47 protein-coding genes and 2 pseudogenes (1 of these 49 only partly in view) are annotated in these 57108 nt (G+C 73.1%); 24 read left to right on the top strand and 25 right to left on the bottom strand.

The window, feature by feature from the left end:
• On the bottom strand, positions 1-811 hold the start of the coding sequence (locus ACWD0J_RS27550; protein WP_451498538.1) for a molybdopterin-dependent oxidoreductase. It extends 1937 nt beyond the left edge of the window; only the first 811 of its 2748 coding nucleotides appear in the window; the start codon lies at positions 809-811; the stop codon falls past the left edge of the window.
• 1 nt (position 812) lies between these two features.
• Positions 813-1637 (bottom strand): FAD binding domain-containing protein, encoded by an 825-nt coding sequence (locus tag ACWD0J_RS27545; RefSeq protein WP_451498537.1) that lies wholly within the window; start codon positions 1635-1637, stop codon positions 813-815.
• Between the two features lie 1403 nt (positions 1638-3040).
• On the opposite strand from ACWD0J_RS27545, the gene ACWD0J_RS27540 reads away from it, so the two are divergent.
• Both ACWD0J_RS27540 and ACWD0J_RS27535 read left to right on the top strand, forming a co-directional pair.
• Positions 3041-3397, top strand: a complete 357-nt coding sequence (locus tag ACWD0J_RS27540; protein ID WP_451498536.1) for an STAS domain-containing protein — start codon at positions 3041-3043, stop codon at positions 3395-3397.
• A 468-nt stretch (positions 3398-3865) separates the two neighbouring features.
• Positions 3866-5260 carry an MFS transporter gene (locus tag ACWD0J_RS27535; protein ID WP_451498535.1) on the top strand — a complete coding sequence of 465 codons (1395 nt, stop codon included), beginning with the start codon at positions 3866-3868 and terminating at the stop codon, positions 5258-5260.
• A 48-nt stretch (positions 5261-5308) separates the two neighbouring features.
• On the opposite strand, the gene ACWD0J_RS27530 is transcribed toward ACWD0J_RS27535, so the two are convergent.
• The 4 genes from ACWD0J_RS27530 to lnt all read right to left on the bottom strand — a co-directional run bounded on the left by ACWD0J_RS27530 (position 5309) and on the right by lnt (position 10570).
• On the bottom strand, positions 5309-7480 hold the full coding sequence (locus ACWD0J_RS27530) for a helix-turn-helix domain-containing protein (protein ID WP_451498534.1): 2172 nt from the start codon (positions 7478-7480) through the stop codon (positions 5309-5311).
• A 76-nt stretch (positions 7481-7556) separates the two neighbouring features.
• Positions 7557-8357: a 3-hydroxybutyrate dehydrogenase gene (locus ACWD0J_RS27525; protein WP_451498533.1), complete on the bottom strand. Its 801-nt coding sequence runs from the start codon at positions 8355-8357 to the stop codon at positions 7557-7559.
• Positions 8358-8411: 54 nt separating this feature from the next.
• Entirely contained in the window at positions 8412-8891 is a 480-nt protein-coding gene (locus ACWD0J_RS27520; protein WP_451498532.1) for an NUDIX hydrolase, read from the bottom strand.
• A 68-nt stretch (positions 8892-8959) separates the two neighbouring features.
• A complete protein-coding gene (gene lnt / locus ACWD0J_RS27515) occupies positions 8960-10570 on the bottom strand; it encodes an apolipoprotein N-acyltransferase (protein ID WP_451498531.1) in 1611 nt (536 codons plus the stop codon).
• Between the two features lie 234 nt (positions 10571-10804).
• On the opposite strand from lnt, the pseudogene ACWD0J_RS27510 reads away from it, so the two are divergent.
• A pseudogene (locus ACWD0J_RS27510) lies at positions 10805-11880 on the top strand (O-antigen ligase family protein).
• A gap of 25 nt (positions 11881-11905) precedes the next feature.
• Here the strand turns inward: ACWD0J_RS27510 and ACWD0J_RS27505 are convergent.
• Together ACWD0J_RS27505 and ACWD0J_RS27500 are read right to left on the bottom strand one after the other, a co-directional pair.
• Complete coding sequence (locus ACWD0J_RS27505; RefSeq protein WP_451498530.1) at positions 11906-12442, bottom strand: hypothetical protein; 537 nt, start codon at positions 12440-12442, stop codon at positions 11906-11908.
• A 69-nt stretch (positions 12443-12511) separates the two neighbouring features.
• On the bottom strand, positions 12512-13297 hold the full coding sequence (locus ACWD0J_RS27500; RefSeq protein WP_451498529.1) for a glutamate racemase: 786 nt from the start codon (positions 13295-13297) through the stop codon (positions 12512-12514).
• Positions 13298-13354: 57 nt separating this feature from the next.
• Between ACWD0J_RS27500 and ACWD0J_RS27495 the strand changes: the two genes are divergently transcribed.
• Entirely contained in the window at positions 13355-14533 is a 1179-nt protein-coding gene (locus tag ACWD0J_RS27495) for a glycosyltransferase (protein WP_451498528.1), read from the top strand.
• 4 nt (positions 14534-14537) lie between these two features.
• On the opposite strand, the gene ACWD0J_RS27490 is transcribed toward ACWD0J_RS27495, so the two are convergent.
• Positions 14538-15818, bottom strand: a complete 1281-nt coding sequence (locus ACWD0J_RS27490; RefSeq protein ID WP_451498543.1) for a TerD family protein — start codon at positions 15816-15818, stop codon at positions 14538-14540.
• A 297-nt stretch (positions 15819-16115) separates the two neighbouring features.
• Here ACWD0J_RS27490 and ACWD0J_RS27485 point away from each other — a divergent pair, with 297 nt between their 5' ends.
• The 4 genes from ACWD0J_RS27485 (at position 16116) to ACWD0J_RS27470 (ending at position 20805) form a co-directional block, all read left to right on the top strand.
• Positions 16116-16556, top strand: coding sequence for a DUF6643 family protein (locus ACWD0J_RS27485; RefSeq protein WP_451498527.1), 441 nt, complete (start codon positions 16116-16118; stop codon positions 16554-16556).
• A 42-nt stretch (positions 16557-16598) separates the two neighbouring features.
• The gene (locus ACWD0J_RS27480) at positions 16599-17426 is read left to right on the top strand and encodes an MOSC domain-containing protein (RefSeq protein ID WP_451498526.1); all 828 of its coding nucleotides are present in this window, start codon (positions 16599-16601) and stop codon (positions 17424-17426) included.
• 222 nt (positions 17427-17648) lie between these two features.
• On the top strand, positions 17649-18254 hold the full coding sequence (locus ACWD0J_RS27475) for an Rv1733c family protein (protein WP_451498525.1): 606 nt from the start codon (positions 17649-17651) through the stop codon (positions 18252-18254).
• A gap of 112 nt (positions 18255-18366) precedes the next feature.
• A complete protein-coding gene (locus ACWD0J_RS27470; RefSeq protein ID WP_451498524.1) occupies positions 18367-20805 on the top strand; it encodes a right-handed parallel beta-helix repeat-containing protein in 2439 nt (812 codons plus the stop codon).
• Here ACWD0J_RS27470 and ACWD0J_RS27465 read toward each other — a convergent pair.
• Positions 20775-23135 carry a hypothetical protein gene (locus ACWD0J_RS27465; RefSeq protein WP_451498523.1) on the bottom strand — a complete coding sequence of 787 codons (2361 nt, stop codon included), beginning with the start codon at positions 23133-23135 and terminating at the stop codon, positions 20775-20777. The genes ACWD0J_RS27470 and ACWD0J_RS27465 overlap by 31 nt on opposite strands.
• 329 nt (positions 23136-23464) lie before the next feature.
• Here ACWD0J_RS27465 and ACWD0J_RS27460 point away from each other — a divergent pair, with 329 nt between their 5' ends.
• Together ACWD0J_RS27460 and ACWD0J_RS27455 are read left to right on the top strand one after the other, a co-directional pair.
• Positions 23465-24304, top strand: a complete 840-nt coding sequence (locus ACWD0J_RS27460) for a DeoR/GlpR family DNA-binding transcription regulator (RefSeq protein WP_451498522.1) — start codon at positions 23465-23467, stop codon at positions 24302-24304.
• Positions 24305-24406: 102 nt separating this feature from the next.
• Positions 24407-24883 (top strand): SRPBCC family protein, encoded by a 477-nt coding sequence (locus ACWD0J_RS27455; protein ID WP_451498521.1) that lies wholly within the window; start codon positions 24407-24409, stop codon positions 24881-24883.
• A gap of 113 nt (positions 24884-24996) precedes the next feature.
• On the opposite strand, the gene ACWD0J_RS27450 is transcribed toward ACWD0J_RS27455, so the two are convergent.
• A complete protein-coding gene (locus ACWD0J_RS27450; RefSeq protein WP_451498520.1) occupies positions 24997-26118 on the bottom strand; it encodes a PLP-dependent cysteine synthase family protein in 1122 nt (373 codons plus the stop codon).
• A 352-nt stretch (positions 26119-26470) separates the two neighbouring features.
• Between ACWD0J_RS27450 and ACWD0J_RS27445 the strand changes: the two genes are divergently transcribed.
• Positions 26471-26794: a hypothetical protein gene (locus ACWD0J_RS27445; RefSeq protein WP_451498519.1), complete on the top strand. Its 324-nt coding sequence runs from the start codon at positions 26471-26473 to the stop codon at positions 26792-26794.
• Positions 26795-26981: 187 nt separating this feature from the next.
• A complete protein-coding gene (locus ACWD0J_RS27440) occupies positions 26982-27524 on the top strand; it encodes an ATP-binding protein (protein ID WP_451498518.1) in 543 nt (180 codons plus the stop codon).
• A gap of 146 nt (positions 27525-27670) precedes the next feature.
• Here the strand turns inward: ACWD0J_RS27440 and ACWD0J_RS27435 are convergent.
• The 4 genes and pseudogenes from ACWD0J_RS27435 to ACWD0J_RS27420 all read right to left on the bottom strand — a co-directional run.
• Positions 27671-28159 (bottom strand): annotated as a pseudogene (locus tag ACWD0J_RS27435) (ATP-binding cassette domain-containing protein); the annotation flags it as partial.
• A gap of 289 nt (positions 28160-28448) precedes the next feature.
• Positions 28449-28904, bottom strand: a complete 456-nt coding sequence (locus tag ACWD0J_RS27430) for an RpiB/LacA/LacB family sugar-phosphate isomerase (protein ID WP_451498517.1) — start codon at positions 28902-28904, stop codon at positions 28449-28451.
• Positions 28905-28938: 34 nt separating this feature from the next.
• Positions 28939-30177: an ROK family protein gene (locus ACWD0J_RS27425; protein ID WP_451498516.1), complete on the bottom strand. Its 1239-nt coding sequence runs from the start codon at positions 30175-30177 to the stop codon at positions 28939-28941.
• Between the two features lie 37 nt (positions 30178-30214).
• Positions 30215-30865: an alpha-ketoglutarate-dependent dioxygenase AlkB family protein gene (locus ACWD0J_RS27420; RefSeq protein ID WP_451498515.1), complete on the bottom strand. Its 651-nt coding sequence runs from the start codon at positions 30863-30865 to the stop codon at positions 30215-30217.
• 67 nt (positions 30866-30932) lie between these two features.
• Between ACWD0J_RS27420 and ACWD0J_RS27415 the strand changes: the two genes are divergently transcribed.
• Positions 30933-32063 carry a methyltransferase gene (locus ACWD0J_RS27415; protein ID WP_451498514.1) on the top strand — a complete coding sequence of 377 codons (1131 nt, stop codon included), beginning with the start codon at positions 30933-30935 and terminating at the stop codon, positions 32061-32063.
• 69 nt (positions 32064-32132) lie between these two features.
• Here ACWD0J_RS27415 and ACWD0J_RS27410 read toward each other — a convergent pair whose 3' ends face one another.
• Together ACWD0J_RS27410 and ACWD0J_RS27405 are read right to left on the bottom strand one after the other, a co-directional pair.
• Positions 32133-32981, bottom strand: coding sequence for a class II fructose-bisphosphate aldolase (locus ACWD0J_RS27410; RefSeq protein WP_451498513.1), 849 nt, complete (start codon positions 32979-32981; stop codon positions 32133-32135).
• A 66-nt stretch (positions 32982-33047) separates the two neighbouring features.
• A complete protein-coding gene (locus tag ACWD0J_RS27405; protein ID WP_451498512.1) occupies positions 33048-33929 on the bottom strand; it encodes an SIS domain-containing protein in 882 nt (293 codons plus the stop codon).
• 190 nt (positions 33930-34119) lie between these two features.
• On the opposite strand from ACWD0J_RS27405, the gene ACWD0J_RS27400 reads away from it, so the two are divergent.
• Together ACWD0J_RS27400 and ACWD0J_RS27395 are read left to right on the top strand one after the other, a co-directional pair.
• Positions 34120-34899 (top strand): DeoR/GlpR family DNA-binding transcription regulator, encoded by a 780-nt coding sequence (locus ACWD0J_RS27400; protein WP_451498511.1) that lies wholly within the window; start codon positions 34120-34122, stop codon positions 34897-34899.
• An 80-nt stretch (positions 34900-34979) separates the two neighbouring features.
• Complete coding sequence (locus ACWD0J_RS27395) at positions 34980-36824, top strand: glycoside hydrolase family 15 protein (protein ID WP_451498510.1); 1845 nt, start codon at positions 34980-34982, stop codon at positions 36822-36824.
• Positions 36825-36955: 131 nt separating this feature from the next.
• On the opposite strand, the gene ACWD0J_RS27390 is transcribed toward ACWD0J_RS27395, so the two are convergent.
• From ACWD0J_RS27390 to ACWD0J_RS27370, 5 genes are all read right to left on the bottom strand, one after another.
• Positions 36956-38020, bottom strand: coding sequence for a hypothetical protein (locus tag ACWD0J_RS27390; protein WP_451498509.1), 1065 nt, complete (start codon positions 38018-38020; stop codon positions 36956-36958).
• Positions 38021-38291: 271 nt separating this feature from the next.
• Positions 38292-38744, bottom strand: coding sequence for a phospholipase (locus ACWD0J_RS27385; protein WP_451498508.1), 453 nt, complete (start codon positions 38742-38744; stop codon positions 38292-38294).
• Between the two features lie 745 nt (positions 38745-39489).
• A complete protein-coding gene (locus ACWD0J_RS27380) occupies positions 39490-40257 on the bottom strand; it encodes a cupin (RefSeq protein WP_451498507.1) in 768 nt (255 codons plus the stop codon).
• Complete coding sequence (locus tag ACWD0J_RS27375; RefSeq protein WP_451498506.1) at positions 40254-41192, bottom strand: DUF6807 domain-containing protein; 939 nt, start codon at positions 41190-41192, stop codon at positions 40254-40256. The genes ACWD0J_RS27380 and ACWD0J_RS27375 overlap by 4 nt, the downstream gene beginning before the upstream one ends.
• Positions 41189-42304 carry a Gfo/Idh/MocA family protein gene (locus ACWD0J_RS27370; RefSeq protein ID WP_451498505.1) on the bottom strand — a complete coding sequence of 372 codons (1116 nt, stop codon included), beginning with the start codon at positions 42302-42304 and terminating at the stop codon, positions 41189-41191. The genes ACWD0J_RS27375 and ACWD0J_RS27370 overlap by 4 nt, the downstream gene beginning before the upstream one ends.
• Positions 42305-42685: 381 nt before the next feature.
• Here ACWD0J_RS27370 and ACWD0J_RS27365 point away from each other — a divergent pair, with 381 nt between their 5' ends.
• The 3 genes from ACWD0J_RS27365 (at position 42686) to ACWD0J_RS27355 (ending at position 47015) form a co-directional block, all read left to right on the top strand.
• Positions 42686-43816, top strand: coding sequence for a GNAT family N-acetyltransferase (locus ACWD0J_RS27365; RefSeq protein WP_451498504.1), 1131 nt, complete (start codon positions 42686-42688; stop codon positions 43814-43816).
• 545 nt (positions 43817-44361) lie between these two features.
• The gene (locus ACWD0J_RS27360; protein WP_451498503.1) at positions 44362-44931 is read left to right on the top strand and encodes a hypothetical protein; all 570 of its coding nucleotides are present in this window, start codon (positions 44362-44364) and stop codon (positions 44929-44931) included.
• 314 nt (positions 44932-45245) lie between these two features.
• On the top strand, positions 45246-47015 hold the full coding sequence (locus tag ACWD0J_RS27355; RefSeq protein WP_451498502.1) for a protein kinase domain-containing protein: 1770 nt from the start codon (positions 45246-45248) through the stop codon (positions 47013-47015).
• Positions 47016-47039: 24 nt separating this feature from the next.
• Here ACWD0J_RS27355 and ACWD0J_RS27350 read toward each other — a convergent pair whose 3' ends face one another.
• Together ACWD0J_RS27350 and ACWD0J_RS27345 are read right to left on the bottom strand one after the other, a co-directional pair.
• The gene (locus ACWD0J_RS27350) at positions 47040-47849 is read right to left on the bottom strand and encodes a response regulator (protein WP_451498501.1); all 810 of its coding nucleotides are present in this window, start codon (positions 47847-47849) and stop codon (positions 47040-47042) included.
• Positions 47846-49468, bottom strand: coding sequence for an ATP-binding protein (locus ACWD0J_RS27345; RefSeq protein ID WP_451498542.1), 1623 nt, complete (start codon positions 49466-49468; stop codon positions 47846-47848). The genes ACWD0J_RS27350 and ACWD0J_RS27345 overlap by 4 nt, the downstream gene beginning before the upstream one ends.
• A 389-nt stretch (positions 49469-49857) precedes the next feature.
• Between ACWD0J_RS27345 and ACWD0J_RS27340 the strand changes: the two genes are divergently transcribed.
• The 5 genes from ACWD0J_RS27340 to ACWD0J_RS27320 all read left to right on the top strand — a co-directional run bounded on the left by ACWD0J_RS27340 (position 49858) and on the right by ACWD0J_RS27320 (position 55045).
• A complete protein-coding gene (locus ACWD0J_RS27340; protein ID WP_451498541.1) occupies positions 49858-50844 on the top strand; it encodes a Bug family tripartite tricarboxylate transporter substrate binding protein in 987 nt (328 codons plus the stop codon).
• Positions 50841-51377, top strand: a complete 537-nt coding sequence (locus ACWD0J_RS27335) for a tripartite tricarboxylate transporter TctB family protein (RefSeq protein ID WP_451498500.1) — start codon at positions 50841-50843, stop codon at positions 51375-51377. Before ACWD0J_RS27340 ends, ACWD0J_RS27335 begins: the two co-directional genes overlap by 4 nt.
• A gap of 1 nt (position 51378) precedes the next feature.
• Positions 51379-52872, top strand: coding sequence for a tripartite tricarboxylate transporter permease (locus ACWD0J_RS27330; protein ID WP_451498499.1), 1494 nt, complete (start codon positions 51379-51381; stop codon positions 52870-52872).
• 165 nt (positions 52873-53037) lie between these two features.
• Positions 53038-54237: an MFS transporter gene (locus ACWD0J_RS27325; protein ID WP_451498498.1), complete on the top strand. Its 1200-nt coding sequence runs from the start codon at positions 53038-53040 to the stop codon at positions 54235-54237.
• 67 nt (positions 54238-54304) lie between these two features.
• Positions 54305-55045: a maleylpyruvate isomerase family mycothiol-dependent enzyme gene (locus ACWD0J_RS27320; protein WP_451498497.1), complete on the top strand. Its 741-nt coding sequence runs from the start codon at positions 54305-54307 to the stop codon at positions 55043-55045.
• Positions 55046-55051: 6 nt separating this feature from the next.
• On the opposite strand, the gene ACWD0J_RS27315 is transcribed toward ACWD0J_RS27320, so the two are convergent.
• Positions 55052-55447 carry a MarR family winged helix-turn-helix transcriptional regulator gene (locus tag ACWD0J_RS27315; RefSeq protein WP_451498496.1) on the bottom strand — a complete coding sequence of 132 codons (396 nt, stop codon included), beginning with the start codon at positions 55445-55447 and terminating at the stop codon, positions 55052-55054.
• A gap of 86 nt (positions 55448-55533) precedes the next feature.
• Between ACWD0J_RS27315 and ACWD0J_RS27310 the strand changes: the two genes are divergently transcribed.
• Positions 55534-57060 (top strand): MFS transporter, encoded by a 1527-nt coding sequence (locus tag ACWD0J_RS27310; protein WP_451498495.1) that lies wholly within the window; start codon positions 55534-55536, stop codon positions 57058-57060.
• The last annotated feature ends 48 nt before the right edge of the window (positions 57061-57108 follow it).

Below are 57108 nucleotides of genomic sequence, written 5' to 3'. Positions count from 1 at the left end.
CGGCCGCTTCGGTGTCGGCGACGACCGCCGCGACGCGCTGGCCCGCATAGCGCACGACGTCGTCCAGGACACGCGTGTCGGCCGGATCCTCCTCGGCGTGCTCGTGCAGCGCGGTGGAGAAACGAGTCCTGGGCGCGTCCTGGTGGGTCAGGACGGTGTGAACGCCCGGCACGGCGAGGGCACCGGCAGTGTCGATGCCGAGGATGCGCGCATGCCGGTGCTCGGAGCGCACCAGCCTGACGTGCAGCAGCCCGGCGGGATCCGGGCGATCGAGGGTGAAGCGGGCCCGGCCGGTGACGACGTCGTCAGCCCCCGACGGCACCGGCGCACAGGCGTCACCGGCCGCGGTGGCGGCCTGCACATCGGCGGTGCGATCCTCCCGCGACGACCGGATGGCTTCCTCGATGCGCCGGTAGCCCGTGCAGCGGCACAGATTGCCTTTGAGGGTCTCGGTGAGAGGGGTGTCCTGGAACTGGTCCAGGGCGGCGGCGGTCATCACGAATCCCGGGGCGCAGAAGCCGCACTGGAAGGCGCGGGCGGCGGTGAAGGCCTGCTGCACGGGGTGCGGCGGGTTCTCCTCCGACAGACCCTCCACCGTCGTCACCGCCCGTCCCGCGGCGCGCAGGGCAGGGTAGAGGCAGCTGTGTACGGGCATGCCGTCCACGTGCACGGTGCAGGCGCCGCAGTCACCGCTGTCGCAGCCCTTCTTCACTCCGAAGCAGCCCTGCCGGCGCAGATACGTGCGCAGGCACTGCCCGGGTGCTGGTGGCTCGGACACGGGCCGGCCGTTGAGCAGGATCGAGAAGGCCATGTCAGCGCTGCGCCTCCAGTGCCTGCCGTGTCTCCTCCGCCAGGTGCTGGATGAGGTGGCGACGCCACGCGGGGGACCCGTGGGCGTCGTCCACGATCCCCGTTGTGTCGAGCGCCCGCACGGTCGCCGTGCGCAGCCGGGCCGCCGTGGGCAGCCCGCGGAAGGACAGGTGCACGGGGCGCGGGGTGGCCGCGGTGAGCGTGAAGGTGACATCCCCGGCGTCGGGGGCCGAGGCGGCGATCACCAGGGCCGCCGCATGCCCGCCGGGCCGCAGACTCACCCGGCGCAGCACCGTGCGCTGAACCAGGCCCGCGGCCGGCAGCCGCAGACAGCACAGCATCTCTCCCGGCCGCAGACACGTCCGGCCGGCACCGGTGACGAAGTCACCTACCGGCAGCTGCCGTTCGCGGCCGTCGGCGGCGCGCAGCACACACACGCCGTGCAGGGCGACCGCCATCGACACCATGGGCGCGGCCGGCAGCGCCAGGCACACATTGCCGCCCACGGTGGCGCTGTTCCACACCTTGAACGACGACGAGAACGCCCGGCAGCAGTCCGCCATCAGCGCACGCGCATCGGACCAGGGACCATTCGGCCGTACAGCGAAGGCCAGCAGCTCCGCCACCGTGCACGTCGCCGCGACCTCCACCCCGCTCTCACCCGCCACCACCGGCTGCCACCCCATCCGGGACACGTCCCACAGACGGGACACCCCGGGCTGAGGGGTGGAGAACAGCCAGGTGCCGCCGGCCAGCCACGCATCACCTTCCTCCCACCGCACGCCACCGCGCGGGTCGAGCACGGCCCTGACCGCCGAAAGATCCATACCTGTCCGCCTCCACCGGCCGTCGAACGGGCGGCTGCCCGCGCCCGCATCAGTGCCAACCCCTGGCCCGTCACCGTCGTCACGCCGCGTCCGGGTGAAGACCGGGCGTACCTGGCCCGGTCGCGTACGTGAGTCGTGTCGTTCGGCATGGGGTGGGGGGTCCGCACGGCGGATGAGGTCGTCGAGCGGGCGGACGTGGCCGCCGACTGTTACGCGCCGGTGGCCGCTGATGGGGCGTCACGACAAGGGTGGGCGATCGCAGTGCACCGGCCGCACCACCACGCTGCCGCAGACGGCCGGCCGCGTTCTAGCCGTGCTGCCGACCCCGGTCGGAAGCGAGCATCCGTCGACGGCCTGGACGCTGGTAGGACGGACGCCCGCCACCGGCGCTACCCCCGCCGACGCCCCCGCCCGATGCCAAGCCTGACGTCACCGCCGCGCTGACGACTGTTCTCTAGCATTGCGGGAAAGGCGCCGCCAGCGGTGGCAGCACGAGGATGCCGTCTCTCTCCGACGCTGTGACGACGTGTCCGCGCTGCGTGAGAACTCCCGCCATCGCCGCCTGTACGACCGCCCGAATGCCGCCGTCCGGACGGCCGGACCGGTCGGCCGCCAGTGCGTGGAACCCGTCGGAGGCCACCCACCTGACCATCACACCTGCGGGAACCTCACCCACCTGCAGGCCCGACGTCCCGCTGTCCGTCTGCGCCACCAGATGGAAGCCCGCCTGGCTGAGGGCATGCCGGACCTGGACGGCAAGAGACGCTGGTGACGGCATCCCATCCGCCTTCCCCGAATCACGCCGCCCATGCCGTCGGATGTCACAGGGCAGTGCGGCCGGCGATGTTCCCGCCCGGACCATCCGCCGGCACGATCACTGCCGCGACGCGTGTGCCGGCCGGCTCACGGCGCACCTCGTACGCGACGCCTGACTGACAGCGGGAGTGATCTCCAGGCCATCACGCCCCTCGCCGCGGGCCGGTGGCGCCGACGTCCGGTAGGGCCGGACCGCTGCCCCCCACCGACACCCGCACCGGGCCGGACCGTCCCTGATCCGCGGTTCGAGCATGACCGGGCCCGGCGCGTACTTCACCGCGGGTGAACAGTTCGCTGACCACCGGTTGCGTCATCCCCATGGCCCGCTCCGACGCCGGCAGACCGTGCGCGGCCCGCATCCGGGCCAGGAAGCCGGTGGCCAGGTGCCGTGCGGCACCGACCGGCACCGACCGCACTCACGCTGCCCCGCGCAGCATCACACCGCCCACCGTCCTGCCGCCTGCCCCAGCACACCACATCTCAGCCCGCTTCTCAGGACGCGGTTGACATCGCGCTGCGCCATACGCTTGCCTGAGGACAAGGGTTTCCAGCAGGAGGGGACCCACCTCGATCGGGCAGGAGACGGCGTGACCCAGGCCCGCTTCACCGTCTCCCAGCGCACCACCGCCGACGGCGTGCATGTCCTGGCCCTGGCCGGAGAGATCGACTACACCACGGCCGGCATCTTCCACCAGGCGCTCACCGCCCAGGACGGCTCCGCCCGGTTCACGGTCGTCGACTTCGGTGACGTCACCTTCATGGACTCCAGCGGCATCAACGTCCTCGTCGCCGCGAACAACGCGGCCCGGACCCGAGGCGGCTGGCTGCGCCTGGCCGACGTCCCGACACCCGTGCTCGATGTCCTGCACATCGTCGGCCTCGACGACGTCATCCCGCTCTACTCCACGCCAAACCACGCCCTCACGGCGGAAAACGCCGCCTGACCCTCCGCGGCTCCCGACCGGCGGCCGGCCGTGTCGGCCCCGGCCTCCACGGGACGAATCCTCGATGCGGTGTCGTCGCGGTTCCGCGAGCACACCGCCACGGACGACGACGATGTCCCCGGCACTGCTCCGGGAGGCGACCACAGGCCGCCGTAGAAGACTGTCCTGACGGGCTGCACCAGGGGCCTCGTTCCGGGCGGCCATGCCCGGCGCCGTCACCGTTGTCCCTCAGGCCGCCTCGATCACCGCACCTGCCCGAACGGCGCCGCATCGGCACGGCATCTTCGGCACACGGTCGGTTCGGGCCCGAACAGCCCTCTCGGTCCGGATCCCTGAACACCGGCATGGGGGCCACGCGCACACCTCGACCCGGAACTATGTTGTCTCGCCACATGTGCGCTTGACGTGCGCGTTTCTACGGTGTGCCGATACGTACCCGTCCCCACCGCACACGAGGAAGTGGCGTACATGGCCTCCGCAGCACCCGCTCCCCCTTCCCCGAACACCCCCGCCAGCCTCAAGCGCATCGTCGCCGCGTCCCTCATCGGCACGACCATCGAGTGGTACGACTTCTTCCTCTACGGCTCGGCGGCAGCCCTCGTCTTCAACAAGCTGTTCTTCCCCGACTCGGATCCGCTCGTCGGCACCCTGCTGTCGTTCCTGACGTACGCCGTCGGATTCGCCGCGCGTCCGCTCGGTGCCCTGGTCTTCGGGCACTACGGCGACCGGCTGGGCCGGAAGAAGCTGCTGGTGCTGAGCCTGCTGTTGATGGGCGGGGCGACCTTCGCGATCGGGCTGCTGCCCACGCACGCCACCATCGGCACCGCCGCTCCGGTCCTGCTGACCGTGCTGCGGCTGGTGCAGGGATTCGCGCTCGGCGGCGAGTGGGGCGGGGCCGTGCTGCTGGTGTCCGAGCACGGGGACGCACGCCGGCGCGGCTTCTGGGCCTCGTGGCCGCAGACCGGCGCGCCCGCGGGGCAACTCCTGGCCACCGGTGTGCTGTCGCTGCTGACCGCCGTCCTGTCGGACAGCGCGTTCGGCAACTGGGGCTGGCGGATACCGTTCCTGCTCTCCGGTGTACTGGTGATCGTCGGACTGTGGATTCGGCTGTCGGTCGATGAATCGCCGGTCTTCAAGCAGGCGTTGGCGCAGGCCGAGGCGCGCAAGGCGACGCACACGGGGGAGGCCGAGAAGCTGCCGCTCGTGTCCGTGCTGAAGCACCACTGGCGGGACGTCCTGGTGGCGATGGGCGCACGCATGGCGGAGAACATCAGCTACTACGTCATCACCGCGTTCATCCTCGTCTACGCCACCACGTCGGCCGGCCTCTCCAAGCAGACCGCGCTCAACGCGGTGCTGATCGCGTCGGCCGTGCACTTCGCCGTGATCCCGGCCTGGGGCGCCCTGTCCGACCGCGTCGGCCGTCGTCCCGTGTATCTGCTGGGCGCCGTCGGCGTGGGCCTGTGGATGTTCCCCTTCTTCTCGCTCATCGACACCGGCGGCTTCGGCAACCTGCTCCTCGCCGTGACCGTCGGCCTGGTCATGCACGGAGCGATGTACGCACCCCAGGCCGCCTTCTTCTCCGAGATGTTCTCGACCCGGATGCGCTACTCCGGAGCCTCCATCGGCGCCCAGTTCGCGTCTGTCGCGGCGGGCGCCCCGGCGCCCCTGATCGCCACCGCGCTGCTGGCCGACTACGGCAGCTCCACCCCGATCGCCCTGTACGTCATCGCCGCGTCCGTCCTGACCGTCATCGCCGTGGGTGTGGCCAAGGAGACCCGCCACCGGGACCTCTCCGACATCGAGCCCTCCGCCGACGCGCCGCCCGCGAAGGCACCGGCGGCGGACGCGCGCACCGTCTGAGCCGTCAACGGCTCCGGCCCGGCCCCCGTACGTGCGTGCGTACGGGGGTCAGTGCCGTCCCGACCCGGACAACCGATGGAGCCTGAGGGCGAGTTGGATCTCCAGGGCCCTGGCGGGACTCTGCCAGTCGTCGCCGAGAAGACGGCAGACGCGCTCCAACCGCTGGGCGACCGTGTTCACATGGACATGCAGCTCGTCCTTGGTGCGGGCGGGACTCATCCCGCTCGCGAAGTACGCGTCGAGGGTGCGCACCAGGTCGGTGCCGCGCCGTTCGTCGTACGCGACGACCTGGCCGATCGTGCGGTCGACGAAGCCGGTGATGTCCCGGTCCCCCGCGAGCAGCAGCCCGAGGAAGCCGAAGTCCTCGGCGGCGGCCCCGTCGCCCGAGCGGCCCAGCAGCCGTAGGGCGTCCAGACAGCGTCGGCCCTCCTCGTAGGCGGCGGCCACCGCGTCCGGCCGGGTGGCGAGGTTCCCGACGGGGGCGGAGGCGCCTACGGTGACCGGCTCGTGCACGGCGGTGCCCAGATGGCGGGCCGTACGACGGGCCAGCTCCGTCGCGGTGTCGCCCGGATCCAACGGCAGCAGCAGCACGGTGCCGCCGTCCCGGGCGGCGGCCAGACCCTGCCGGGTCGCGGCGAGATGCGAGGCCGCGGACCACAGGCGTCTGCGGGCGTCCGCCTCCTGGTCGGCGTCGGCGGCGGCGCCGTCGAGACGAGCGGCGAGCACCACGTGGGTGGCGTCGAGATCGGCGCGCAGCCGGGACGCGCGCTCGCGCAGCAGCCGGGGATCGCGGTCACGGGCGTCCAGCAGGTCGTCCAACAGCTCGCCCCGCACCCGCTGTTCGGCCTCGGCGGCGGAGCGTCGGGCGAGCAGCAGCAGCGAGGTGACCATGGCGGCACGCTCCAAGGTGCGCTGGTCGACGGGATCGAGCCCCGGATGGCCGCGCAGCACCAGCGCGCCGAGGAGTTCACCGCCGGCGGCCACCGCGGCGATCCAGTCGTCCCCGTGCCGCACCGCGTGTCCGTCGGCGCGGGACGCCTCCAGCGCCCGCGCGGGTGCGGCGGCGGCCTCGGTGAACTCCACCGTGCCGTCCAGAACCTCGGACACCGCGGCGGCCACGTCATGGACCTGGCCGCCGCGCAGGACGAGTTCGGCGAGCCGGTCATGGACGTCCGAGGCGCGCTCGATGACCCCGCTGCGGTCCTGGATGATCTCGTTGGCCCGCTCCAGGCCGGCCAGGGCGGAGCGGGTCTCGGTCAGGAGGTTCGCGGTGTCGATGGCGGCCGCGGCCAGCGCGGCGAACGAGCCGAGCAGCGCGATCTGCTCCCGCTCGAAGACCCGGGCCCGCCGGTCCGCGGCGAACAGGACCCCGATCACGTGCGGCCCCAGCGTCAGCGGCACGCCGAGGATGGCGACCAGGCCCTCGTCGCGCACGCCCGCGTCGATGGTGCGGGTGTGCCGGAAGCGGTCGTCCTTCAAGTAGTCGTCGGTGACGTACGGCCGGGCGGTCTGGGCGACGAGACCGCCGAGTCCCTCGCCCATCCCGAGGCGCAGCTGCTGGAAACGGGCCGCGACCGAACCCTCGGTGACCCGCATGTAGGTGTCGCCGCGCGCCGGGTCGTTCAGGCTGAGGTAGGCGATGTCCGTGCCGAGCAGCGACCGGGCGCGCTGCACGATGGCCTGGAGCACCGCGTCCAGGTCGCGCAGCCCAGCCAGGTCGTGGGCGGTCTCGAAGAGCGCGGACAGCTCCGCCTCCCGCCGCCGCCGTCCCTCCAGTTCCGCGCGCACCCGCAGTGCGAGCAGCTTGGCCCGCTCCAGCGCCGCTGTCTCCTCGGCCGGCCGTCCTTCGGCGCGGGCGACCAGCACCGGCTGCTCATAGGCCTCGGCGGACGCGCCCCGGGCCAGCAGCTCCAGGAACGGCGCCTCGGCAACGCCGGGCACCGGGGAGGTGCCGGCCTCGCCCGAGACCGGGGCCGGGGCCGAGACCGGGGCCGGGGCCGGGGTCTCCCCGCCCCCGGGCACCGGCGCGGCGCCCGCACCGCCGAGGGCCGGCATCGCGGCACGGTCGCTCGGCACACCGTCGGCCGACGCACCGGTGACATCGACGGCCTCGGTGACACCGGCGGCACCAGACACTCCGGCGGCACCGGAGACATCGGCGGCTCCGGAGACACCGGCGGCTCCGGCTCGTTCGGTGGACTGCACGTGATCGCGGGACATGCTCACAGGATTCACCATCGCCCGGCCGCCCGTTCCGCCCTGTGGAAAACTCCGCGGGCGGCCCGGCCCCACCCGCTCAGTGCGCGGTCCAGCCGCCGTCGAGGACGAGTGAGGTGCCGGTCATGAAGGAGGCCTGCGGGCCGCACAGATACGCCACGGCCTCGGCGACCTCCTCCGGTTCGATCAGCCGCTTCACGGCACTGTCCTGGAGCAGCACCTCGGACAGCACGCGCTCCTTCGGGATCCCGTGCGCCTCGGCCTGGTCCGCGAGCTGCTTCTCGACCAGTGGTGTGCGCACATAGGCCGGGTTCACACAGTTCGAGGTGACCCCATGGGGCGCTCCTTCGAGGGCGGCTGTCTTGGACAGCCCCTCCAGGCCGTGTTTGGCGGCCACGTACGCCGACTTGTAGGCGGAGGCGCGCAGCCCGTGCACGGAGGAGACGTTCACGATCCGGCCCCACCCCTGCCCGTACATGTGGGGCAGGGCGCCACGGATGAGCCGGAAGGGCGCCTCCAGCATCACGGTGAGCACGGTGTGGAAGACATCGGGCGGGAACTCCTCGATGGGGCGCACCAGTTGCAGCCCGGCGTTGTTGACGAGGACGTCGGTGCCCGCTGCGGCGAGTTCGGCGGCGTCCAGGTCGGTGAGGTCGAGCACCTGCGCGTCGACGGTGCCCGCGAGACCGCGGCCCCGCTCGACGAGTGCCTCCAGACCGGCGGCGTCCCGGTCGACCGCTCTGACCTTCGCCCCGGCGGCGGCGAGCCGCAGCGCACAGGCGCGGCCGATGCCGCCGGCCGCACCGGTGACGAGGGCGGTGCGGCCGCCGAGGTCGAGCGTGGGGGCGTGGGGTCCCGGAAGGGCACTGCGAGCGGTCATGCCCCGACCCTAGGCAGCATCCACCACCGGTCCCATGTGGTCATCCCCCACACTTCACTCGGAACTCGTAGGTTCGAACCATGTGGGGGCGTCCGACAGGGCCTGCTTGATCCGCAGCAACGCGAACTCGTTGAGCTCGGGCAGGCCATCCACGGCGAACCAGCCCACCTCCAGCGACTCGTCGTCGTTGACCCGCGCCTCCCCGTCGACGGCCCGGCAGCGGAAGGCGATGTCCATGTACTGGCACACGTCGCCGTTCTCGTAGGTGACGGGGTGGAGCGCTTGGACGGCGATCACCCGCTCCACCTCACAGCGCACCCCGGTCTCCTCCTCGACCTCCCGCACGGCGCAGGTCGCCGGCTGCTCGCCCGGCTCGGGGATACCGCCGATCAGCGACCATCTGCGGGTGTCCGAGCGGCGGTTCAGCAGCACTCTGCCCTCCTCGTCGAGGACCACGGCACTGACGCCGGGCAGCCACAGCGAATCGTGGCCGATGGAGGTCCGCAGGGAACGGATGAAGTCAGGAGTAGCCATGGCCCCGACTCTAATGGGCGATCTTCGGCGCCCCCGCGCCCTTCCCAGGGCGTGCGACGGGCGTACCGCTACACGTCACCGGCGCGCCGGGCGCGCACGCCGGAACCGATGGCCCAGCCGAGTCCGCCCGCGGCGACCAGCACCAGAGCGATCTCCGGCAGGATGCCCAGCTCGGTGGCGGGCGTCTGCGAGGAGCGCAGCGGCACCTTCTGCACCAGCGAGTCGGCCACGAACATGCCGGTCTTCTGCGTGATCCGTCCGTCCGGCATGATGATCGCGCTGACACCGCTGGTCACCGGGACGGTGACGGTCCGGCTGTGCTCGACCGCGCGCACCCGGGACATGGCGAGCTGCTGATAGGTCATCTCGCTGCGGTCGAAGGTCGCGTTGTTGCTGGGCACGGAGATCATCTGGGCGCCGTCGGTGACCTCGGAGCGCACGGCCCAGTCGAAGGCGGCCTCGTAGCAGGTGACCAGGCCGACCTTGGCGCCGTCCATGTCGAACACGCCCGGCTCGCTGCCCCGGCTGAAGTCCTGGCGGACCATCGAGGTCCACTCGCTGTTGATCGCGCCGATGAGCGAGCGCAGCGGGAGGTACTCGCCGAAGGGCTGGATCTGCCGCTTGTCGTAGGTGTCGACGGGGCCCTCGACCGGGTCCCACAGGATCTGCTCGTTGTAGAGCCTGCCCTCGCGCTCGACGACACCGCCGACCGAGATCGGCACGCCGATCGCCTTGGCCGCCTCGTCGATGACGGCGCGCGCGTCGGCGTTGGCGAAGGGATCGATGTCGGAGGAGTTCTCGGGCCACAGCACGAAGTCGGGCTCGGCCACCTTGCCGGCCTTGACCTCGGCGGCCAGCCGCAGCGTCTCCCGCGCGTGGTGGTCGAGGACGGCCCGCCGCTGGGCGTTGAACTCCAGCCCCGCCCGGGGCACGTTGCCCTGGATGACCGCGACGGTCACGCTGCCGTCCTCGGCCCGGTCGCTCACCAGCGGCCGGGCGGCCGCCGCGCCCAGCACGGGCACCGCCACGCTCAGCAGGGCGACGGCCGCCGCCGACCGCCGTACGGCCTGGGTGCGCCGGGCCTTTAGGGCCAGCCGCAGGACCTCGCAGAGCCCGAAGCCGCACAGGACGACGGCGAAACCGAGGACCGGGGTGCCGCCCACCGCGGCGAGCGGCAGGAAGACCCCGTCCGCCTGCCCGAACGCGATCTTGCCCCAGGGGAAGCCGTGGAACGGCGCACGCGCGCGTGCCGCCTCTCCGGCGATCCACAGAGCGGCCGCCCACACCGGCCACCCGGGCAGCTTCGACACCACGGCGACGCCGGCGCCGACCAGCGCGACGAAGATCGCCTCGATGACGACCAGCGCCAGCCAGGGTCCGGGGCCGACCTCCACGCCGGTCCACACCAGCAGCGGCAGCAGGAAGCCGAGGCCGAAGAGGTAGCCGAGGCCGAGGCCCGCCTTCCAGCCGCGCCCGCGCAGCACCCACCCGAAGACGGCGAAGGCCGGCAGGGCCAGCCACCACAGGGAGCGGGGCGGGAAACTGACGTAGAGCAGCACTCCGGAGAGCGCCGCGGCGGCGGCCGGAACGAGTCGCAGGAGCCGCGCGCCGCGCGATACCGGCGCGGTCGGCGGCCTCACCTGGTCCGACTCGTCCACGGAAGTTGCGGTGACGGTCACTGTGGGAGTGTACGGCGGCCCGCCTCGACGCCGACAGCGCGGTCCGTCCCGCCCGAGGGCGCGCACGTCGGCCGCGGCGTTCCGCGCAACTTCGTCCGGCACGTCCACAAACCGCCCATCAGCCGTTACGGTGTGCCCCAGTCCGTGGTCGTACGGGCCGGTGACGCGCGGCGCGAGCGGGACGACACGGGTCGGGGGCGACCGGGTTCGGGGGGCTGGGTGGGTTCCACGGGGATGACGGCGGCGGCCGGTGCGGAGCCGGCGGCGGACGACGACGACAGACGAAACGTTTCCGACGTGTGGGGCGTCGTCATTCTCGGGGCCTGTGCCGCCTGGGCCCTGACCACGGCGGCCGTGCACGACGGCCGCCCGGAGGGAGTGCTGCTCGCGCTCCTGGCCGTGGCCGCCGGTTATGCCGCGGGGCGGATCTGCGGGGCGCTGCTGCCGGTCGCCGCGCCGGCTGCCGGGTCCCTGGCCGGGCTCGGTCTCACGGTGGGCCTGCCGCAGCTGTCCCCCGGGCCCGAGGTCGTCACGCCGCTCGGGCACGCCGGCGCCACCGCGGCTCTGCTGACCCTGTCCGCCGGTGCCGCGTGCTGCGCCGCCTGGGCCACCGATTCGGCCGGCCCGCGCCTGGCGCTGCGCGCGCTGGCGGCCGTAATCGCGGTGACCGCTGCCGTGCTCGGCTCGGTCGGCGGGTTCGCCGCCTGTGTCGCGGTGCTGGTGTGCTCGCTCGCCACGGGCCGGGTACGCCACCGGGGGCGGGTGTCGCCGGGCTGGCCCTGTCCGTGACTCTGGTGGCGGGGCTGACCTGGGCGGTCGCCGGGAGCGTGCTGCCGGACGGGCTCGTCGCCTCCCTGGAGGGCCGGCTGACCCGGCACCGGGTCGGGCTGTGGCAGGACGCCCTGCGCCTGGCGCGCGAGGACGCGGCGCTGGGCGTGGGGCCGGGCCGTTTCGGCGAGCTCAGCGGCACGGCGACCCGGACACCGCTCTCCGACGGCAGACCGCACTCGGCACCTCTCCAGCAGGCGGCCGAACAGGGCGTCGCCGGTGTGGCCCTGCTGGCGGCGGCCTTCTGCTGGATCCTGTACGCGCTGTGGCGCACTCGGCGTCCCACGCCGGTCGCGCTCACCGCGGGGGCGGCCCTGACGGCGTTGGCGATGATCGCCTGTGTGGGCAACGCGCTGAGCTTCACGACGGTGTCGGTCGGCGCGGGGCTGCTGGCGGGAGTGGCCACGGCACGTCCCCTGACCGCCGAGTCACTCCGGCAGGAGACGGCTCCACGCGCGCGCGGTGACCGTCCGGCTCGGTGAGCACCCCGGGGCGTCCGGTGTGGGCTCAGCGCGCGGCGCCGGACCGCAGCCGGGCCTTGATGACCCGTACGGCGGCCTCCGCGTCGTCCACGGTGATGGTGAACGTGTGGCCGTCCCACAGTCGCAGGACCACGCCCTCGCCGCGTCGTACGACGACCGCGGTGCCCTTCTCGGGACGCCAGCGGTAGCCCCAGCCGCCCCAGTGGCGGGGGGTGACGAGCGGCTCGAACTCGGCGCCCGCGACGTGCGCCAGGGGGATGCGGCGGCGGGGCAGGCCCATGTGGCCGCAGCGCACCTCCAGGCACTCCTGGTCGACCTTGAGCGCGACGTGCACGAAGGCGAGGGTGCCGAAGAGGACCAGCAGCCCGGCCGCGATGCAGCCGACGACGGACATCACGAGCGGGGCGATGCCGGACGTCCACGTGGAGGCGACCGCCAGCTCGATACCGAGTGCCAGGCAGGCGGCCCCGCCGAGCGCCAGCAGCCACTGGAACCGGTTGGATGCTCGTCCGGTCCAGACGTCGGGGTACGGGGTGTTCTCACCCTGGAGGTGGTCCCTCATGCCTACGAGACTACTCAGGTTTCGCTGGGCCGGTAGGTCGTCGCGGACGGTGACTGGGCCGGGTGGGGGTCAGCGGGCGGGACTGACCGCCTGGAGGAGCCGGCCTTCCTCGTAGGCCAGGGCGGGCGCGGGCAGGGTGCCCTCGCGTCCGCTGAGCAGCACGGTCAGGGTCCCGTCGGCTGTCGCGCGCGGGACGGGCTGTTCTGCGAGCCGGCGCAGCGCCTGGGCGGCGACCGCCCCGGCGGAGCCGTGCAGCACGAGCGGGGGGAAGCCGGGGCGCTGCACGGCGGCGCGGATGCGATCGGAGACCAGCTCGTAGTGGGTGCAGCCGAGGACGACGGTCGTCACGTCGTCGGGGGTCAGCGCCGCGGCCGCGGCGACGGCGGCGTCGATGGCCGCCTCGTCCGCGTGCTCCACCGCCTCCGCGAGGCCGGGGCAGGGCACCTCGGTGACCGACACACCGTCGGCGAAGTCCTCGATGAGGCCGCGCTGGTAGGGGCTGCCCGTGGTGGCGGGCGTCGCCCAGATCGCGAAGGGTCCGCCGCCGGCCGCGGCCGGCTTGATCGCGGGGACCGTGCCGATGACCGGGATGCCGGGCTCGAGCCGGGCGCGCAGGGCCGGCAGGGCGTGCACGGTGGCGGTGTTGCAGCCGATGATCAGGGCGTCGGGCCGCCGCGCGGCGGCGGCCTCGGCGACGGCCAGGGCACGCCGGGTGAGATCCTGCGGGGTCCGGGGCCCCCAGGGCATGCCGTCGGGGTCCAGGGAGAGCACGAGATCGGCGTCGGGCCGCAGACGCCGTACCGCGGCGGTGGCCGCCAGCAGACCGATTCCGGAGTCCATGAGCGCGATCTTCACCCCGCCACGATAGACGATGGCCCCGTGCCGGCCGGGCCGGTGGGGCAGACTGCGCGCGTGAGCGCCATCGTGTGGACCGCCGTCGGATCACTCGCCGCCTGGCTGTGGCTGCTGCTCGGCCAGGGCTTCTTCTGGCGGACGGACGTCCGCCTGCCGCCACGGCGGGACCCGGACGCGTGGCCGTCCGTCTGTGTCGTCGTCCCGGCCCGCGACGAGGCCGCGGTGCTGCCCGCGAGCCTGCCGTCGCTGCTCGCCCAGGACTATCCGGGGCGGGCGGAGGTCTTCCTCGTCGACGACGGCAGTACGGACGGTACCGGGGCGCTGGCGCACGAACTGGCGCGCCGGCACGGCGGACTGCCGCTGACCGTCACCTCGCCCGGTGAGCCGCCCGCGGGCTGGACCGGCAAGCTGTGGGCCCTGCGTCACGGCATCGGCCTGGCACGCGCGCGTGGCCCCCAGTACCTCCTCCTGACGGACGCCGACATCGCCCACGCTCCGGACAGCCTGCGGCAGCTGGTCGCGGCGGCCGGCCCGGGCGGCTACGACGTCGTCTCCCAGATGGCCCGGCTGCGGGTGGAGAGCCCGTGGGAGCGGCTCGTCGTGCCCGCCTTCGTCTACTTCTTCGCGCAGCTCTATCCCTTCCGCCGGATCAGCCGGAAGGGGGGACGGACGGCGGCCGCGGCGGGCGGCTGTGTGCTGCTGCGCACCGAGGCCGCCGAGCGGGCCCGGATCCCGGACGCCATCCGGCACGCCGTCATCGACGACGTGGCGCTCGCCCGGGCCGTCAAGGGCAGGGGCGGGCACGTCTGGCTGGGCCTGGCGGATCGGGTGGACAGCGTCCGTCCGTACCCACGGCTGCACGACCTGTGGCGGATGGTCTCGCGCAGCGCGTACGCGCAGCTGCGGCACAGCCCGCTGCTGCTCGCCGGTACGGTGGCCGGACTCGCGCTGGTGTACCTGGTGCCGCCCCTCGCCCTGATCGCGGGCGTGGCCGCCGGCAGCACGGCGGCCACGGTCGCCGGCGGGCTCGCGTGGCTGGTGATGACGGGGACGTACGTCCCGATGCTCCGCTACTACCGGCAGCCCCTGTGGCTCGCTCCCCTGCTGCCGTTCACCGCGTTCCTCTACCTCCTCATGACGGTCGATTCGGCGGTGCGGCACTACAGGGGGCGCGGCGCGGCCTGGAAGGGCCGCACGTACACGCGTCCCGACGCCGTGGTCGGCGAGGAGAGCTGAGCGGTCACTTCCGGCCGGGGGTCCAGTTCATGCCCCACCCGTAGGCATGGTCGACGGTCCGCTGCGGGCTGGACCCGCGCTCGGGCACCAGGTAGCGGGCCTCGCGCTGGACGACCAGGTCGCTTCCGGTGTTGGTGATCAGGGCGAGCGCGCACACCGTCGAGGGGACCGTGCACTCGTCGAGGGAGAAGTCGATCGGGGCGCCGTGCTGCGGCCGGAGGGTGACCGTGGCGTTCAGTTCGGCGAAGGAGCGTGCTCCCTCATAGATGGTCACGAAGACGAGGACACGCCGGAAGGCCTGCTTGTGGTCCAGGTTGACGGTGAGGTTCTCACCGCTGGAGACGGCGCCGGTGCGGTCGTCACCGTCGAGGTGGATGTACGGCGGCTGGTGCAGGGCCCCGAAGGCGTTGCCCAGGGACTGCACGACGCCCTTGCTGCCGTCGGTGAGTTCGTACAGGGCGCACAGGTCGAGGTCGAGGTCGGCCTGCAGGGCGACGGCGCGGCCCAGTTTGCTGCCCCAGCCCGAGGACTGCTTGCGCATCTGCCAGTTGAGGTTGACGTGCAGGGCGCCCGAGGTGCCGCCCTGCTTGGTGAGCGAGACGGAGGGAGCCGCCTTGGTGAGCGTCACCTTCGTCAGCCGGACCGGTGCGGCGGGAGGTGCCGAGGGAGGCGGCGGGGGCGGTGCCGCGGTGACCGGACGCGCGGTGGCCGGACGCGCGGTGGCCGGGGGCCCGCTCGGTGCGGCAGGGGCCGGTGCGGTGTGCTGGGGCTCGTCCACCGTGATGCCGTAGTCCGTGGCGAGGCCCTCCAGCCCGCTGCCGTAGCCCTGGCCCACGGCCCGGAACTTCCAGGCGCCCTGACGACGGTAGAACTCGCCGAGCACGAAGGCGGTCTCGACGGTGGCGCCGGGGCTCTCGAAGCGTGCGGCCACCGTGTCCCGCCCGGCCTCCCTGACCTCGATGGAGAGGTCGGGGACGGCGGCGAACGTGCCGCCGTCGGCGGAGACGGCGAGGACCACCGTCTCGATCGCGGGCTCCAGGCGGGCGAGGTCGACGACGAGGGTGTCGGCCACCCGGCCGCCCGCGTCCCGTTTGCCTTCGTGCCGGACCGCGCCGGAGGCGTGCACGGGCTGGTTGTAGAAGACGAAGTCGCTGTCGGAACGTACCTTTCCGCCCACCAGCAGCAGCGCCGAGGCGTCCACGTCGGGCACGCCAGGTCCGGAGCGCCATCCCAGCTCGACCCGCAGCGCCGTCGTCGGCACCGGAGCGTTGGATCCCTTCGGCATTGACATGTCGCCCCCATCAGGTGTCGGCGTGCCAGGCGGGTCCCGGCAGTTCCGTCGGATCGTCCACTCGCCCAACCTATTCTCCGGGACAGCGAACTCCCACGAACAGCACAGGAAGGCGGGCCGCCAACCCCCGGTAACCCGCCGGGAACTCGGCTTTTACCTGAGAATCATCGGGCACGCCGCCCCTTTTTGCCACGTTCGCTCGCATTGGGGGTACCGGGTCACTGCCGACGCGGAAAACAACCCTCTTATCGGTCTCCCCAACCAGCACATCGTGGGCTTAACTTATGTGCCATGACCTCCCCCCGCTCCACTTATGGCGGCGGCTATTACTCCGCCTCCTTCCCGGACACTCCGATCTACGACTCGCTCGTGGCCGAGCGGGGCACCCCGCAGATCGCCCCGATCCGGGTCCCCGCCGCGTACGACATGCCGGGCAGTCACCTGCCCGCGCTGCCGTCGGCACTGCCCGCCCTTCCGGCCGGCCCGTCCCAGCCCTCCTACGGTTACCCGCAGGCCCAGCAGCCCGCCCCGCTCCAGCAGGCACCCGCGGCGTACATCCCGCAGCAGGCCGCCGCGCCGCGCGGCTATCCGGGTCAGTACCCCCAGCAGCCGCGCCCCGCCGGTCCGGGAACGGGCTACGAGGCCATGCGCCCCGCCGCTCCCCGGCCCGCGCCGGCCCCCTACCAGGATCCGTACGGCAACCAGCAGCAGCAGTACCGCGGCGGCTACTGACGCGTCTCCCGGACTGTCCGTGCCGCCTGGCACGATGGACGTATGGGGAACGTGCTGTTGCAGTCGATCCATCTGCATCCGGTCAAGGCGTTCCGGGGTCTCGCGCCCCGGGAGGCCGTCGTGGAGCCCTGGGGGCTGGCCGGAGACCGGCGCTGGGCACTGATCGACGACGGGGGAAAGGTCGTCACCCAACGTCAGCAACCACGCCTCGCGCTGGCCGCCGCCGAGCTCCTGCCCGGCGGCGGCGTCCGGCTGTCCGCACCCGGCAGGAAGCCGCTGACGGTGTCCGTTCCGCGGCCGTGGGGCCGGGTGCCCGTGCAGATCTTCCGCGACAAGGTGGAGGCCGTCCCGGCCGAGGACGACGCCGCGCATGCCTGGTGCAGCGCGTTCCTCGGCGCCGACGTGCGCCTGGTCCACATGGACGACCCCGCCACGCGCCGGCCCGTGGACCCCGAGTACGCGCTGCCCGGCGAGACGGTCTCGTTCGCCGACGGCTTTCCGCTGCTGCTCACCTCCGCGGCCTCCCTCGACGCCCTCAACGCCCTGATATCCGAAGGTGACCACGCGCACGAGGGCCCTCTGCCGATGAACCGTTTCCGGCCGAACGTGGTCGTGGCGGGCGCCGCCGCCTGGGCCGAGGACCACTGGTCCCGGATCACGCTCGGCGAGGTCGTCTTCCGCGTCGCCAAGATCTGCGGGCGGTGCGTCACGACCACGACCGACCAGGACACCGCCGACCGCGGCCGGGAACCCCTGCACACCCTCGGCCGGCACCGCCGCGTCGGCGGCAGGCTCGCCTTCGGACAGAACCTGGTGCCCGAGACTCCCGGCACGATCCGGGTCGGCGATCCCCTCACCGTCCTCGCCTGAGCCGCATCCCGCTCTCCCTCTCCCGCCCCCGCCCCCGCCCCCGCCCCCGCTCCCGCTCCCGCTCCGCGGAGATCCTGTGAACCCGGCCCGGTGCCCTGGGCGTTGGATCCGTGAGCGGTTCATGAGGGCTGCGGCGCGGGTGATTTCGCTCTCTCTTCGACCGGGTCCGCGCGTAAAGGGCCGCGGCGGGGTTATCACGGAGCGGGAAGGGGGTGCGGGACGGTGCGAGCGATCGGCGGACTGTGGCGCTGGCGGCACAACCCGCTGCGCCGCGGCACCGACCTGGCCGAGGCCTGGGCGGCCCTGGTGGCCCTGGTGCTGATCCTGGTCGTCGGGCCCGTCGTCGGCGCGCTCGCCGGCGAGGTCGCCCAGGACACGCTCCAGCGGTCCGTCCGCGAGCAGCGCGCATCCCGTCATCCGGTGACGGCCACCGTCCTCCGTAAGCTGGACCGCTCCCCGCTGGACACCGATCCCGAGACCTCCTCCGGCCGTGACCTGCGCAGCCGGGTGACCGCCGGCTGGACCGCTCCGGACGGCACCGCGCGGCAGGGCACCGTCCTGGCGCCCCTCCAGGATCCGCACCGCGGCGACCCCTTCACGCTGTGGACGGACGAACACGGACGCATAGTGGCCCGGCCCCTGGATCCCGCCACCGCGACGACCCACGCCGTCCTGGCCGGGGTCGGTGCCGCCCTGCTGACCGCGGGCCTCGTCGAGGCGGGCAGACGGCTGGCGGTCTGGCGCATGGTCCGTCGCCGGTACGCCCGTTGGGACCGGGCCTGGGAGCGGGCGGGCCCGGACTGGGGCAGGACCGGCACCGGCAGCTGACCGCCTTCCGGCTCTGGTCAACCCACCGCCTGCGCGCACGCTACGGTGGACCGGCCGAACTACTTCGGCAGCACGAGACCCGCGTACGACGAGGTGGGGGCACGGCAACGCCATGGCACAGGGCACGGTCCAGGTGACGCACACCGGCACATCGCGGTGGCGGCGCCGCACGGGTGAGTACGCGTCGCTCGCCGCCGCCCTGGAGGCCGCGGCCGACGGCGATGTCCTCACCGTCGCCCCGGGCACCTACCGGGAGAACCTCGTCATCCAGCGGGCGGTGACCCTGCGGGGCCCGGAGGGCTCCCCCGGTTCCGTGCGGATCGCGCCCCTGGACGGGGTGCCGCTCACCGTGCGGGCCTCGGCCGTGGTCCAGGACCTGCACGTGGAGGGCCAGGACGCGGCGGCGCCCGCCCTGCTCGTCGAGGAGGGCACACCCGAGCTCACGGACCTGCGGATCGTCACCCGGTCCGCGGCCGGCATCGAGGTGCGGGGCGGCGCGCGGCCGACGGTGCGGCGCTGCACCGTCGACAACCCGGCCGGTGTCGGCATCGCCGTACTGGACGGCGGGGGCGGGGTCTTCGAGGAGTGCGAGGTCGTCGCGGCGGGCCAGGCGGGCGTCGCCGTGCGCGGCGGCGCGCATCCCCGGCTGGAGCGCTGCCGGGTGCACCACACCTCGGGTGTGGGCCTGTCGGTGACCGGGGAGAACTCCGCGCTGGAGGCGCTGGGTTGTGAGGTCTACGAGGTCCGTGGCAGCGGCGTCCAGATCACCGGCCGGGCCACCGCCCACCTCACCGACTGCGATGTGCACCGCACCACCGCGGACGGTGTCACCCTCGACACGGACGCCGTGCTGACGCTGGCCGACTGCCGTATCCACGACATCCCGGAGAACGCGGTCGACCTGCGTTCGCGCTCCGTGCTGACGCTGACCCGCACGACGGTGCGTCAGTTCGGCCGCAACGGCCTGTCGGTGTGGGACCCGGGCACCCGCGTGGACGCCAACCAGTGCGAGATCTTCGACAGCACCGGCGACTACCCGGCCGTCTGGGTCAGCGACGGCGCGACCGTCGTCCTGGACTCGTGCCGGGTGCACGACGTGCCGGACGCCCTGTTCGTCCTCGACCGCGGCTCCCGCGCGGACGTCGTCGACAGCGACATCTCGCAGGTCCGCAACACGGCCGTGTCCGTGAGCGACGGCGCCACCGCGCAGCTCGACGACTGCCGTATCCGGGACGCGGCCACAGGCGCCTGGTTCCGCGACCACGGCAGCGGCGGCACCCTCAGCAACTGCACGGTGGACGCCACCCAGACCGGCGTGATCGTCACCAAGGGCGCCGACCCGACGATAGAGCGCTGCACCGTCGACTCCCCCGCCGAAGCGGGCTTCTACGTCTCGGCGGGCGGCCGGGGCAGCTTCCTGAACTGCCGGGTGACGGGCAGCGGCGGCTACGGCTTCCATGTGATCGACGGCTGCCGTACGACCCTGAAGAAGTGCCGTACGGAGCGGTGCGCGCGCGGCGGCTACGAGTTCGCGGACGCCGGTGGCGACGCCGCGTCCGGCGCGGGTCCCGTCGTGGAGGACTGCACCAGCGACGAGAGCGGGAGCCTGCGCCAGCCCACCGCGCCGGAGACCGCCGTCCAGACCCTGCCCCACTCCCCCGGCCTGCTGGGCTCGATCCCCGGGCAGCGCGCCGCCGAGCAGGAGCCGCCGGCCGCCGCACTTGAGCCGGACCGGCCAGTGCGGGCCTCGAAGGCCGTGCTCGGTGAACTGGACGCGCTGGTGGGCCTGGACAGCGTCAAGCGCGAGGTGCGAGCCCTGACCGACATGATCGAGGTGGGCCGGCGCCGCCAGGAGGCGGGGCTGAAGGCCGCCTCGGTCAAGCGCCACCTGGTCTTCACCGGCTCCCCCGGCACCGGCAAGACGACGGTCGCCCGTCTCTACGGCGAGATCCTCGCCTCCCTCGGCGTGCTGGAGAAGGGCCACCTGGTCGAGGTCTCCCGGGTCGACCTGGTCGGCGAGCACATCGGCTCCACCGCGATCCGCACCCAGGAGGCCTTCACCCGGGCGCGGGGCGGTGTGCTCTTCATCGACGAGGCGTACGCGCTGTCGCCGGAGGACTCGGGCCGCGACTTCGGCAAGGAGGCCATCGACACGCTGGTGAAGCTGATGGAGGACCAGCGGGACGCGGTCGTGGTGATCGTCGCCGGCTACACCGCCGAGATGGAGCGGTTCCTCTCGGTCAACCCCGGTGTGGCGTCCCGCTTCTCGCGGACCATCACCTTCAGCGACTACGACCCCGGGGAACTGCTGCGGATCGTGGAGCAGCAGGCCGAGGAGCACGAGTACCGGCTGGCGCCGGGCGCCGCCGACGCCCTGCTGAAGTACTTCACGACGCTCCCCAAGGGCCCCGCCTTCGGCAACGGCCGTACCGCCCGCCAGACCTTCGAGGCGATGGTCGAGCGGCATGCGAGCCGGGTCGCCCAGGTCGCCGACCCGAGCACGGACGACCTGACCCTGCTCTACGCCGAGGACCTGCCCGACTCCGCCTGAGACCCTCCTTCGGGCCGCGGGCCGGGCAGGTCCGGCCGCAGTCGGCCCAGCAGGCGTTCCCGTTCCTCGGCGAACGCCGGGTCCGCCTGGTAGTCGGAGTGGCCGAGGATCGGCGCGGGCAGGGGATGCCGTGCTGTACGGCCGTACGCGAGAGGGTCCTTGAGAGCTTCGCGGTCGACCTCGGGGCCGCAGGCGCCGGACAGCCGGACCGGGCCGCCGATGGGGTCGGTGGGCCGGTGCAGGTTGCGCCAGCAGTCCACATCCTGGTGCAGGGCGCTGAGCGCGGCCGGGCCGAAGTGGGCCGGGAACCACCGGCCGTAGAGGCGCTCCAGCGGCGAGCCGTAGGTCAGCAGCGCGACCCGCGCGCGGGCGGACGGTTCCAGCTGCCAGGCCGCGGCGGCGGCCAGCACGCTGCCCTGCGAGTGGCCGGAGATGACGAGCCGGCCGCCGGTGGCACGGGTCCAGGTGGCCATCCGCCAGGTCAGGTCGGGCACGGCCCGCTCGGCGTAGCAGGGCGGGGCGAAGGGGTGGGCGGCGCGCGGCCAGAAGGTGCCGACGTCCCACAGGATGCCGATGGTGCGCCGTGCGGAGGGGTCCTTGTAGGCACGTCGGCCCCAGGTGACGAACAGTATGAAGCCGAGGCCGATCAGCCAGGAGCCCAGGGCCTCGGCCGTCTCGGCGGCGCTCTCGACGACGGCGTAGGCCGGTCGGGCCGCCTCGGCGGGTGTCTTTTCGGTGGTCATCGCGCCGGCCAGGGCCGCGGCGCCCAGGAGGAGGGTCGTGGCGGACACGACCGCGACGAGCAGGGGTGCGCGGTCGGTGAGGGTGGCCGTCGCCCGGGCGCGGGCGATGCGGCGGGTGCGGGTGGTGTCCTGCGGCTCGCCCGCGTAGTCACGCTCGACCGCGGCCAGTTCCAGGCGGCGCAGGAGCCAGGCGCGCCGGCCCAGCCAGCCGAGCAGTACCAGCAGGACGAGCAGCAGCGGCGGGATCACCGACGCCTGCCAGGTCAGCAGGACCGGCGGGCCGGGGATGTTCGTGCCGGTGCCGTCCAGCCAGTCGGCGACCCGCTGGGAGACACCGCCGGACATGACCCCGCCGAGCGCGCAGGCCAGCATCGCGACGGCCGGGCCGCCCAGGCCGCGCATCGCCGCGCGTGCGTCCGGGCGCGCCCGGTGCAGCACATGGGCGACCACGCCGAGGGCGATCACCAGCAGGCCCTGGGCCAGGGAGAGGGCGCCGAAGGTCGCGTCACCCGGCAGCCGGCCGGCCGATTCCCACCCCGGGCGCTCCCACCCGGCGTACACCCCGGTGAGGACGAGCAGGGCGACGGCGCCGAGGGGCAGGCGTCGTACGAGGTGTTCGTCGAGCTCCCGGTCGAGGCGGTGCTCGCTGCGGCCCCGGCGGCACACCACCCACACCACTGCCCCCGCGGCCACGACCAGCGCCGTCTCCAGGAGCCGGCCCAGGATGTCGAGGAGCGCGGGCCCGCCGGGCCGGTGGTCGAACCGTGCGGCCGAGGTGCCGACCGCCGCGGCGACCGTCAGGAGACCGGCCGCGGTGTGCGCGGCGCGCAGCCGGGCCACGAGGCGGCGTCCGTACCAGAAGCCGGGGCGGCCGAGGGCGGTGCGGCCGGTCTCCTCCTCGGGCTCCGGTGTGCGGGTCATCGGCTGCTGGGACTCGTACGCGCTCCAGGTGCGGTGCGAGAGGTACCACAGCAGGGCGGTGAGGGCGGCCGGGACCAGGGCCGCGACGGCCAGGCGGCGGCCGGGCCGGCTCCACCAGCCACCGTCCGAGACCTTCGGGGACAGGAACCCCAGCCAGGAGTGCCGCTCGGCGCACGCGGGCGTGCCCGCGCACTGCCAGGCGGCGAGGTCCAGCGCCACCTCGCAGGCGGCGGCGACCAGCAGCACGGTCAGGGTGAGTCCGGTGAGCCGCACCAGCAGGCCGTACAGGCGCACCGTCCGGGTGCGGCCCCGGGCGGTGGGGCGCATCCAGTGGGCGAGGTTGACGACCATGAACGGCAGCAGCAGGAGCCACAGGGCGCGGGTGCCGTTTCCGGACGTGAGGTTGCACCAGACGTACGCCTCCGGCACCGGGCGGCCGCGGTAGGCGTCCGTCCTGGACTCGGCGTCGGCGTCCTCGGCGCGCCGGAAGACGGCCGCCGTGTCGTCGCCGGTGATCCGCACCGTGCGCGGATCGTCGAGCATCTGCTCGGGCGTGGTGCCGCCCACCCCGTGGACCAGGAGTTCCAGGGCCGCTCCGCCGTCCGCCGGCCGAGGGGCCAGGTCGTCGGTTCCCCCGGTCGGGACATGTTCCTGCGCAGGTTCCACTGTTCGCACTTCCCCCGTGACGCGCCGTCGGCATCTGTCCGTGCGGGCACAAGGATCGCCGCTGAACGCGCGGCGTACACCCCTCGTCACGGAATCTCCCCGATCCGTGTGACGGCGGGCGTCCGGGAGGTCACGTTGATGGCATGTGCGCGTCCGGACGGTCGGTGGCGCGGCCCGGCACGGCCCGTGCGAGGATGGGGCGTCCGCGCACCGGGGACGGGCGAAACGGCCTGGTCGACGGGGGTCCTCCCGGCTCAGGCGAAGTCGAGGGCAGGGGAAGGTGCGCGAGGCGTGTGGGACGGCTTGAGGCGAAAGGAACCGGAGCGTACGTGAGTGAGAATCAGAACCTCCTCGCGGAGCAGCGGCGCGCCCTGATCCTGGACGAGGTCCGACGCCGTGGCGGCGTCCGCGTCAACGAGCTCACCCGCAAGCTCGGCGTGTCGGACATGACCGTACGGCGGGATCTTGACGCGCTGGCCCGGCAGGGTGTGCTGGAGAAGGTGCACGGCGGTGCCGTCCCGGTGATCGAGGCGAGCACGCACGAGCCGGGGTTCGAGGCGAAGTCGGGTCTGGAGCTGTCCGCCAAGGAGGACATCGCGCGGGCCGCGTCCGAGCTGGTCGCGCCGGGCAGCGCGATCGCGCTGTCGGGTGGTACGACGACGTACGCGCTCGCGCACCAGCTGGTGGACGTGCCGGACCTGACCGTCGTCACCAACTCGGTGCGGGTGGCCGACGTCTTCCACGCGGCGCAGCGCACGTCGGGCCCCCGGCAGGGTGCCGCCACGGTGGTGCTGACCGGCGGGGTGCGCACCCCCTCGGACTCGCTGGTGGGACCGGTGGCGGACCAGGCGATCGCGGCCCTGCACTTCGATCTGCTGTTCCTCGGGGTGCACGGCATATCGGTCGAGGCCGGCCTGTCCACACCGAACCTCGCGGAGGCCGAGACCAACCGGCGTCTGGTGCAGTCGGCGCGGCGGGTCGTGGTGGTCGCCGACCACACCAAGTGGGGGACGGTGGGCCTGAGTTCGTTCGCGGCGCTGGAGCAGGTGGACACACTGGTGACGGACGCCGGGCTGTCGGGCGAGGCGCGCGCCGAGGTGTCGGAGCATCTGCGGCGGCTGGTGGTGGCGGGCGAGCCCGACGAGTCCGACGAGGCCGCGGACATCTGACGTACCGCCGGTTACCCTGTGGCGTCGTCTCCGTCGCCGCCCCGGCCGTGGTGGGTGACCGCCGCCCGGTCGGCCGTCGGCTGCTTCCTGGAGGTTGCGTCCATGGCTCGCCGACTGCGCCCGGTGGGACTCGAGTTCGTCGAGACCGCGCCCGTACGGCTCGTCTTCACGCGGGAGATCGCCGCCGCTCCGGAGGCGGTCTTCCGGGCGCTGGCCGAGGACGTGCCCGGCTGGGCCGAGTGGTTCGCCGTGGTGACGCTCGCCCGGCCCGTCGACGGCGGCGCGCGGCGCGAGGTCCGGCTCAGGGGCGGGACACGCCTCCTGGAGACGGTGCTGGCCGCCGAGGAACCCGAGGTGTACGCCTACCGCGTCGACGTGACCGACGCACCCGGCGTCCGGGCGCTGGCCGAGGAGTGGCGCCTGATCCCGGCGGGCACCGGCACCCTCGTGCGGTGGACGTTCGCCGCCGACGGGCCGGCGGTGTTCCGGCTCGGCCTGACACTGGCGCGCGCGGGCCTCGGGCGCGCCTTCCGGAACGCCGTCGTCCTGCTCGACCGGCGGCTGGCCGCCGCCCGCTAGGAGTCCGATGAAGATCTTGAAAACGCGTCCGGCTTGCCCCAGTTCAACCTGATTGACATTTACTGGCAACTTGGGGTGTACCGGGCACTCGAAGCAAGATCTTCAGGAGACTCCTAGCGCCAGACGCCCGTTTCGAGCAGCGAGGTGATCGCCGCCGTGTACGGCGTGATGTCCAGGCCCTGTTCGGCGAGCCACGTGTCGGAGTAGTACTTGTCCAGGTAGCGGTCCCCCGGGTCGCACAGGAGCGTCACCACGCTGCCCTGCCGGCCTTCGGCCACCATCTCGGCGACGATCTTCAGCGCGCTCCACAGCCCGGTGCCCGTCGAGCCGCCCGCCCGGCGGCCGATGGTCCGTTCCAGGGCGCGTACGGCGGCGACGCTGGCCGCGTCCGGGACCTTCATCATCCGGTCGATCGCGCCGGGTACGAAGCTGGGTTCCATGCGTGGGCGCCCGATGCCCTCGATCCGGGAGCCGCAGTCGCAGGTGACGTCCGGATCGCCGGTGGTCCAGCCCTCGAAGAAGCACGAGTTCTCCGGATCGGCGACACAGATGCGGGTGTCGTGCTGCATGTAGTGGACGTAGCGCGCGAGGGTCGCCGAGGTGCCGCCGGTGCCGGCCGTGGCGACGATCCACGCGGGCTCCGGGAACCGCTCCGACCGCAACTGCCGGAAGATGGATTCGGCGATGTTGTTGTTGCCGCGCCAGTCCGTGGCCCGTTCCGCGTAGGTGAACTGGTCCATGTAGTGGCCGCCGGTCTCCCTCGCGAGGCGTGCGGACTCCTCGTACATGCTCCGCGGGTCGTCCACGAAGTGGCACTGCCCGCCGTGGAACTCGATGAGGCGGATCTTCTCGGCGCTGGTCGTGCGCGGCATGACGGCGATGAAGGGCACGCCGATCAGCTTCGCGAAGTAGGCCTCGGACAAGGCCGTCGAACCGCTGGACGCCTCGATCACCGGTCTGCCCGGCCGGATCCAGCCATTGCACAGACCGTAGAGGAACAGCGAGCGGGCCAGCCGGTGTTTGAGACTTCCGGTCGGATGGGTGGACTCGTCCTTCAGATACAGGTCGATGCCCCACCGCTCCGGCAGCGGGAAACGCAGCAGGTGCGTGTCGGCCGAGCGGTTGAGGTCGGCCTGGACCTTGCGCACGGCCTCTTTCAGCCAGCCGCGATAGGCGGCGTCGGTGCGGTCGACGTCGAGGGTTTCGCCGGTCCGGATCTGTGCGGGGGTGCTCACGACAGGGCTCCTTACACTCCGCGCCGACGGCGCGTCGCGCGGCCGACACACCGATCATAGACACCTCCCTCACGCTTCTCACCTGCATAAACACCTCTTTGGGCGACTCAAAGGCAGCCCTGGGGTGCGACGACGCGCACCTGTGGGGGCGCATTCGCGCGAGTGCTCCGGGTGCTCTCGGTGAGGCGGCCATGCGCACTGGTGCTCGACGGCGGAGGGGGGCAGACTGCCCGACGGGAGGAAGGTCCGGACGGGGGCACGGACCGGACACACGGGATCACGACAGGAACAGGACACGGCTCACGCGTGAGCGCGGGCCGGCACACCCACACGCACGAGGGGGCGGAGCGGGATGGCGGAGCCGGAGTTCAGGGCCACGGGCGTGGGCATCGGGAAGCTGCTGCGCTCGCTCACCCGGGCCGGACAGGTCCGGATCAGCGACGGCAGGCTCGAACTGCTCACCAGCTACGGGAGCGAGATCGACAGCGCGCCGGTGCAGGCTGTGCGTGCCTCCAAGCCCTGGTTCGTCCCCGAGGACCGCGCCCTGGCGGACCTCAACGGCAACCGCTACCTGCTGACCCTGGGCGAGCACGATCCCGCCCCCGGAGAACCGGGGCCGCCCGCCGCACGCCGGTTCGTCGAAGCCGTACGGCGGGCCGCAGAGCGTAGCGACTGAAACACCGTGAGTTGCGGGACCGCGCCTCCTGCGCCACGCTGGTCTCACGTAACTCTGGGTTTACCGGCGATAACGCTGCGAACCAGCCCGCCGGCCACGACAGCAGGCGGCCGTGTCACGCGGGCACTCTGCTGGATCGATCCGAACTCCGTGTTCTTCCGGACCTCTATGTCGGGGAGTCGCAGCCGTGATCAGTCATCCAAGCAGGCACTGCACGGTGGAGCTGCAAGCCCTGCCGTCGCGGATCGGCCAGGTCCGCAGAATCGTATCGGCGCAGTTGCGCTACTGGCACCTGGATCCCCTCATAGACCGGGCGGCGCTCGGTGTGACGGAGCTGTTGACCAACGTCCACCGGCATGCCCGGCCCGACAAGACGTGCACCGTGGAGATCGAGCTGGTGCTGGACCGGCTCAAGGTCTCGGTGCGCGACCACGACCCGCGTCTGCCGGTCGTGGGATCCATCGACGACGCGGACGGGCTCGCCACCTGCGGGCGTGGGCTCGCGATGGTCGCCGCCGTCAGCGAGAGCTGGGGTGTGCGGCCGGACGGCGAGTCCGGCAAGGTCGTGTGGTTCACCCTGCCGACACCGTCGGCCGCGCGGGCCGCGTCCGCGCGTCCGCCGCGACGCCAGGTCGTGGACAAGCCCGCGCACCGGTTCGCGGAGGTCGAGCACGCGGTCGACCTGCGCCGGCCCGGACACACTCCCGCCCGGTCGGCCGTTGCCGGCTGACCGGGCGGTGACGCCTGTTCCCGCAGGGCGGTCCCCCTCGGCGTCACGCGCCGTCCCGGGGCGGCGGCACCGCCCCGGCCGCCAGGGACGGCATCACTCCGTGGCGATGGCCCGCAGCACGTCCAGGCGGGCAGGCGGGCAGGCGTTCATGAGGGCACCTCGAAGGCTTTCAGGCGGTCCAGGACCTTGTCGGCGGTCGGGGCTTCCATCCGGTCGACCAGGCGTCCGTCGGCGAGGGAGACGACCTCGTCGGCGAACACGACGTCCGGCCGGCCGACGAACGCCCGTGCCACGGCGACCCGTTGCCACCGGCCGCCGGAGAGCTCGGCGGGCCGGTGGTGGGGGCGGTCGCGCAGGCCGACGACGTCGATCAGCGCGTCGACCCACTCCGGGTCACCCCGGGTGCCGGCGAGGTCGAGCGGCAGCCGGATGTTCTCCGCGACGGTCAGCGTCGGCACCAGGTCGAACGCCTGGAACACGAAGCCCACGCAGTCGGCGGCCCGGGCAATGCCGTACCGGCTGCGCCGGGTGCGTCCGCGGCTCGCGCCGCCCCGGGCGAGGAGGTGACCGGCCGCGTCCTCACGGCGGATCCCGGCCCGGCCTTCGCGGTCGGTGGAGCGGCGCTGACCCGGTGGAGCGGACCCCGGGGCCCGCCCGGCGCGGCCGGATCGTACGGATCCTCGGCGTCGCGGCCCCCTGCCGGCCGTGCCGGGCGCGCCGGCCGCGCACAGGATGAGAACGGGGCTCCGGGGCACCGCGCCCGGCTACGAACAGGGGACGACGCCCGGCTCCGGGGCTGGACAGGTGGGGAGAACGTCCGGCTCGCGACGGGGTGATGGCGCAGCACGCCGATCTGGAGCCCGGTCGGGCCTACGGCGTGTTCCTGCCGAGTCGGATCTACGGCGTGTTCCTGCCGAGTCGGGCCTACGGCGTGTTCCTGCCGAGGTCGAGTCGTCCGATCCGTGCCACGTTCTCCCGGTCCTCGGTGTCCGTGCTGGCCTCGGCGGTGAACCAGGCGTCGAGGATCTCCTTGAGCAGCGGTCCGGAGGTCAGCCTGAGGCTGAGGGCGAGCACGTTGGCGTCGTTCCAGCGGCGGGCGCCGTCGGCCGTGTAGGCGTCCGTGCACAGGGCCGCGCGCACGCCGGGCACCTTGTTCGCGGCGATCGAGGCACCGGTGCCGGTCCAGCAGCACACGACGGCCTGGTCGGCCCTCCCGGCGGCGACCTCGCGGGCCGCGGCCTCGGAGCAGGCGGCCCACTGGGGGTCGGCTCCGGGGTTCAGCGCCCCGTGCGCGATGACCTCGTGGCCGCGTGTCCGCAGTTCCGCCACGAGGTCGCGCGCCACGGGTTCGTCCATGTCCGAGGAGACAGCGATCCGCATGCTCCGAGCCTACTCGGCCCGCCTTGCGGGAGCGTCAGGACAGCGCGCCCAGCGGATCGTCCAGGACGGGCTGCCAGGCCAGTTCCGCCGCGCCGACCAGGCTGTTGTGATCGAGGGTGCACGGCAGGATGGGGACGCCGCCGCTCTGCCCCCACAGGCTGCGGTCGGCGACGACCGCGCGCAGCCGGTCCGGGTCGGCGTCGAGCAGCGTGCGGTGCAGGCCGCCGAGGATGATGCGGTCCGGGTTGAGGATGTTCACCAGCCCCGCGAGGCCGAGGCCGAGCCGGTCGATGAGGGCCTCGGTGGCGGCCCGGACGGACGGGTCGGCGTAGTGGCCGCCGATCAGGTCGTTGGCCTGCTGGAGCAGGGAGACCTCCGGACCCGGGTCGCGGCCGGCGGCCGTGAGGAACGCCAGCGGGTCCGCCTCGACGTCCAGGCAGCCGCGGCTGCCGCAGTGACAGGGGCGGCCCTCGGGATGGACGGTGAGGTGACCGACTTCCAGCGCCAGGCCCGAACTCCCGGTGTGCAGGCGCCCGTCGAGCACCAGCGCTCCGCCCACGCCCCGGTGCCCGGTGGCCACGCACAGCAGGTCCCGGGCACCCCGGCCGGCGCCGTGCCGGTGCTCGGCGAGCGCGGCGAGGTTGACGTCGTTGCCCGCGAACGCCGGTCCGGTGATGCCGGCCGCGCGCACGCACTCCTCGAAGATGCGGCGCACCGGCGCGCCCACCGGCCAGGCCAGGTGCAGCGGGTTCAGCGCGAGCCCGTCCGGTTCGGCGACCGCGGACGGCACGGCGAGGCCGGCGCCGACGCATCGGCGTCCGGTGGTGCGCAGCAGTTCCGCCCCGGCCTCCACGACCGACACCAGGACCTTCGCCGGATCGGCCGCCACGGTCTCGCAGCCGGGAGCGGTGGCGACGATCCGGCCGCCCAGTCCGACCAGGGCCGCCCGGAACCCGTCGGCGTGCACCTGTGCCGCGAGGACGACGGGCCCGTCCTCGGCGACCGCCAGCCGGTGCGAGGGCCGCCCCTGCGAACCGGCCGCCGCGCCGGGCCGGGCGTCCACCCGGATCAGCCCGAGCGCCTCCAGTTCGGCGGCGACCGCGCCCGCCGTGGCCCGGGTCACGCCGAGTTCGGCGGTGAGCACGGAGCGGGTGGGGGCGCGTCCGGTGTGCACGAGTTCCAGGGCGGGACCGAGCGCACCCCGCCCCCGGTCCAACCGCGTCCTGGACGTGGTCCCTTCCCCGGCCGTCCGGGGGTGCGCCTTCCCGCTCATGGAGGCGAGTCTCCCATGATCCGCGGGGTGCGCCGGCCTACAGCCCGCCGACCCGGAGCGTGATGTTCAGGCGCCCGGTCAGCCCCAACTCCGGCGGTGCGCTGCCCGGGTGCACCCGGGGTACGCCGTGGAACGCGAGCCGGGACGGGCCGCCGAAGACGAACAGGTCACCGCTGCGCAGTTCGACGTCGGTGTACGGCCGGGCACGGGTCTCGGTGTTGCCGAAGCGGAAGACGCAGGTGTCACCGAGGCTCAGGGAGACCACCGGGGCGTCCGACTTCTCGTCGCCGTCGCGGTGCATTCCCATGCGGGCGTCGCCGTCGTAGAAGTTGATCAGCGCGATGTCGTACGCGGCGGTCGCCGCCCGCGCGGGACCGAGCGCGTCGCGCACCGCACGGCGGCCCAGTTCCCCCAGCCAGCCGGGGAACGGCTTCACCGGGGCGCCGTCCCCGTCGACGACCGTGCGGGCGTAGGCGTACGGATGCCAGTGCCAGCCCAGACAGACCTGGCGGGCGGTCATCGTGCCGCCGCCGGGTGTGCGGACCGTGCGCAGGCCCGCCGGCGGGCGCGCCCACTCCCGGCAGGCCGCGACCAGCTCGCGCTGGCGCGCCGGGTCCAGCCAGTCGGGCACGTGCACCGCGCCGGGCGCGACCCGCGTACGGTCCCGGGGGAACAGCTCTGTGTCCATGCTCTCCATCCTGCCCAACAGTTCTGAGCTGGGCCTCGGCTAGCCTTGACGCACGATGGACGACCGTATGACGACTCCCTGGGGCGAGCTGACGCTGTCCCGTTTTCCCGAGGACCCGCGTGACCGGCTGCGCGCCTGGGACGCCTCCGACGCGTACCTGCTCCGGCATCTCGCGAACGAGGAGGTCCCGCTGTCCGGCACGGTCGTGGTGGTCGGCGACCGCTGGGGCGCGCTGGCCACGGCGCTCGCGGCGCACCGGCCGACGCAGATCACCGACTCGTTCCTCACCCAGGAGGCGACGCGGGCCAACCTCTCCCGCAACGGCGTCGAGCCCGGCTCGGTGCAGCTGCTGACCACTCAGGACGCCCCGCCCGCCCGGATCGACGTCCTCCTGGTCAGGGTGCCCAAGAGCCTCGCGCTCCTGGAGGACCAGCTGCTGCGGCTGGCGCCCGCGGTGCACGCGGGCACCGTCGTCGTCGGCACCGGGATGGTGAAGGAGATCCACACCTCGACGCTCCGGCTGTTCGAGCGGATCCTCGGGCCCACCCGGACCTCGCTCGCCGAGATGAAAGCCCGGCTCATCCTCTGCGCGCCGGAGCCGGCACGGAAGCGGGCCGGCAGCCCCTGGCCGTACAGCTATGCCCTGCCCGACGGCGTCGGCCCGGTCTCGGGGCGGACGGTCGTCAACCACGCGGGCGTCTTCTGTGCCGACCGGCTCGACATCGGCACCCGGTTCTTCCTCCAGCACCTGCCGGGCACCAAGGGCAACCGGGTCGTGGACCTCGGGTGCGGCAACGGCGTGGTCGGTACGGCGGTGGCGCTGGCCGATCCCGGGGCCGAGGTGCTGTTCGTGGACGAGTCGTTCCAGGCCGTGGCCTCGGCGGAGGCGACGTACCGGGCGAACGGCGCGCCCGGGCACGCGGAGTTCCGGGTCGGGGACGGGCTGGCGGGGGTGCCGGCCGAAAGCGTCGATCTCGTGCTCACCAATCCGCCGTTCCACTCGCACCAGGCGACGACCGACGCGACGGCGTGGCGGATGTTCACCGGCGCCGAGCGGGTGCTGCGTCCCGGCGGCGAGCTGTGGGTGATCGGCAACCGGCACCTCGGGTATCACGTGAAGCTGCGGCGGCTGTTCGGCAACAGCCGACTGGTCGCCGGCGACCCGAAGTTCGTGGTGCTGACGGCCGTCAAGAGGTGACCGCCGCGCCCTGCGGCCCGGACGGCCCGCCGCGCCGGCCGGTGCCGTGTGCCGGGCGTGTCCGTCCGGTCAGCCGAGTACGCGGACGATGCCGGCGACCGTGCGCGCCATCGCCTCCCGTCCCACGCTCAGGTAGGCGCGCGAGTCGACCGCCTCGGGGTGGGCGGTGAGGAACGTCCGGATCGCGCCGGTCATGGCGATGTTGAGGGCGGTGCCGACGTTCACCTTGGCGATGCCGCCCGCGGCCGCCGCGGCCAGTTCGCCGTCCGGAAGCCCGGACGAGCCGTGCAGCACGAGGGGCACGTCGAGGGTGGCGGCCAGCCGCTTCAGGAGGGCGTGGTCGAGGGTGGCGGTGCGGGTGGTCATGGCGTGCGAGCTGCCGACGGCGACGGCGAGGGCGTCCACGCCGGAGTCCGCCACGAACGCGCGGGCCTCGGCGGGCCGGGTACGCGCTCCGGGTGCGTGGGCGTCCAGCGGGGCCTGCCCGTCCTTGCCGCCCACCCGCCCCAACTCGGCTTCGATCCAGAGGCCTTGGGCGTGCGCCCAGTCGGCGGCCGCCCTGGTCGCGGCGAGGTTCTCGGCGTAGGGCAGTCGTGAGCCGTCGTACATGACGGAGCTGAATCCGGCGCCGGGTGCCTGGCGCAGCAGGTCGTCGCTGTGCACGTGGTCGAGGTGCAACGCGACCGGTACGGCGGCGCGTTCGGCGGCGGCGACGGCCGCCCGGGCGAGCGGGAGCAGGCAGCCGTGGCGGAACCTGACAGCGTTCTCGCTGACTTGGAGGACGACGGGGGCGGGCACGGACTCGGCGCCGGCGACGACCGCCTCGACGTGCTCCAGGGTGATGACGTTGAACGCGGCGACGGCACGGTGGGCCGCGGTGGCGCGGGTGACGAGCTCGCCGGTGGTCACGAGGGGCACGGCTGGTCCTTCCGTGGGCTTCAGGGGCCGGGGATCGTGAGCTTCGGGGGCCGGGGATCGTGAGCTTCAGGGGCCGAGGATCACCGAGCGGGTGAGGTGGCGCGGCCGGTCGGGGTCCAGGCCGCGGGCGGTGGCGAGCGCGACGGCCAGGCGCTGGACGCGGACCAGTTCGGCGAGCGGGTCCAGAGCGCCCGCCACCCATGCCCCGCCGGTCGCGCGCACCTGTCCGGCCAATCCGTCCGGGGCCTCGCCGAGCATCCAGGCGGCGGTGGAGTGGGTGGTGACGCTGATGGGGCCGTGCCGGTACTCCATCGCCGGGTAGGCCTCGCTCCAGGCGAGGGCGGCCTCGCGCATCTTCAGTCCGGCCTCGTTCGCCAGCCCGACCGTCCAGCCGCGGCCGAGAAAGGTGAACTGTGCGCAGTCCACAAGCCCTTGGGGCAGTTCCGAGGTGAGTGCGGTGCGGGCGTCGGTGATGACGGCCTCGGTGTGCAGTCCCAGGTGGGCGCGGAGCAGGGTCAGGGCAGTGGTCGCGAACCGGGTCTGGACAACGGAGCGTTCGTCCGCGAAGTCGAGCACGACGAGGTCGTCGGCGGCCGTCCTGACGGGCGTGTGCGGGTCCGCGGTGATCGCGGTCGTGCGCGTACGCCCCGTCAACCGCCTCAGCAGGTCAAGCACTTCGGTGGTGGTGCCGGAGCGGGTGAGGGCCACCACGCGGTCGTAGGAGCGGCCGTGCGGGAACTCGGAGGCGGCGAACGCGTCCGTCTCGCCCTGCCCGGATCCCTCCCGCAGCGCCGCGGCGGACTGCGCCATGAAGTACGAGGTGCCGCATCCGACGAGCGCGACCCGCTCCCCCGGCGCCGGCAGCGCCCCGCCCTGCTCCGGCGCCCGGGCCGCTGCCCGGGCCCAGCACTCGGGCTGACTGGCCAGCTCGTCCGCGACATGAGTCATGCCGAACCCCTCCCCAGGAATGCTTGTTCTTGCAAGATAGAGCGGACTTTCGAGCACGATCAAGCATTCGGACCGGATCCGGGTGCGCTAGGGTCGCCGGGAGATCGGGGACCGGTCGAGGACGAGTCGGGGACGAGTCGGGGACGAGTCGAGTACCGGTCGAGGGACGCTCGGGAGACGGAGGGCACGGATGTCGCGCGACGCCCGCTGGAAGGCGCTGCTGGAACTGCTCGTCGAGCGCGGACGGCTGGACGTCGAGGAGGCCGCCGCCGAACTCGCGGTCTCCTCCGCGACGATCCGCCGAGATCTCGACCAGCTGGCCGAGCAGCAGATGCTCGTCCGCACCCGGGGCGGCGCGGTCGTGCACGGGGTGTCGTACGAACTGCCGCTGCGCTACAAGACGGCCCGGCACGCCTCCGAGAAGGAGCGCATCGCCAAGGCGGTCGCGGACCTCCTCGCCCCCGGCGAGGCGGTGGGCCTGACCGGCGGCACGACCACCACCGAGGTGGCGCGGGCCATGGCCGTGCGCAGCGACCTGGCGTCCGGCTCGCCCGCGCTGACGGTCGTCACCAACGCGCTCAACATCGCCAGCGAGCTGGTGGTACGCCCCCAGTTCAAGATCGTGCTGACCGGCGGGGTGGCCCGCCCGCAGTCCTACGAACTCGTCGGGCCGCTCGCGGACACCGTGCTGAGCCAGCTCACCGTCGACGTGGCGGTGCTCGGGGTCGTCGCCTTCGACGCGCTCCACGGGGCCGCCGCCCACGACGAGGCGGAGGCGGCGGTCAACCGGCTGCTGTGCGAGCGTGCCGAGCGGGTCGTCGTCGCCGCCGACTCCAGCAAGCTGGGCCGGCGGGCCTTCGCCCGGATCTGCGCGGCCGAGGCGGTGCACACGCTGGTCACGGACACGGCCGTCCCCGCGGACGTCGTGCGCCGGTTCGAGGAGGCGGGGCTGCGGGTCGTCGCGGTCTAGCGCCGTTACCGGCCCCGCGCTGTCCCGTGCCGCCTAAGCTGAGGCCGAGGCCGAGGGACGTGCCGGGCATGGAGGCTGCGATGGATGGACCACCGACCACACAGACCGCACAGCACGGGGCCGGGAGCGGGCGTTACCTGCCGATCGCCGAGCACGGTCTGATCGGCGACCTGCGCAGCGTGGCCCTGGTGGGCACCGACGGCACGATCGACTGGTACTGCTGCCCGTCCTTCGACGCCCCGAGCGTCTTCGCCTCCGTCCTGGACGCGGACAAGGGCGGCTCGTTCGAGCTGGCGGCGACCGTGCCGGCCCGGACCAAGCAGTTCTACTTCCCCGACACCAACGTGCTGATCACCCGGTTCTTCACCGAGGACGGCGTCGGCGAGGTGCAGGACTTCATGCCGGTCGACGGGGCCGCGGTGGAGACCGAACGCCACCGGCTGATCCGGCGGGTGCTGTGCGTGCGCGGCTCCATCCCGTTCCGTACCCGCGTGGCGCCGCGCTTCGACTACGGCAGCGAGCCGCACACCGTGCGCATGGCCGGCGACGTCGCGGTGTTCGAGTCCGCCAAGCTGTCGCTGGGGCTGACCGCGACCGTGCCGCTGGAGGTCGACGGCCAGGACGCGTACGCCGACTTCAAGCTGGCCGAGGGCGAGTCGGCGGTGTTCGCGCTGGACCAGGTGGGCGGCGAGGTGGCGCCCCGCCGATGCGCGCGGACGGAGGCCGAGGAGCAGTTCACCACCACGGTGGAGTACTGGCGGAACTGGCTGACCCAGTCCAAGTACCGTGGCCGCTGGCGGGAGATGGTGCACCGTTCGGCCCTCACGCTGAAGCTGCTGACCTACGCGCCGACCGGGGCGATCGTGGCGGCGCCGACGACGAGCCTGCCCGAACAGCTCGGCGGCGAGCGCAACTGGGACTACCGGTACGTGTGGGTGCGGGACGCCGCCTTCTGTGTGTACGCGCTGCTGCGGCTGGGCTTCACCGGCGAGGCCGAGGCGTTCATGAACTTCCTGACCCGGCACATCAGTCCGGGTGACGGCAAGCCGTCGGGTCCGCTCCAGATCATGTACGGCATCGACGGCCGCACCGATCTGACGGAGCGTGAACTCGGTCATCTGGAGGGGCATCGGGCCTCCGCGCCGGTGCGGATCGGCAACGCGGCGGCCGAGCAGCTCCAACTCGACATCTACGGCGCGCTGATCGACTCGATCTACCTCTACGACAAGTGGGCCAAGCCGATCTCCAGCAGCCAGTGGGACGACGTGTGCGCGCTGGTGGACTGGGTGTGCGAGAACTGGGACCAGCCCGACGAGGGCATCTGGGAGACCCGCGGGGGCCGCAAGAACTTCCTGTACTCGCGGCTGATGTGCTGGGTGGCGATCGAGCGGGGCATCCGGATGGCCAACCGCCGCGGTCTGCCCGCCGACCTGAACCGCTGGCGGGAGTGCCGCGACACCATCTACCGGCGGATCATGAGCCGGGGCTGGTCGGAGACGCGCCAGGCGTTCGTGCAGCACGAGGACGGCGACGTGCTCGACGCGGCGGTGCTGATGATGCCGCTGACGAAGTTCATCGCGCCCACCGACCCCAAGTGGCTGTCCACGCTGGACGCCCTCACCCACGACCTGGTGTCCGACTCGCTGGTCTACCGCTACGACCCGCTGGAGAGCCCCGACGGGCTGCGCGGCGACGAGGGCACGTTCTCCATCTGCTCGTTCTGGTACGTCGAGGCCATGGTGCACGCCGGGCGGATCGACGAGGCGCGGCTGGCGTTCGAGAAGATGCTCACCTACGCCAACCATCTCGGCCTGTACGCCGAGGAGATCAGCCACACCGGCGAGCAACAGGGCAACTTCCCGCAGGCGTTCACTCATCTCGCCCTCATCAGCGCGGCCTTCAATCTGGACCGTGCCCTCGGCTGAGGGCCACGGGCTGAGGGCGCGGCGGCGAATCGGCCCAGCAGGGGCACCTGCCGGAACAGTTCGAGGTGACCGTAGGCGGGCGCCCGCTTAGAGAAGGTGGCCATCGCCGCGTTCAGGGGCCCGCCCAGGACTCAGTGCCCGTGGCCGCCGGAGGTCGTGTGACCTTCGGAGGTCGCGTGGCTGTCCGAGGTCGCGTGGCTGTCCGAGGGCTGCGGGGCAGCCGGGCTCTGCTCGGCGCCGGAGGGCGTTCCCGGGCCCGTCCGCTCATCCGCCTCCGTGTGCCCCTCGCCCGCCGCCGTCCCGGCCCGGACGGTGAACGCCGCGGTGTGGACCTTCCCCGCGTGCTTGAAGTCGAGGAAGAGCCGGTAGCTGCCGGCGCTCGGTGCCGTGGCGGTGAAGGAGACGGCCGGGCCGGGCTCGGTCCTGCCGTCACCGGGTTCACCGGTCGGGTGGACGTGCAGGTACGCGAGGTCTCCGGAGCGCAGCGCCACCAGGTGGCCGTAGGCGCCGAGGTAGGGCTGGAGGTCGGTGACGGGCCGGCCGGCGCGGGAGACCGTCAGGGTGAGTTCGCCGGCCGCGCCGGGGCGCAGGGCGCCGTCGAGTTCGACCTCGTAGCCGTTCACCCGCGCGGTGGCGCTCGGCGCCGGGAGGCGTTGCGGCGCGTAGGGGCCGGAGGCCGCCAGGTCCGCGCCGAGGGTGAGGTTCTCGGCGTCCTTCCGTGCCGGGGTGAAGTCGGCGAAGACCCGGTATCCGCCCGCCCGGGGCAGCTCGACGGGGATGCTCCAGGTGCCGTCGGCGGCTCGGGCCGGGTGCAGGTGACGGTAGGTGACCAGGTCACGCGAGGCCACGATGAGATGGAGTTCTTTGTCGTGCTCGCGTTGGTAGGCGGTGACGGCGCGGCCGGTGTCGTCGCGGATGACGAAGCGCAGGTCCGACTGGTGGCCTGCGGCGACCTGCGGAGTCCTGAGGTCGAGGGTGTAGCCGTTCGCGGAGATCTGCAGCCCGCCGGGCGGCTGCGCCTCGTGCCCCGTACGGCCACCTTCCCCCGGTGTCGGTGGCGCCTCGCCGTGGCTCCCGTGGCGCGCGGGCGTGGGGTCCTCGACGACCGGGTCGAGGCCCTTGCCCACGCCGTAGGCCGTGGTGAACGTCGCGGCGAGCGCGGCGGCGAACGTCGTGATCTTCAGTCCAGCGTGCATGGCCGGCTCCTGGGCGGTCAGGGCCTCCGGCGTTCTTGCCGAGACCTCCTACTTCTGCATACCCCTAGGGGGTATAAGGTCAAGCCTTCGGGGCGTCCCCCATATACCCGGGTGGGGTATCCGGGGAACACATTGAATGATACCCCCACCCCGTATGTGCGTCGCGGTCCCGTGGCCCCTGCGGGTGCTGTTCCTCGTCACCCCGGGCGTGCCCGCGGGCGTCCTGGAAGGTCGAGAGCCGCCCTGGACCTTCCAGGCTTCGCCGGCTCGGTCAGCCGAAGGCCCTGACCGCCTGGTAGTAGGTCCACGCCGTGCTGTCGCAGGCAGTCCTGGTCCCGCCGGTGTAGGGGACGCACACGCGCTTGAGATCCTCGTAGAAGGCACTGTCCAGGCGCGCCTTGTGGGCACTGAAGGTGCCCGCGGCCTTGTAGTTGCGGTAGCCGAAGTCGTGGCGCGCGCAGGAGATCGAGAAGGGGAAGCCGAACGGGTTGTCCGGCGAGGAGGAGCAGTAGTCGGTGGTCCAGTCGAACCCGTACGCGCTCCAGGCGGGCTGGTTCGTGCGGGCGGTGTTCCAGGCGCTGTAACTCGACGCGCTGGTCTGGGTCCAGCTCGCGAGGACCTGGGGCTTGTCGGCGGGAGCGGCCTCGGCGGCCGCGGCCGTACCGACGACGGTGGCCAGGGCCAGAGTCGAGGCGGCAAGAGCGGTGGCGAATCTGCGGTGCATCCCACACCTCCATGAGGCTGCGATCCGCTCCTCGGATGGCAGGTTCATGACAAGATGATTGACACCGCAACAGTGCTTTCACACCGCATACACCCAAATGGCGTATTAACTCTGGGACGTGACTGGAGATCTGGCGGTGAACAGGCCGTAGGTGCGCACAGGTGGCCGGCGAGGCAACGGAAGCCGGACATCGGCCAGTTGGGCCGCGTGGTGCATGATGCCCGCCGGTCCGTGCGCGGTGCGTGCGGGGTCTGTGCGCGGTCTCTACGTGGTCCGGACGCCTGGCGGTGTCCCCCCGTCTGACGTCGCGCCGGAGTCGGCGCGCACGGCCGCTTCGCTGACGTCACGTCAGTATCGGTGCCCAGCAGCTTGCCTGACGCAGCGTCAGAGCCAGGTGCGCGGCCGTGGCCACCGCGAGCAGCACCGGACCGGTGCCGCCGACGTCCCGTACGGCGTCCCGCGCGGCCTCGCGCAGGGCGGCCGGCCAGCCGGTGAGGGACTCGGGGCGGGCTCAGGCCCGCAGGCCCACCACCAGGGCGCCGGCACCGATCACCGCGGCCGCCACCGCGAACAGCGGCGAGCCGGGCAGTCCCGCCCCGGGCCAGCGCCAGGTCCGCGGCGAACAGCACCGCGCCCACCAGGGCGACGGCCCGCGCCAGCAGCTCGCCGGTCCGCGGGCGCCTCCGCAGCACCGGACTTTCTCCGACGGCCCCCCTGAGACCTCTCGCTCCCCTCGCCGCCCCTGTCACTCGCCCCGGTACGGCAGCGTCGTCCCCGGCAGGCTGTACTCGTCCCGTCTGCCGCACATTCCGAAGCCGCCGAGCCTCGTCGGTGCGGCCTCGTACGCGGTCGCCTCGCCGAGGTGGGCCGGCTCGCCGCCGGCCAGCGCGTCGAGCTGGGCGCCGGTGCGTTCGGCGGCGGCCAGCGCTCCGGCCCGCCACAGCTCGCGCCAGGCGGGAACCTTGTCGCGCACCAACTGGGCCGCGGCGCGCTGGAACTCGACGTACGGGCCGTTGTCGCCGGCGACGAGGGCCTCGCGCAGGACGAGGTACCCCTCGACGGCGAGGTCCCGGCGGCGCCGGGCAGCCGCCGCCGTCTCCTCCCCCGTGCCGGGCGGGAGGCTCGCCGCCGCCGCGTATTTCCCGGGGTCGGCGAGCACCTCGGCCGGGAAGGTGAAGACGGCGTCCCCGGCCTCGGGCAGGCCGCTGTTCTGCATCAGCACGGTGATCCGCAGGCCGCCGCCCTGCACCATGCGGTGCACGGTGCCCGGCGTGAACCAGGCGACCGAGCCGGCCTCCAGAGGGATGTCCCGGTAGCCGTCGGGACTCAGCGTCTGCACCGCGCCCCGGCCGCCGGTGACGACGTACGCCTCCGTGCACACCAGGTGCAGGTGCGGGCTGCCGCCGCACACGCCGTCGGCGGCCTCCCAGTCGTAGGCGCTCAGGTGGGACAGACCGACGGCGCCGGGCAGGGGGCGCGGAAGAGCCGGCGTCCCGGCCGCGGGCTCGCTCACCACGGCATGCCCTCCAGATACGCGGCGACCCGGTCGCGGTCCCAGGCGCCGTCGGCGAGGACGACCCGGTAGCGGTAGGCGAAGGACTCGCCCGGCGGCAGCTCGAACTCCTCGAAGAACGCCCAGGAGAAGGCGACCGTGGGGATCGGCTCGGAGCGCACGAACCAGTGTGACTCGTGGATCGCCCGCTGGTCGTCGAGGTTCTCGGGCGCGTGGGCGAAGACGAGGGTGGACTGCCCGTCGACGTCGTCGTGTTCGGCGGTGAAGGCGAGCCACGGGCCCTGGGTGCCCATCAGCTTGCCCGCATCCGCGCCCGCTCCCCCGTCGAGGTCCGGGCCGAAGACGGTGCCGCCGGTGAAGTCGCGCGGGCCACGCCACTGCAGGCCCGTGTAACCGGCCATCTCACGGCCCGCGGTGGTCGGGGAGCCGAAGGCCAGGGGCTGGTCACGCACGTTGGTGAGACGGATCGACCAGTCCAGCGACCAGGCGCCGGCCGCCTGGTCCACCGAGTGGACGGTCAGGCCGCGCTCCTCGCGCGCCCACTCCGCGCCGCCGTTCTCCACCCAGGTGAGCTCCTCGGTGAGGGCGAGTCGGTCCTCGTCGGCCGTGAACACGGGGAAACCGTCGTGCCGCATCGAGCCGACCCGCTCCGGCAGGGGGAGGTAACCCTGGCCGTGGACATAGCAGTTGCCGCCCCAGAAGTTCTGTCCGGAGAGATGGCTGGCCGTCATCTGCAGGCCCTTGTGCCAGCGGTGGTCGTTCGGGCGGTAACCGGTCACCGTGCGCCCGGCGAGGGTGCGCACCGGGTGGGCGTAGGGCTTGCGGGACTCGAAGGCCTCGGGGTCGGGGCGGTAGACGTAACGGAGGATCTCGGTGCCGTCCGCGGCCTCGACCGCGATGTGCTCGCCGTGGACGTGGCTGACGCGGATGCTCATGCGCGCTCCTTCGGGGCCCAGTGGGGGTGGTCGCCGTGCATCGCCGGGTAGAACGGGTCGCCGGGCGCGATCTCGCCCGCGTGCACCGGGTGGCCGGTGAAGGCGGCCTTGTAGAGGGCGGCGGCGAATTCCAGCGTGGCACGGGCCTCGGGGCCACTGGTCGGCGGCCTGACACCATTGTCGTACGCGTCGAGCAGCGCACCGAGCTGTGCCGTGTGCGAGCTGGGCACGTCGGCGGCGGGGGCGGACCAGGCGGCGGCGCGTGCGGAGTCGACGTGCGGGGCCGGTGTGTAGGCCCAGTCCTCGTTGCGGTGCCCGTACAGGTGGGTGAGCTCGACGGTCGCGTCGGCGCAGTCGACCCGGACGCGGCTGACCTCGTCCGGGGAGAGCACGCTGTTGACGACGGTGGCCAGAGCACCGTTCTCGAACCGGACCAGGGCCGTGGACACGTCCTCGCTCTCGGTGTCGTGGACCAGGCGCGCGGCCATGGCCCGGATCTCCGTCCACGGGCCGAGCAGGTGCAGCAGCAGGTCGTACTGGTGGATGCCGTGCCCCATGGTCGGCCCGCCGCCCTCGGTGGCCCACTTCCCGCGCCACGGCACCGCGTAGTAGGCGGCGTCGCGGTACCACGTGGTCTGGCAGTGCGCGACCCGCGGGGCGCCCAGCTGCCCGCTCGCGATCAGTTCGCGGGCGTGCGCGGCACCGGAGCCGTAGCGGTGCTGGAAGACCACGGCCGCGTACGCGCCCGACGCCTCCTCGGCCGCCGCGATCTCGTCGTACTCGGCGAGCGACAGGGTCAGCGGCTTCTCGCACAGCACCCAGGCACCCGCCTTCAGCGCGGCCACCGTCTGCTCCCGGTGCAGGGACGGCGGCGTGCCGATGAGCACCAGGTCGGGACGTACGGCTTCCAGCATCGCGTCCATCGACGTGTACCCGGCGACGTCCTCGCCCGCGAGGTCGCGGAAGGCGTCGAGCCGGTCCTGGTCGACGTCGACCGCGGCGACCAGTTCCGTGCGGTCCCCGTGGGCTCTGAGGGCCGGCAGGTGACTGCCGCTGACGATGGCACCAGTACCGACCACGGCGACGCGGCGACGGGCTGGGAGCGGGGGCATGCGGTTCTCCTGGTACGGCCGACGGACATGTAGAAAGCGCTTGCTCTTCAGAGGTGACCCTAGGCGCCGGACCATGTCCGGACAACCCCTCTGCAGTGCCTCAGGTGTTCCTCCTGACGCAGCGAGGACGCACCGGACGCCGACCCGATCAGGCCGACGGCCTTCCTCGCACAGCCGTGTCCCGCAGAAGTGACACGTGTCGGGCCGATGTGACGCACGGGGCGCGAGTGCGGCCACGGGCGCGTCCTCGCGTGGCGGGATCGGCGGAACTCGCAGCGGGCTTCAACCGACCGTTGCGGCAGACGTCTTGACAGCGTGCGTACTGTTTCGCGACGTTTGATCCTCGCCGAACAGTTCGGCATCCGGGGGGAGCGGTCGCCCATGCGCACCATGAGCAGGCTGGACATCACGGTCCACAGAACCGGCGAACTGGACGCCTCGCTGTGCGGGGCCTGGCACCGGGCGATGGACGAGTCGCCCGCGTACGCCAACCCCTTTCTCGCCCCGGAGTTCGCGCTCGGGGTCGGCGAACACCGGGGCGGGGCGCGGGTGGCGGTGCTGCGCGAGGGCGCGGATCCCGTGGGCTTCCTGCCGTACGAGCGCAACGCCCTGGGGGTCGGCCGGGCCATCGGTCTCGGGCTCTCCGACTGCCAGGCCCTGGTGCACCGGCCCGGGGTCACCTGGGACTCCGACGAACTGCTGCGGGCCTGCGGGCTGTCCATCTTCGAGTTCGACCATCTCGTCGAGGAACAGAAGCCGTTCGGCCGCCACGTCACGGGCACGTTCGCCTCACCGGTGATCGACCTGGAGCCCGCCGGCGGCGACGGCGACTACGCGACGTGGCTGCGCGGCGCGTACCCCGGGCTGGCCAAGACGACCCTGAAGAAGGAGCGCCGTCTCGGGCGCAACGTGGGCGAGATGCGGTTCGTCCACGACGAACGCGATCCGGCGGCGCTGCGCACGCTCATGCGGTGGAAGTCCGCCCAGTACCGCCGGACGGGACGGATGGACCGGTTCGCGCGGCCGTGGATCGTGGACCTGGTGCACCATCTGTTCCAGGTCCGCGAGGAGCACTTCACCGGCGTGCTGTCCGTGCTGTACGCCGGTGACCGGCCGGTGGCGGCCCACTTCGGGCCACGGTCGCGCACGGTGTTCGCGGCCTGGTTCACCGCGTACGACCCCGAGTTCCGCTACTACTCGCCCGGCCTGATCATGCACCTCCGGCTGGCCGAGGCGGCGGGCCGGGACGGGGTGCGGGTGATGGACATGGGGCGCGGCGAGAAGGAGTACAAGGACTGGCTCAAGACCCGCGAACTGCGGGTGGGTGAGGGGTTCGCGAGCCGGCCCCACCCGGTGGCGGCGGCGCACCGGCTGTGGCGCCGGCCGGTACGCGGCCTGCGGAACACGGTCCTCGCCCATCCCCGCCTGCGTGAGCCGGCCGACCGGCTGCTGAAGACGGTCGGCACCCTGCGCGCGTCGGGCCGGATCCGTCCGGGTGCCCCGGCCCGCTGAGCGGGACGCGGGTCCGCTGTGACCCGTGCCACGGCCGCGTCCGCGTCCGCGGAGGTTTACGGCGCCCCGCGATGGTGAAGCGCTCCGGATGCCCCACCGCGACACCCCGGCCGTCCCCCAGGCCGTCACTCCGGCCCTCACGCCGGCCGTCCCCCCGGAACGACCCCTTCCGGAGCACCCGGCACCGCCTTCGCCGGCCCGGGCCGGCCAAGCCGCGCGACGCCTACTTCGAGGCCGGGGCCCCAGTGGCCGTTCCGGCCGGCCGCCGCCTCGGGACGGGCTCACCGCCGGAGGGAACCCGTGCACGGCCGGGACGCACACCTCACGGCCGCCGAACGCTGATCTCCGGCCGCCTGCGCGAGGTTCGTCGACGCCCCCGGCGGCGCGCCTTGCGTCCCTCAGAGTCGCAGCCGGCCATGGCCGGTCGTCAGGTGGCGGAGGACGGCGTCCCGGGGCCGGAACCGGGGGTTCCGTGGTACAGACAGACCGGACGGGGCGATCGGTGAGGGGGCGGTGCGGTGCTCGGCAGAGGGACGACCGGACGGATGACGGCCGCGGTGTTCGCGGTCGGGGTACTGGGACTGGCGGGCTGCTCCGGCGGCGACGGGAGTGCGGCGAAGCCGACGGACACGGCGGCCGGCAGCCCGACGGCGTCCGCCGCCTCTCCCCTGCCGTCCACGACGGCGTCCGTCCCCGCCGCGTCCGTCCCCGTCACGTCCGACGCTGCCTCGGCGTCGGTACCGGCCTCCACGAGCCCGTCGCCGGTGCCCGTCACCGGGCCGGATCAGATGCTGGTGAAGATGACGGTCAGCGGCGGCTACGCGGGGGTCGGTCAGGAGGTGACACTCCGGGGTGACGGCACCCTCGGGATCAGGGGCAAGGGGAAACCCGTGGTGCGCCGGACCAGCACCGCGCAGTTCACCGAGCTGCGTACGCTGCTCGGCGACCCGGCGCTCGCCGATGTCCCCGCGTTCACGGTCGACCTGAAGGCGGCCGACATGTTCCAGTACGTCCTGCAGTTCGAGGGCCGTACGGTCATCACCGACCGCTCCGCCGAGCAGCCCGCGCTCGACCGTCTCATCGACGCCCTCAGCGCGTGGCTGCCGGGCCGCTGACACCCCGGCGCGATCGGTCGCTGACACCCCGGCGCGATCGTCGAACTCACCGGCGCGGAAGGGCTGTACCGCACCCATGGAGCGCCCCCGTTCGCTACCGACAGGCTCCGGCCCGCCACACCGCCTGCCGCCATCCACCGACCGGGGCCGGCACCGGGAGGCCCGCCGGCCTCACCCGCAGCGTCTGGACAAGCCGTCCGGCAACTCCCGTAGGGCGGAAGTGACGGAAACCCTGAACGTACGCCGGAGCTGAGTTAGCCTCTTCTTCCCTTGGGGACGAACAGGCGTACGGCGAAAACCACTTCGGGGGATGCGTGTCAGAACAGCGGCCGGTGCCACCGGGCTCCGCGACGAGCGAGGCCGCCGCGCTGCGGCAGGCCGGTGCCTCGCCCCTGCATTCCGGTGAACCTCGCCGCATCGGCCCCTACGTGCCGCTGGCGCTGCTGGGCAGCGGCGGGATGGGACGCGTCTATCTCGCGCGTCCCGCGGACGACAGCCCCGGTCTGGTCGCGGTGAAGGTGATCAGACCTGAGTACGCGGACGACCTGAACTTCCGGCGCCGGTTCGAGCGTGAGGCGTCGGTGCACGCCCGGGTCGACACGCCGCACACGCCGAGATTATGCGGCACGGGCTTCGAGGACGCGTTGCTGTGGATGGCCACCGAGTACCTGCCGGGGATCGATCTGGCGGATGCCGTGCGTGAGGGCGGTGCCCTGACGACGGCCGCGGTCTGGCGGCTGGTGGCGGAGCTGGGACAGGCGCTGGCCGACCTCGGCGCCGCGGGGATCGTGCACCGGGACCTGAAACCGTCCAACGTGCTGCTGTGCGTGCGGGGCGCGTACGTGATCGACTTCGGCCTGTCGAAGGCCGTGGACGCGAGCGCGCTCACCGGCACGGGCATCCGGGTGGGGACTCCGGCGTTCATGTCGCCGGAACACCTGCGCACGGGCCGGTCGGACACGACGTCGGACGTGTTCTCCCTGGCCGGGACGCTGGTCTACGCGGCGACCGGGCGTGCCCCCTTCGGCGACGGGTCGGGCGTCGACGTGATGCACCGGGTGGCGTTCGAGGAACCGGACGCCGAGGTCTTCGGGGAGATCACGGCGGCGGACGCGGCGCTCGGCTCACTGCTGTCCGCCTGCCTCGCCAAGGAACCCGGGCGCCGGCCCGCCCCGCGGGACCTGATCGACACGGCCGCGGCCCACACCGTGACGACCGGCTGGCCCGAGCCCCTCGGCGGCCGGGCGCTGGCCCGGCAGCGGGCGTACGAGGTGCTGTGCGACCTGCCCGTCCGGCTCGACGCCCGCGTGCCCTCTTCGGACGACCCGCCGCGGACCCCGCCGCCGGCCCCGGCCGGGCGGACGGGCGAGGACGCTCCGTCCGCGGCCGCCGCACCGGCGCAGGCGGCGGGCCACGTGGCCGCCACACCGCCGGAGCGGTTACCCGCGGGTGCCCGCGCCTCGGGGCGAAGGAAGCGGGTGCTGGTCGTCGCCGCGGGCGTCACCCTGTGCGCGGTGGCCGCGGGCGCCTTCGTCCTCACCCGTCCGGACACCCCGGCCGGCACCGCCGCCCCCGGGTCCCGGGTGACCGTCGGCACCGCCGCGCCCGGTGAGGCCACCCGCCCGGCGACGCCCAAAGGCCCGGACCGGCCGTCCTCGTCCGGCCGGACGGCCGGGGGCGCCGCGCACACCGACGGCGGCGCCGTGCGTACCGAGGTCTCCGGCTCCCCCGCCTCCGACCGACCGGACGGTTCCCCGGCTCCCTCCGCCGAGTCCAGCGCCCCCGCCGGCCTCACCCCGTCCCCGAGCAGCGCGCCGTCCGAGCCGGCCACGCCGCCCTGGATCTCCGACTGCACGCACTACTCCGGCAACGGACGCACCCGCCAGGGGGACAGCGGCAAACGGGTGCTGCAGGTGCAGTGCATGCTGACGAAGCGCGGGTACAGCGTGGGCGGCACGGGCGCGGACGGCGAGTTCGGTTCCGGAACGGAGTCCGCGGTGCGCGGCTTCCAGAGCGCCAAAGGGCTGGACGCCGACGGCGTCGTGGGCCACGAGACCTGGGCCGCTCTCCGCGACACCGAGTGAGCGCCCGCCCGGGCTCCCGTCTCTCTAGGGGGTGCCGCCACCGGGCCGCAGTCCCGTGGCCTGCCCCCGGAACCGGTAGCGGCGCTCGGGCCGCCCCGCCACGCCGTAGCGCAGGGACACGTCGGCACTGCCGATGGTGTGGAAGTACTCCAGGTAACGGCGGGCGCTGACGCGGGAGATGCCGACGGAGGTCGCGCACTCGGCGGCGGACAGGGTGCCCTCCGCGGTACGCAGCGCGCGTGCGACCAGCTCGGCGGTCTCCACGCTCATGCCCTTGGGCAACGCGCCGGCGGTCGACGCCGGCACGGTCGCCCCGGCCAGCACCCGGTCCACGTCGGCCTGGCCGCGCACGACGGTGGCGAGCAGCCGGCCGCGCTGCTGGGCGTAGCGCCCCAGACGGGCCCGCAGGTCCTCGAACTCGAACGGTTTGAGCAGGTAGTCGACGACACCCTGGCGGACGGCACCACGCACCGTGTCGGCTTCCCGGGCGGCGCTGATGACCATGACGTCGCAGTCGTGCCCGGCGGTGCGCAGCCGGGGGATGACGTCCAGGCCGAAGACGTCCGGGAGGTACAGGTCGAGCAGGACGAGGTCCGGGCGCAGCTCGTCAACGGCGTGGGCCGCCTGCTCGCCGGTGTGGGCGACGCCCACGACCCGGAACCCCTCGACGCGTTCGACGAAGGCGCGGTGAACCCTGGCCACCATGAAGTCGTCGTCGACCACGAGCACGTCGATCGTGTCGGACCTGACAGACGTCGACGCGACAGACGTCGACGCGACAGACGCGGACGCGACAGACGTGGAGGACACGCTGGTTCCGTGCTCGCCTCTCATGGGGCCACTCCTTCCGCCACCGCGTCGGTGAGGTGGCTGACGGTCATGCGTGCGGTGAACATGGCCCCGTCGGGCGTGTTGGTCACCGCGATCTCACCCCCGTGACGCTCGCAGACCAGGCGGGTGAGCGCCAGACCGATGCCGCGCTCGCCTTCCTGGGCGGCCTTGGTGGTGAAGCCGTGCGCGAACACCTCCCGGGCGAGCTCCGGTGCGACGCCGGGGCCGGAGTCGCGGACCACGATCTCCACGCTGGAGGCGTCCTGCCGCAGTTCGACCTCGACCCACGCCTCGCGGCCGTCGGACTCCCCGGCGCCCGCGGCGACGGCGGCGGCGTCCACGGCGTTGTCGACCACGTTGCCGACCACGGTCGCCACGTCGGCGGCGTCCTCCGGCGTGAGCCGGCCCAGCGCGGTGCGCTCCGAGATCCGCAGGCTGACCTTCCGTTCGGCGGCCAGCGAGGACTTCGCCATGAGCAGCGCGGCGACAGCGGTGTCACGGACGCGGCGGCTGAGGGTGACGTCCAGCGACTGGCGGCGCTGGTTCAGCGCGCGGAGGTAGCGCACGACCTCGTCCTGCTCCCCGATCTGGATCAGTCCGGAGATGGTGTGCAGCTGGTTGGCGAACTCGTGGGCCTGGGCGCGCAGCAGCTCGGAGGAGCTGCGGAAGGAACCGATCTCCCGCTCCAGCCGGGCCAGTTCCGTGCGGTCCCGCAAGGTGGTGACGGAGCCGAGCGGACGGCCGTCCTTGGTGACGGTCATCCGGTTCATCACCAGCACCCGGCCGTGGCGGACGACGACCTCGTCCCGCCGGCCGGCCGCGCCCTCCCGGTCTCCGGCCAGCACGTCCCGCAGCCGTCCCTCGATGCCGAGTTCGGCCAGGCTGCGGCCCACGCAGTCCCCGGGCAGGCCGAGCAGCCGCCGGCCCATGTCGTTGACCAGCGTGAGGCGGTGCTGCGGGTCCAGGGCGATCACGCCCTCGGCGATCCCGTACAGCATCGCCTCCCGGTGTTCGGCGAGGCCGGCGATCTCCCGCGGTTCCAGGCCGAGGGTCTGCCGTTTGACGCGCCGGGCCAGCAGCAGCGAAGCGGCCAGACCGAGCGCGCTGGCGATCCCCAGATACGCGAGCAGGTAGGAGGAGGCGCCGCTGAGGCGCTGCCACACCGTCGGGTCGGCCTCGCCGATCATCACGGTGCCCAGGTGCTGCCCGAGGTTGTCCCGGGTCGCGCCCAGCACCGGGACCTGGGCGACGAGTTCGCGGCCGCCGTCCAGGGTGAGCGAGCCGGACCAGCCCCGGCCCTCGGCGGCGCCCTCGCCGAGCGGCATCCGGTCACCGATCGCCGTCGGGTTCGTGGAGCTGACGATCCGGCCGCCGGCGTCGGCCACCGTCACGGAGGTGACGTGGGACTGCGTCTGCGTCGCGTTCACCAGCGGGGCCAGGGCCTCCCGCGGCACGGGCCGTACCAGCTGGCTGCGGACCAGGGGGGTGGCCGCCAGCTGCTCGGCCAGCGCGCCGACCCGGCGGCCCTCGACGCGGTTGAAGGTCGCCTCGGACTGGGCGAGGGAGACGGCGGCGACCGCCAGCAGCACCACCACCACGATGGCTAGCTGGAGCACCAGCATCTCGCCCGCGAGGGTCTGGCGGCGGAAGGGGGCGACCACGACGGACTCACTCTCCGGTGTCGGCGGGACGGACGGCGCTCAGGCGCCGGGGCGCCCCATCATGACTCCCGCCCGCGGCCAGGAGAAGAGAGGTGTGCCCGGCTGACCTCCGGTGACCGCAAAGACCACAACCTCCATTGGTTCCGGAAGAGAGACAGGCCCCGAAGGCGCGGGCAGCATGTGGCCCACTTCACCCTCCGCCGCAAGGCTTGCTTCCCTTTCTCCCTGCTTTCCTCTTCCTCCTCCCCTTCCCCCATCCCCCTCTCCCCGTCCTCCTCTCCCCGTCCTCCTCTCGCCCGGCCTCCTCTCTCCCGTCCTCCTCATCGACGTATCGACAGGTGGTGGCACTCGTGCGCCTGCGCACCCCCCTCGCCCTGTTCGGGGCCGCCGTGCTCGTGCTCGTGGGACCTCCGCTCCTCACGAGCGGCAGCGACGCCGCGACCGGCACGCAGATCCCGGGTCTGCGCTTCATGGTCCCCAACACGCCCGGCGGCGGCTACGACATCACGGCCCGTACCGCCGCGAAGAACGCGGAGGACGCCGGTCTCACCCACAGCATCGAGGTGTTCAACCTGCCCGGCGCCGGCGGCACCGTCGGGCTGAGCCGCCTGGTCAGCGAGCACGGCAACGGCAAGCTCGCCATGTCGATGGGCCTCGGGGTGGTGGGCGCCGTGCACTCCAACCACGCGCCCAGGACACTCGCCGACACCACCCCGATCGCCCGGCTCACCGAGGAGCAGGACGTCGTCGTGGTCGGCAAGGACTCCCCGTACACGACGATCGACCAGCTCGTCGGCGCCTGGAAGGCGAACCCGGGCAAGCTCCCGGTGGGCGGCGGCTCCTCGCCCGGCGGGCCCGACCATCTCGCGCCGATGCTGATGGCGCAGGCGGCCGGCATCGCACCGAAGGACGTCAACTACATCCCCTTCGACGGGGGCGGCGAGCTGCTCGCGTCGATCCTCGGCAACAAGGTCGCCTTCGGCGTGTCCGGCGTGGGCGAGTATCTGGACCAGATCAAGGCGGGTGAGCTGCGGGTGCTCGCGGTCACCGGCCCCGAGCGCGTCGACGACCTCGCCGAGGCGCCCACGCTCAGGGAGTCCGGCTACGACGTCGACTTCACCAACTGGCGCGGCATCGTGGCCCCGCCCGGCCTGACCGACGCCGAGCGCGACAAACTCGTACGCCTCGTCGAGGAGTTGCACGACTCCCCGGAGTGGCGCAAGTCGCTCCAGCAGAACGGCTGGGACGACGCGTTCCTGACCGGCGAGAAGTTCGGCGACTTCCTGCGCGCCCAGGACAAGCGCGTGGTGGCGGTACTGAAGGAGCTGGGACTGTGACGACACGGACCGACATCCCCGAGGCCGAGACGTCCGGCGGTCGTTCCTGGCTGCGCGAGCACTCCGAACTCGGCGTGTGCGTCATGCTGCTGGCGCTCGGCGCGCTGGTGCTGACCGACGCGCTCACCATGGACGTCGACATCACCCAGCGCGGGCCCGTCGGCCCGAAGACCGTGCCGGTCGTGGTCGGCGTCGGGCTGCTCGTCATCGCCGCGCTGCTCGCCGTCGACGTCCTGCGCGGCGGCCGGGGCCAGGCGGAGACCGGTGAGGACGTCGACCTGTCCGAACCGGCCGACTGGCGCACGGTGTTGCTGCTCACCGGCGTGTTCCTCGGCGCCGCCGTCCTCATCGAGCCGGCCGGATTCCCCGTCGCGGGCGCGCTCCTGTTCTGGGGAGCCGCCTTCGCACTGGGCAGTCGCCGCCTCGACCGGGACCCGCTCATCGCGGCCGTGCTCTCCCTGGCCACCTACGCCGTCTTCAACAACCTGCTCGGAGTACCGCTGCCCGGCGGCCCGCTGATGGGAGTGCTGTGACATGGACGCCCTCAACTCCCTGATCGACGGCTTCGGAACGGCCCTGACGCCGGTCAACCTGCTGTGGGCGGCGATCGGCGTGCTGCTCGGCACCGCGATCGGCGTGCTGCCCGGCATCGGGCCCGCGATGGCGGTCGCGCTGCTGCTGCCGGTGACGTACGGACTCGCCCCGACCGGCGCGTTCATCATGTTCGCGGGCATCTACTACGGCGCGATGTTCGGCGGCTCGACCACCTCGATCCTGCTGAACACGCCGGGCGAGAGTGCCGCCGTGGTGGCGGCCATGGAAGGCAACCCGATGGCCAAGTCGGGGCGCGGCGCACAGGCGCTCGCGGCCGCCGCCATCGGCCACTTCGCGGGCGGCATGATCGGCACGATGCTGCTGGTCGCGCTCGCGCCGACGGTCGCCGAACTGGCCGTGGACATCGGGGCGCCGGACTACTTCGCCATCATGGTGCTGGCGTTCATCGCCGTGACGTCGGTGCTGGGGTCCTCCCGCATCCGCGGCCTGGCGTCCCTGCTCATCGGTCTCACGCTCGGCCTGGTGGGCCTGGACCAGATGACCGGCCAGCAGCGCCTGACCTTCGGCTCCCTCCAGCTCGCCGACGGCATCGACGTGGTGATCGTCGCGGTCGGTCTCTTCGCGATCGGCGAGGCTCTGTGGGTCGCCGCCCACCTGCGGCGCCTGCCGCCCGAGCCGATCCCGGTGGGCCGCCCCTGGCTGGGCCGCGAGGACGTGCGCCGCACCTGGAAGTCGTGGCTGCGCGGCCCGCTCATCGGCTTCCCGTTCGGCGCGGTCCCGGCGGGCGGCGCCGAGATCCCGACCTTCCTGTCGTACGTCACCGAGAAGCGCCTGTCGAAGCACAAGGACGAGTGGGGCAAGGGCGCCATCGAGGGCGTGGCGGGTCCGGAGTCGGCGGCGTCGGCCTCGGCGGCGGGCACGCTGGTGTCCATGCTGACCCTGGGGCTGCCGACCACGGCGGTCGCGGCGGTGATGCTGGCCGCCTTCCAGCAGTACGGCATCCAGCCGGGTCCCCTTCTCTTCGAACGCGAACCCGACCTGGTGTGGGGCCTGATCGCCTCGCTCTTCGTCGGCATGGTGCTGCTGCTCGCGCTCAACCTGCCGTTGGCGCCGGTGTGGGCGAAGCTGCTGCGCATCCCCCGGCCGTATCTGTACGCCGGGATCATGTTCTTCGCGGCGGTCGGCGCGTACGCCGTCGGCGGCGAGGTGATCGACCTGGTGATCCTGCTGATCATCGGCCTGATCGGCTTCGGCATGCGGCGGTACGGGCTGCCGGTCCTGCCCGCCGTCATCGGCGTCATCCTCGGCCCGAACGCCGAGCAGCAGCTGCGGCGCGCCCTGCAGATCAGCGATGGCAGTGTCCGGGGCCTGGTCGACACGCCCTTCGCGGTGACCGTGTACGCGGTGGTCGTCCTGTTGCTGGCCTGGCCCCTGCTGAAGAGGCTGGTGGTGCGCGGTCGCGCGGCGGTCTGAACGGTTCGCGGGGCGTCCGGGACCGGTGGGGAGGCGGGGCGCTCCGGGGCGTCGGCGGGGAGCGGGACGGTGCCCTTCACCGGCGGGACCCTCCCGCTTCGTCGCGGCGCGCCCCTCTCCCTTTCTTCCTTGCGCTCTCCTCCCGCACCGACCTAGCCTGCTTTTGTGCCGCCAATAAACAAAGTAGGGTCACGCAGCTCGGAGACCGACAGCGCACTCACCCGGCTCCGGGTGGTCCTCACGGTCTTCTTCGCCCTCGACGGCTTCGTCTTCGCCGGCTGGGTGGTCCGCATCCCCGCCGTCAAGGAGCAGACCAACGCCTCGGCCGGCACCCTCGGCCTCGCCCTCCTGGGCGTCTCCGCCGGCGCGGTCGTCACCATGATCCTCACGGGCCGCCTGTGCCGCCGCTACGGCAGCCACCCCGTGACCGTCGTCTGCGCCGTGCTGCTCTCCCTGAGCGTCGCCCTGCCTGCGCTCACCCACTCCGCCCTCGCCCTCGGCGCGGTCCTGCTGGTCTTCGGGGCCGCGTACGGCGGGATCAACGTCGCCTTCAACAGCGCCGCCGTCGACCTGGTGGCCGCCCTGCGACGGCCGATCATGCCGAGCTTCCACGCCGCCTTCAGCCTCGGCGGCATGATCGGGGCGGGGCTCGGCGGCCTGGTCGCCGCCCACCTGTCCCCCACCCGGCACCTGCTCGGCCTGACCCTGATCGGCCTGGCGGTGACCGCCGCCGCGGGACCGGCCCTGCTGCGCCACGAAGCGCCGGTGCCGCGGGACCGCGCCCAGCGCCAGGAGCGGGAGGACCGGCGCCTCGATCCCCGTACTCGCGGACTGGTCGTCGTCTTCGGCCTGATCGCCCTGTGCACCGCCTACGGCGAGGGCGCGCTGGCGGACTGGGGCGCCCTGCACCTGCAGCAGGACCTCGGCGCCTCCCCCGGCGTCGCGGCGGCGGGCTACTCCTGTTTCGCGCTCGCCATGACGGTCGGCAGGCTCACCGGCACCGCCCTCCTCCAGCGCCTGGGCCGGACCTTCACCGTGGTCGCGGGCGGAGCCATCGCCGCGGCGGGCATGCTGGCCGGCGCACTCGCCCCGGAGATCTGGATGGTGCTCCTGGGCTTCGCCGTCGCCGGTCTCGGTCTCGCCAACATCTTCCCGGTCGCCGTCGAACGCGCCGGTGCCCTGGCCGGTCCGACCGGCGTCGCCGTCGCCTCCACCCTCGGTTACGGCGGCATGCTGCTGGGGCCGCCCGCCATCGGGTTCATGGCCGACTGGCTCTCCCTGCCCGTCGCCCTCACCAGCGTCGCCGCGCTCGCGGCCGTCGCCGCCCTGACCGGTTTCGCCTTCCGGCGTGCGGCGCCAGGGTGATCCCGAAGAGGGCCTCCCCGACCCGGAGCCGCCCTGTGAGCGCACTCCATCGGGCACACTGACCGCCATGGAGACTGCCGAGTTCACGACGATCCTGCACCGGGAGGGCGGGTCACTGGCCGCGGCCGCCGAGGAGGCCGGCACCGGCGCGAAGGTGCCGACCTGCCCGGGGTGGCAGGTGAGCGACCTGCTGCGGCACACCGGGATGGTGCACCGCTGGGCGACCGCGTTCGTCGCCGAGGGCCACACCTCCTACCAGCCCGACGGCGGCCTGCCCGGCCTGGACGGCGCCGAGTTGCTCGCCTGGTTCCGGGAGGGGCACGGGCGGCTCGTCGACACGCTCGCCGCCGCCTCCCCCGACGTGCGGTGCTGGCACTTCCTGCCCGCGCCCTCACCGCTCGCGTTCTGGGCCCGGCGCCAGGCGCACGAGACGGCCGTGCACCGCTTCGACGCCGAGTCCGCCCGGGGCGGCACACCCGGCGGGCTCGACGGTGACTTCGCGGCGGACGGCATCGACGAGCTGCTGAGCGGCTTCCACGCCCGCGCCAAGAGCAGGGTGCGCAGCGAGCGGCCCCGCATCCTGCGGGTACGGGCGACGGACACGGACGGCGCGGTGTGGACCGTACGGCTGTCATCGGAGCCGCCGGTGCCCGAGCGGGGCGACGCCGGGGAGGCGGACTGCGAAGTGACCGGCCCCGCCGCGGGGTTGTACCTGTCGCTGTGGAACCGGCTGCCGTTCCCGGCCGTGACCGGGGACACCTCCGTGGCCGAGCTGTGGCGCGAGAAGTCGGCCGTGACCTGGAGCTGAGCCCGGTCAGCCGGAGGCGAGCATCCTGGTCAGCACCGCGCGCTGCACCGGCAGCACAGCGTCGTGCAGCGCGCGCCCCTTCTCCGTGAGCGCCACCCGCACGCCCCGCCGGTCCTCGGGACACATCCCGCGCTCGACGAGCCCGTCCTTCTCCAGCCGGGCGATCAGCCGCGACAGGGCGCTCTGGCTGAGGTGGACGCGCTCGGAGATCTCCTGGACGCGGTACGAGCAGACGCCGTCCGCGGAACGCCCCTCGGACAGCACGTCGAGCACCTCGAAGTCACTGGCGCACAGGCCGTGCCGGTGCAACGCGCGGTCGAGTTCGCACTGGGTGCGGGCGTGCAGCGCCAGGATCTCCCGCCACTGTCGCGCGAGCGCCTGCTCGGCCTTCTTCGCCGCCATGGGCGCACCGTAGCAGAGGAACAGAGTCATTGCATCAGAATTAAATGCGCTTGCATTTGATGCGTCCGCATGTAGTGTTCTGGCGCATGACCTCTCCGCTCACCGTCCCCGCGTCCGAGGGACGCTGGACGCCCCGTCTGTGGGGCACCCTGCTCGTGCTGTGCGCCGCGATGTTCCTGGACGCGCTCGACGTGTCGATGGTCGGCGTCGCCCTGCCGTCCATCGGCGCCGACCTCGGCCTGTCCACCTCGACCCTGCAATGGATCGTCAGCGGCTACATCCTGGGCTACGGCGGCCTGTTGCTCCTCGGCGGACGGACCGCCGACCTGCTGGGCCGCCGCCAGGTCTTCCTGATCGCCCTGGGTGTCTTCGCCCTCGCCTCACTGCTCGGCGGGCTCGTCGACTCGGGTCCGCTGCTGATCGCCAGCCGCTTCATCAAGGGCCTGAGCGCGGCCTTCACCGCCCCGGCCGGCCTGTCGATCATCACCACGACGTTCCCCGAGGGCCCGCTGCGCAACCGCGCGCTCTCCATCTACACCACCTGCGCGGCCACCGGCTTCTCGATGGGCCTGGTGCTCTCCGGCCTGCTCACCGAGGCCAGTTGGCGCCTGACCATGCTGCTGCCCGCGCCCATCGCCCTGATCGCGCTCGCCGCCGGACTGAAGCTGCTGCCGCGCACCGCCCGCGAGAAGGACCACAACGGCTACGACATCCCCGGCGCCGTGCTCGGCACCGCCTCGATGCTGCTGCTGGTCTTCACCGTCGTCCAGGCCCCGGAGGCCGGCTGGACGTCGGCGCGCACCCTGCTGTCCTTCCTCGCCGTCGCCGTCCTGCTCACGGTGTTCGTGCGGGTCGAGCGGCGCTCACCCGGCCCGCTCATCCGGCTCGGCGTGCTGCGTTCCGGCACCCAGATCCGCGCCCAGCTCGGCGCGATGGCCTTCTTCGGGTCGTACGTCGGCTTCCAGTTCCTGGTCACCCTCTACATGCAGTCGCTGCTCGGCTGGTCGGCGCTGCACACGGCGCTCGCCTTCCTGCCCGCGGGCGCGCTGGTGGCGCTGTCCGCGACGAAGATGGGCGCGATCGTCGACCGGTTCGGCACCCAGCGGCTGATCGCGGCGGGCTTCGCGCTGATGGTCGTCGGCTACGCGCTGTTCCTCCGCGTCGACCTCGACCCCGTGTACGCGGCCGTCATCCTGCCGTCGATGCTGCTGATCGGCGCCGCCTGCGCGCTGGTCTTCCCGTCGCTGAACATCCAGGCCACCAACGGCGTCGAGGACCACGAGCAGGGCATGGTCTCCGGGCTGCTCAACACCTCGGTGCAGGTGGGCGGTGCGATCTTCCTCGCGATCGTGACGGCGGTGGTGACCGCGGGCGCTCCCGAGAACGCGACCCCGCAAGCCGTGCTCGACAGCTACCGTCCCGGGCTCGTGGTGGTCACGGCCGTCGCCGCGGCCGGGCTGCTGATCACGCTCACCGGACTGCGGACCGCCCGTCGGCCGCGGGCGTCGGCGTCCGTCGTGGTCACCAAGTCCACCGGGTCCACCGGGTCCACCGGGTCCACTGGCTCCACTGTGAAGGAGACGGAGGCGGAGCGCGTGGCGGTCCGTGACTAGGGGAACGTCTCCGAACCGTGCGCCCGGCGGGGTCCTTGCCCCGCCGGG

The sequence above is a fragment of the Streptomyces sp. NPDC003011 genome (genome assembly GCF_053591515.1).
This window is presented reverse-complemented; position numbering and strand designations above follow the sequence as displayed.

Coding starts and splice junctions, on each gene's coding strand:
- ACWD0J_RS27545 (WP_451498537.1), bottom strand. CDS start 1,637: ATGGATCTTTCGGCGGTCAGGGCCGTGCTCGACCCGCGCGGTGGCGTG.
- ACWD0J_RS27535 (WP_451498535.1), top strand. CDS start 3,866: ATGGCCTCCGCAGCACCCGCTCCCCCTTCCCCGAACACCCCCGCCAGC.
- ACWD0J_RS27530 (WP_451498534.1), bottom strand. CDS start 7,480: ATGTCCCGCGATCACGTGCAGTCCACCGAACGAGCCGGAGCCGCCGGT.
- ACWD0J_RS27525 (WP_451498533.1), bottom strand. CDS start 8,357: ATGACCGCTCGCAGTGCCCTTCCGGGACCCCACGCCCCCACGCTCGAC.
- ACWD0J_RS27520 (WP_451498532.1), bottom strand. CDS start 8,891: ATGGCTACTCCTGACTTCATCCGTTCCCTGCGGACCTCCATCGGCCAC.
- ACWD0J_RS27505 (WP_451498530.1), bottom strand. CDS start 12,442: ATGAGGGACCACCTCCAGGGTGAGAACACCCCGTACCCCGACGTCTGG.
- ACWD0J_RS27490 (WP_451498543.1), bottom strand. CDS start 15,818: ATGCCGAAGGGATCCAACGCTCCGGTGCCGACGACGGCGCTGCGGGTC.
- ACWD0J_RS27485 (WP_451498527.1), top strand. CDS start 16,116: ATGACCTCCCCCCGCTCCACTTATGGCGGCGGCTATTACTCCGCCTCC.
- ACWD0J_RS27480 (WP_451498526.1), top strand. CDS start 16,599: ATGGGGAACGTGCTGTTGCAGTCGATCCATCTGCATCCGGTCAAGGCG.
- ACWD0J_RS27470 (WP_451498524.1), top strand. CDS start 18,367: ATGGCACAGGGCACGGTCCAGGTGACGCACACCGGCACATCGCGGTGG.
- ACWD0J_RS27455 (WP_451498521.1), top strand. CDS start 24,407: ATGGCTCGCCGACTGCGCCCGGTGGGACTCGAGTTCGTCGAGACCGCG.
- ACWD0J_RS27445 (WP_451498519.1), top strand. CDS start 26,471: ATGGCGGAGCCGGAGTTCAGGGCCACGGGCGTGGGCATCGGGAAGCTG.
- ACWD0J_RS27430 (WP_451498517.1), bottom strand. CDS start 28,904: ATGCGGATCGCTGTCTCCTCGGACATGGACGAACCCGTGGCGCGCGAC.
- ACWD0J_RS27425 (WP_451498516.1), bottom strand. CDS start 30,177: ATGAGCGGGAAGGCGCACCCCCGGACGGCCGGGGAAGGGACCACGTCC.
- ACWD0J_RS27420 (WP_451498515.1), bottom strand. CDS start 30,865: ATGGACACAGAGCTGTTCCCCCGGGACCGTACGCGGGTCGCGCCCGGC.
- ACWD0J_RS27415 (WP_451498514.1), top strand. CDS start 30,933: ATGACGACTCCCTGGGGCGAGCTGACGCTGTCCCGTTTTCCCGAGGAC.
- ACWD0J_RS27405 (WP_451498512.1), bottom strand. CDS start 33,929: ATGACTCATGTCGCGGACGAGCTGGCCAGTCAGCCCGAGTGCTGGGCC.
- ACWD0J_RS27400 (WP_451498511.1), top strand. CDS start 34,120: ATGTCGCGCGACGCCCGCTGGAAGGCGCTGCTGGAACTGCTCGTCGAG.
- ACWD0J_RS27395 (WP_451498510.1), top strand. CDS start 34,980: ATGGATGGACCACCGACCACACAGACCGCACAGCACGGGGCCGGGAGC.
- ACWD0J_RS27390 (WP_451498509.1), bottom strand. CDS start 38,020: ATGCACGCTGGACTGAAGATCACGACGTTCGCCGCCGCGCTCGCCGCG.
- ACWD0J_RS27385 (WP_451498508.1), bottom strand. CDS start 38,744: ATGCACCGCAGATTCGCCACCGCTCTTGCCGCCTCGACTCTGGCCCTG.
- ACWD0J_RS27375 (WP_451498506.1), bottom strand. CDS start 41,192: ATGAGCATCCGCGTCAGCCACGTCCACGGCGAGCACATCGCGGTCGAG.
- ACWD0J_RS27370 (WP_451498505.1), bottom strand. CDS start 42,304: ATGCCCCCGCTCCCAGCCCGTCGCCGCGTCGCCGTGGTCGGTACTGGT.
- ACWD0J_RS27365 (WP_451498504.1), top strand. CDS start 42,686: ATGCGCACCATGAGCAGGCTGGACATCACGGTCCACAGAACCGGCGAA.
- ACWD0J_RS27360 (WP_451498503.1), top strand. CDS start 44,362: ATGACGGCCGCGGTGTTCGCGGTCGGGGTACTGGGACTGGCGGGCTGC.
- ACWD0J_RS27350 (WP_451498501.1), bottom strand. CDS start 47,849: ATGAGAGGCGAGCACGGAACCAGCGTGTCCTCCACGTCTGTCGCGTCC.
- ACWD0J_RS27345 (WP_451498542.1), bottom strand. CDS start 49,468: ATGCTGGTGCTCCAGCTAGCCATCGTGGTGGTGGTGCTGCTGGCGGTC.
- ACWD0J_RS27330 (WP_451498499.1), top strand. CDS start 51,379: ATGGACGCCCTCAACTCCCTGATCGACGGCTTCGGAACGGCCCTGACG.
- ACWD0J_RS27320 (WP_451498497.1), top strand. CDS start 54,305: ATGGAGACTGCCGAGTTCACGACGATCCTGCACCGGGAGGGCGGGTCA.
- ACWD0J_RS27315 (WP_451498496.1), bottom strand. CDS start 55,447: ATGGCGGCGAAGAAGGCCGAGCAGGCGCTCGCGCGACAGTGGCGGGAG.
- ACWD0J_RS27310 (WP_451498495.1), top strand. CDS start 55,534: ATGACCTCTCCGCTCACCGTCCCCGCGTCCGAGGGACGCTGGACGCCC.